Raw genomic sequence first — 52329 nt, forward strand, 5'->3', positions numbered from 1 at the left:
TTCAAAGTAGAGCCTATTCATAGTGTTAAACAACAAGATTGAAGTTACAATCCCAAGCACAGCTCCTGCTAGCATTACCCAACGTTCCCTCTGGATATTATCCAATAATGTGATGTAGTTGTGGTAACCTGTTTGCATTTCTGAGACCCAATTTTCAATGCCTTGTCTCTGGATAAGCTCCTGGGCATCAGACAATTGATTAAAGAGAACGTAGTTCTGTACTGCGTCTACCCAAAAGAAAATGGACTGTGGACCAGTTGATTGGGGTGTTATAACAATGATGATTGGATCTTTCAAAAACTGCTGGTAAGAAATAGGGGTCGTATTATACACAAAACGATCCTGACCTGATTCTAAATAACCTACCGTAGCAGTCATTTGTTGTCGTTCATCTTGACTAGACATGCGACTGGTTAAGTCGTCTTCAAAAACAGATTTATAATGTTCTTCCTCTGAACGGAGGTGTTCAGGCAGCAATAAGACAAACTCCCCTACATCAAGGTGATTCATCTTTTGCTCAATAGTTGTATCTACAGGAATGTTTTGACGCTCCAAGTATTGCGGTGTGACGATAAGGACATTGCCATTCGGGCTGTAATCGTGCCATTCTGTAGAGGTTGTCAAGTTTTTGGAGGAAGCCATGCCATTTTGCAAAGAACGGTCAATTAACTGGTGTCTAGATAAGAAAGCCTTTTTTTCTGAAACAGCCAGATCCATCAATTGATACCAAGTTCTGAGTTTCCTTTGAGCTTGTTCATCAAAACCAGGACTCGTTCCTTCACGGCTGAATGATAGGGTAATCAGTTGTCTTTCCTGGCTCCAAGCCTCTTGTCCAATCCGATGCTGTTGCCAGGCTTGGGTATACTTTAAGCTACTCCCTATTCCCAGCGTTACAATAATAATCGCTAATAGTTGACCGATTAAAATCAAACTAATGATTCCTCTGACAGGCACTTGCCCTTTTATAATCTGCATCAGGTGTATCTTTTTTATCCCAACTGCGAAGAGTTGAGCGAAAAACAGGGAGATCGACAACAAGATGAGATTATAACAGAGCAAGCCTTCTCCTATGGTCATTAGGGATTGCGTTGGAAGCGACAGAATTTTTTGCATAAGAATGGCGAGTACGCCAGCTAAACTGAAACCAACAGCTATCCCTTTCAAATCCTCACCAACTGGTCTAAGGAAAATGGACCACCGTTTCTCTCCTGAAATGAGGCGAATGCCCGACGACCGTAATTGGCTAATTTGACTAATTAAAGTCAGTGCTCCAAAGGTTAAGATGAAAATCAATAGACTGATTAACTGAAATCCGTTACTAAAGATAGCCATTAACGTAGATAGTTTGGATGGAATTATCAGGTGCATGTTAGTCAAGCCAAGTTGACTTAGCTCCTCCCTTAGCAAGTGAATATCTAGGTTTCCATCGAATACAAAATAGTTTGTTTCAACACTACTACTTTGAGCATCTTCTAGTTTTTTTTCCTGTAGCCCATCAGGCAACTTTCCGTTCCCAAAGGTCGTATAAGAAAACACTGGAGTACCTTCTGAGTTAGGATCTTGGTGTTGAATCGCAATAAAGCTATCTGTTTCTTCTGCTAGTTTTTCCAAGCGTGTAGCAACATGCTGAAAAGTTGTTTCAGGGGAAGAATCATGTACAACAACGTTGGGGTAATAATGGGAGACATATGTATCAGTCCAAATGGTAAATACCCAAACAAAGAACAAACTAGCAAGCAGGTTGGATATGAGTATAAATAATTTTTTCATAGTGCATTCCTTATTCTAAAACAGAGGGCAGAAATACCTCTGCCCTCTATAAACTAAACAAGCTTACTAAACTATTGATAAAAGAATCTTCTTCAATTATTCTTTACCATCCCGCATCAAATGTAACTTGCTCCCCAAAATTTGTATTAACAAACGCATAGGCCGCACTATGTGCTCCTGCATAAACTGTTTTTTGATTGTCACGTCCATTACTTCCAACATAGGCCCAGTGATACTGTGAACCATGATAATAATTCGAAAATGCTCCCCAATTATTTGGATCATGATGGCCTCCATAGGTCCACTCGCCACCACGGTGAGAAACTGCCAAAACAGGAAGAGCTAAACTAAATGCCAAAACGGCAAGGGATGATGCAACTACTTTTCTAAATTTTAACATATTATTACTCCTCTGAATGAAATATTATGAAAATGAGCGAAATGCAACTACATATTTTAATTAGAAATCTCAGTCTGAATTATAGTATCCTATTTTTTCCTCCTTTCTAACTGCACGTTCCTTTCTACAGACAGAGACCTAATTTTATAAACCAATCTTAAATACTTTAGATTTTGTAACTCATAATTTTCAACAGTTGGTTAGCTATGAAAGCATTTTATCAAACATCTCCATTCTTATATCTATCTGGTATTGTTACAAGCTCTCATCAGAATACCTTTCTCTAAATAGTTGAATTTTAAAGTAATACGAAATCAATCAGCCTTCCCAACATCAAGACCATTGGACTTCTTTTGTGATTGCACTCGAATCTCCAATTGTCTATTCTTCTGAATAAACTGTTGGTAAGGAATTGTGTTACTAAACATAAAAACACCTAGTAATACTAATATAGATAATTTTTGAATTCCACGATTTTTCTTCATTCGTGAAACCCTTTTCTTTTTCCTTGTTTTCATTTTAACATATATATATTATTCGGTCAAGCATTTTTATGTAATTTTTGACTTTTTTTAGTTTATTACCATAAAGAATTATTTATTCTTTTAACTTGCTATTTTGAACTAAAAATTTTATAACGAAATTAAGCAAATAGGAAGGTTTATTATCTTTAATGAATACACTCGCAGAGAAATTCAGATTGAAAAGAAAAGAGTTGAGACTCTCCCAACAAACTCTTGCAGAAGGAATTTGTGAACAAAGCCAGATTAGTAAAATTGAGAGAGGGCATTTCATTCCCTCCGCAGACCTTTTGTTCAAACTCTCACAACGACTCGAAGTGCCATTAGATTATTTTTTTAATGAACAAATTGAAATTAAATCTAACCTCTCTAATTTCAAGCGATTATCTGCTCGACTATTAGATGACAGAAATTATGACGATTTGGAATATATTTATAGAATAGAGATTGAACGAAGCACTTTTCTAACACTAGAAGACCGAACTTACCTTGAATGGATTAAAGCTATTATTGACTTCTATCAATATGACAGTAAGTATGAGGCTATTTCTTCATTGGAAAATATATTATTAAAAGTCTCTTCAAATACTCTGATTTATTTAAAGGCGTTGAATACTCTATCTAATTTCTATTCCTTAGTGGGTCGTGAACAAGAATATGAGGCAAACTACTCTCATTTGATGGAGTTATATCAGACAAAAAATTTTGAGCATCAAGAATTTTTATTTGGCTACATCAGAGTTCGTTACAACTACGCTCACTACCTATTGTCAAAGGAAAAATATAATGAAGCCATCCAAGAAGCTCTTGAGACGATTGAACTCTGTAAACAAAGACAGACAAGCTACCAACTGGCTCCTCTACTTATTCTTGTAGGAAATGCTGGAGCCAAATTTCTAGACAGAGAACAAGTCAAAAATTATTATATGGAAGCAAGAGAGCTATGCAAGATTTATAACAATCCTTTAATGCTGATGAAGATAGAAAATTATTTGAAGGAATTAGATACTGTTTAGTTAATCTTGACATTATAGTTTTTCTGAAACGTTAAATAACCTGTAAGGCTGATAGTGAAATGAATACTATCAGCCTTATTTCAATTTATATTCTTCCAAAATTTCTTCAAACCACGTCAGCTCTATCTGCAACCTCAAAACAGTGTTTTGAGCAACCTGCGGCTAGCTTCCTAGTTTGCTCTTTGATTTTCATTGAGTATTAGTCTCTCGTGTTTGTTTAGCGTCTTAAAGAGACATTTGAGAAGATTAGAAACAGTTCTCTCTTTTCTCCTAGTATAATGATTGGTAGGAAGGGAGAGAAAAGATGAAATCAATGAGAATCTTATTTTTGTTAGCTTTAATTCAAATCAGTTTGAGTAGCTGTTTCCTATGGAAAGAATGCATCTTGTCCTTTAAACAAAGTACAGCTTTTTTCATCGGAAGTATGGTCTTCGTTTCAGGAATCTGTGCTGGAGTAAATTATCTTTATACCCGTAAGCAAGAAGTCCATAGTGTCCTAGCCAGTAAGCAGTCAGTGAAGCTTTTTTACAGTATCTTGCTCTTAATTAACTTGTTAGGAGCTGTTCTTGTCCTGTCAGATAACTTGTTCATCAAAAATACGCTGCAGCAAGAATTAGTTGACTTTTTATTGCCATCCTTCTTTTTCCTATTTGGACTAGATTTGCTGATTTTTTTACCCTTGAAAAAATACATGCGCGATTTGCTTGCTATGCTAGATAGAAAAAAGACAGTGTTGGTGACTATTTTAGCAACACTTCTCTTCTTAAGAAATCCAATGACCATTGTCTCACTTCTGATTTATATTGGACTGGGTTTGTTTTTTGCAGCCTATCTTGTCCCAAATTCGGTTAAGAAGGAAGTTTCCTTTTATGGTCATATTTTCCGAGATCTTGTATTGGTCATTGCTACGCTCATTTTCTTTTAGAGAAAGCTTGTTTTTATGGATGTTATGATGGTAAGTTTAGTAGGAAAATAGACACAAAAGAAAAGTTTTTGGTATAATAAGAGTATGTACACAAAAAATGAAGAAGAGCTACAATCCTTAGGGGAGCGTTTGGGTCATCTATTAGCAAAGAATGATGTTTTAATCTTAACTGGAGAACTGGGCGCAGGTAAAACGACCTTTACTAAAGGACTTGCGAAAGGATTGCAGATTTCTCAAATGATTAAAAGTCCCACCTATACTATCGTAAGAGAGTATGAGGGGCGTCTTCCGCTTTACCATTTAGATGTTTATCGTATTGGAGGAGATGCGGATTCTATTGATTTGGATGAATTTCTCTTTGGTGGAGGCGTGACTGTTATTGAGTGGGGAAATCTCTTAGGAGATGCCTTGCCAGATACTTATTTAGAGTTGGAAATTCTAAAAGAAGAAGACGGTCGCCGTTTAAATTTTCAGGCAAAGGGTTTGCGTGCAGAAAAACTCTTGGAGGAGCTTCAACATGGAGTATGAATTGCTCATTAGAGAAGCAGAGCCTAAAGATGCAGCTGAATTAGTGGCCTTTTTAAATCGTGTAAGTTTGGAGACAGATTTTACCAGCTTAGACGGAGATGGTATTCTCTTGACCAGTGAGGAGATGGAAGTATTCCTCAACAAGCAAGCTAGTTCGGACAATCAGATAACCTTACTTGCATTCTTAAATGATAAAATTGCTGGTATTGTAAATATCACAGCTGACCAGCGTAAGAGAGTTCGTCATATTGGAGATCTCTTTATTGTGATTGGAAAAAGATATTGGAATAATGGATTGGGAAGTTTGTTGCTAGAAGAAGCGATAGAGTGGGCACAAGCAAGTGGCATTCTGCGTCGTCTCCAACTGACTGTCCAAACTCGTAATCAAGCTGCAGTTCATCTGTATCAAAAGCATGGCTTTGTAATTGAAGGTCGCCAAGAGCGTGGAGCATATATAGAAGAAGGGAAATTTATCGATGTTTACTTGATGGGTAAACTGATCGATTAGTAGAAATATGGTTAAAAAAATTATTGGAATGGTGCTAGCTTTACTTTCTGTAACTGTAGTAGGAGCAGGTATTTTTGCTTATACTATTTATCAACAAGGGACAGAAACCTTAGCTAAAACCTATAAAAAAATCGGCGAAGAAACCAAGGTTATTGAAGCGACTGAACCTCTAACCATTCTGTTAATGGGAGTGGACACTGGAAATGCTGAACGAACTGAAACTTGGGTCGGTAGAAGTGATAGCATGATCTTGATGACAGTGAATCCTAAAACGAAAAAAACAACGATGATGAGTTTAGAGCGGGATATTCTGACCCGCATTGAATCAGGGAATGGTCAGGCTCATGAAGCGAAACTGAATTCAGCATATGCAGATGGTGGAGCGGAGCTTGCTATCGAAACCATTCAAAAAATGATGAATATCCATATTGACCGCTATGTGATGGTCAATATGAAAGGGTTACAAAAACTAGTGGATGCAGTAGGTGGTATTACGGTCAATAATACCCTAGGTTTCCCAATCTCTATCAGTGACCAAGAAGAATTTAATACCATTTCTATCGGTGTTGGGGAGCAACACATTGGGGGAGAAGAAGCCCTAGTCTATGCACGCATGCGTTACCAAGATCCTGAGGGAGATTATGGTCGTCAAAAACGCCAACGTGAAGTTATTCAAAAAGTCATGGAAAAAGCCCTCAGTTTAAATAGCGTTGGTCATTATCAAGAGATTCTAAAAGCTTTGAGTGACAATATGCAGACCAATATTGATTTGTCTGCAAAAAGTATCCCTAACTTGCTAGGCTATAAAGATTCATTTAAAACCATTGAAACTCAGCAGTTGCAGGGTGAAGGAGAGATGCTTCAAGGTGTTTCTTACCAGATTGTTTCGAGAGCCCATATGTTGGAAATGCAAAATCTACTCCGACGTTCTTTGGGACAAGAAGAAGTCACTCAGCTTGAAACCAATGCGGTTTTATTTGAAGATTTATTTGGCAGAGCACCTGTTGGTGATGAAGAGAATTAACTTTTGATACAAATAAAAAATCAATCGTGGGAAATTTCCTGCGATTTTTTCAAAAAAATACGAATAGATAGGTAGGAGGTAGCATGAAAGCAGAAATCATTGCTGTTGGAACAGAGATTTTGACAGGACAGATTGTCAACACCAATGCTCAGTTTTTATCAGAAAAACTAGCAGAGATTGGGGTAGACGTATATTTTCAGACGGCTGTAGGAGACAATGAAGCTCGTCTCTTGGCTTTGCTTGAGATTGCCAGTCAACGTAGCAGTCTGGTGATTTTGACAGGCGGTTTGGGACCAACTGAGGACGATTTGACCAAACAAACTCTAGCTAAATTTTTAGGGAAAGAATTAGTCTTCGATCCTCAGGCTCAGGAGAAGTTAGATGTCTTTTTCGCCCAGCGACCAGACTATGCCCGAACACCGAATAACGAAAGACAAGCCCAAATTGTAGAAGGAGCGACTCCACTGTCAAACGAAACAGGGTTGGCTGTGGGAGGAATATTAGAAGTAGACGGAGTGACCTACGTCGTCCTTCCAGGTCCACCAAGTGAATTAAAACCCATGGTCTTAAACCAACTTCTACCTAAGTTAATGACAGGGAGCAAGCTGTATTCCCGAGTTCTTCGTTTCTTTGGAATTGGAGAAAGTCAGCTGGTCACGATTTTGGCTGATTTAATTGATAATCAGACCGATCCGACCTTGGCACCTTATGCAAAGACAGGAGAGGTAACCTTGCGCTTGTCAACAAAGGTTAGCAGTCAAGAAGAAGCGAATCAAGTGCTGGATATTTTGGAAAATCAAATCTTGGATCGCGAGACCTTTGAAGGTCTTTCTTTACGAGAACTTTGTTATGGTTATGGGGAAGAGTCTAGTTTAGCTAGCATTGTGGTAGAAGAACTGAAAAAGCAAGGGAAAACCATCACGGCTGCAGAGAGTTTGACGGCAGGTCTTTTCCAAGCTACCGTGGTGGATTTTTCAGGAGCTTCAAGTATATTTAAGGGTGGTTTTGTGACCTATAGCTTGGAGGAAAAATCAAAGATGTTGGCTATTCCTGCCAAGGATTTGGAAGAACATGGTGTAGTGTCTGAATTTACAGCCCAGAAGATGGCTGAGCAGTCACGAATCAAGACCCGGTCTGATTTTGGTCTTAGTTTGACTGGAGTGGCAGGTCCAGATAGCCTAGAAGGGCACCCGGCTGGGACAGTCTTCATAGGCTTGGCCCAAGAGCATGGAACTGAGGTCGTCAAGGTTAATATTGGAGGCAGAAGTCGAGCAGATGTACGTCACATTGCGGTTATGCATGCCTTTAACCTAGTTCGCAAGGCTTTATTAAGTGACTAACTTTTGATATAATAGTAGATAGGTCTAAGGACCATTAGAATGTAGGAGAATAGAATGGCGAAAAAACCAAAAAAATTAGATGAAATTTCAAAAAAATTCGGGGCTGAACGTGAGAAAGCCTTGAATGATGCTCTTAAATTGATTGAGAAAGATTTCGGTAAAGGCTCAATCATGCGTTTGGGTGAACGTGCAGAGCAAAAGGTGCAAGTGATGAGCTCAGGTTCCTTGGCTCTTGACATTGCCCTTGGTTCAGGTGGTTATCCTAAGGGACGTATCATTGAAATCTATGGGCCAGAGTCATCTGGTAAGACAACGGTTGCCCTTCATGCAGTTGCGCAAGCGCAAAAAGAAGGTGGTATTGCTGCCTTTATCGATGCGGAACATGCCCTCGATCCAGCTTATGCTGCGGCCCTTGGTGTCAATATTGACGAATTGCTCTTGTCACAACCAGACTCAGGAGAGCAAGGTCTTGAGATTGCAGGAAAATTGATTGACTCAGGTGCTGTAGATCTTGTCGTAGTCGACTCAGTTGCGGCCCTTGTCCCTCGTGCGGAAATTGATGGAGATATCGGTGATAGCCACGTTGGTTTGCAGGCTCGTATGATGAGCCAGGCTATGCGTAAACTTGGTGCTTCTATCAATAAAACCAAAACAATTGCCATCTTTATCAACCAATTGCGTGAAAAAGTTGGGGTCATGTTTGGAAATCCAGAAACAACTCCTGGTGGACGTGCTCTGAAATTCTATGCTTCAGTCCGCTTGGATGTTCGTGGTAATACACAAATTAAGGGAACTGGTGACCAAAAAGAAACCAATGTCGGTAAAGAAACTAAGATTAAAGTTGTAAAAAATAAGGTAGCTCCACCGTTTAAGGAAGCCGTAGTTGAAATTATGTACGGAGAAGGAATTTCTAAGACTGGTGAGCTTTTGAAGATTGCAAGCGATTTGGATATCATCAAAAAAGCAGGAGCTTGGTATTCTTACAAAGATGAAAAAATTGGGCAAGGTTCTGAGAATGCTAAGAAATACTTGGCAGATCACCCAGAAATCTTTGATGAAATTGATAAGCAAGTCCGTTCTAAATTTGGCTTGATTGATGGAGAAGAAACTTCAGAACAAGATACTGAAAACAAAAAAGATGAGCCAAAGAAAGAAGAAGCCGTGAATGAAGAAGTCACCCTTGATCTAGGCGATGAACTTGAAATCGAAATTGAAGAATAAGCTGTTAAAGTAGTGGAGGAATCCACTGCTTTTTCGATTCTTTGTTCAAGTTTTCAGATTGCCTATAGTTTGCTGTTTCTTGTCGCTCCTCTAGAAAGCTGATATAATAGCCTTATGAATAAAAAACGAACAGTGGACCTGATACATGGTCCGATTCTTCCCTCGCTTTTGAGTTTTGCCTTCCCAATCTTGCTATCAAATATTTTTCAACAGCTCTATAATACTGCTGATGTCTTGATTGTTGGACGTTTTCTTGGACAAGACTCCTTGGCTGCAGTAGGGGCGACGACAGCGATTTTTGACCTGATTGTAGGTTTTACTCTTGGTGTTGGCAATGGCATGGGAATTGTCATTGCCCGCTATTATGGGGCTCGGAATTTCACTAAAATCAAGGAAGCAGTAGCAGCTACCTGGATTTTAGGTGCTCTTTTGAGTGTTGTAGTGATGCTGCTGGGCTTTCTTGGTTTGTATCCTCTCTTGCAATACCTAGATACCCCTGCAGAAATTCTTCCCCAGTCCTATCAATATATTTCTATGATTGTGACCTGTGTTGGTGTCAGTTTTGCTTATAATCTCTTTGCAGGCTTGTTGCGGTCTATTGGTGACAGTCTAGCAGCGCTTGGTTTTCTGATTTTCTCTGCTCTGGTTAATGTGGTTTTGGATCTCTATTTTATTACGCAACTGCAACTGGGGGTTCAATCTGCGGGACTTGCTACCATCATTTCGCAAGGTTTATCAGCGGTTCTTTGCTTTTATTATATCCGTAAGAGTGTGCCAGAACTTTTGCCTCAGCGCAAGCATTTCAAATGGGATAAGGCCTTGTACGCAGATCTCTTGGAGCAAGGTTTGGCTATGGGCTTGATGAGTTCGATTGTGTCTATCGGTAGTGTGATTTTACAGTCTTCTGTCAATACCTTTGGCGCAGTGATTATTAGTGCTCAAACGGCGGCTCGCCGCATTATGGCCTTCGCCCTCCTTCCTATGACCGCTATTTCTGCCTCGATGACGACCTTTGCTTCTCAGAATCTAGGAGCTAAGCGACCTGACCGTATTGTTCAAGGCCTTCGAATCGGCAGTCGTTTGAGTATGTCCTGGGCAGTTTTTGTTTGTGTTTTCCTCTTTTTTGCCAGTCCAGCCTTGGTTTCCTTCTTGGCTAGTTCGACAGATGGTTACTTGATAGAAAATGGAAGTCTCTATCTGCAAATCAGCTCAGCTTTTTATCCCATTTTGAGCCTCTTGTTGATTTATCGCAATTGCTTGCAGGGCTTGGGGCAAAAGATCCTTCCTCTGGTTTCTAGCTTTATCGAACTAATCGGGAAAATTGCTTTTGTGATCTTGATTATCCCTTGGGCAGGCTATAAGGGAGTTATCCTTTGCGAACCCCTCATCTGGGTTGCCATGACCATTCAACTGTACTTCTCACTGTTTCGTCACCCCTTGATAAAAGAAGGCAAGACCATATTGGCAACAAAAGTGTCATCATAGCTCGATTTGCTGAATAAAATCTCTTTCCTCTAGTGAAAATCGAAAAAACTTGTGTTCTCCTCTTTAGTTTGGTCTTGAAAACAGTTTAACAGACTTTTGACTTCTTTTATATGATATAATAAAGTATAGTATTTATGAAAAGGACATATAGAGACTGTAAAAATATACTTTTGAAAATCTTTTTAGTCTGGGGTGTTATTGTAGATAGAATGCAGACCTTGTCAGTCCTATTTACAGTGTCAAAATAGTGCGTTTTGAAGTTCTATTTACAAGGCCAATCGTGACTAGGATTGTATTCTTTATGAGGTAGAAATAAAGGAGTTTCTGGTTCTGGATTGTAAAAAATGAGTTGTTTTAATTGATAAGGAGTAGAATATGGAAATTGATGTGAGTAAATTAAGAACAGATTTGCCTCAAGTCGGCGTGCAACCATATAGGCAAGTCCATGCCCATTCCACAGGCAACCGTAACTCAACGGTGCAAAATGAGGCTGACTACCATTACAGAAAAGATCCTGAATTGGGCTTCTTTTCTCACGTAGTCGGTAATGGTCGTGTTATGCAGGTAGGACCTGTTGATAATGGTGCCTGGGACGTTGGGGGCGGTTGGAATGCAGAAGGTTATGCACAAGTTGAACTGATTGAAAGTCATGAATCAAAAGAAGAGTTTCTGATTGACTATCGCCTCTATATCGAACTCTTGCGCAATCTAGCAGATGAGGCTGGGATACCTAAAACGCTTGATACTGCTGATTTAGCAGGTATCAAGACACACGAATATTGCACCAATAACCAACCCGATAATAACTCAGATCACATTGACCCCTATCCTTATCTTGCCAAATGGGGTATTAGCCGTGAGCAGTTTAAGCAGGATATTGAAAACGGCTTGACGATTGAAGCAGGATGGCAACAGAACGATACTGGCACCTGGTATGTACACTCAGATGGTTCTTATCCAAAAGATAAGTTTGAGAAAGTCAATGGTACCTGGTATTACTTTGACGGTTCAGGATATATGCTTGCAGACCGCTGGAAGAAGCACACAGACGGCAACTGGTACTGGTTTGATCAGTCAGGCGAAATGGCTACAGGATGGAAGAAGATTGCTGAGAAATGGTACTATTTCGATGGAGAAGGTGCTATGAAAACAGGCTGGATCAAATACAAGGAGACTTGGTACTATCTTGATAGTCAAAATGGGGACATGGTTTCCAATGCCTTTGTCAAATCAAATGATGGATGGTATTACCTTAAAGAAGATGGCACGATAGCAGACAGACCAGAATTTACAGTCGAGCCTGAAGGCTTGATAACAGTAAAATAATAATGGAGTGTCTTTCAAATCAGAACAGCGCATATTATTAGGTCTTGAAAAAGCTTAATAGTATGCGTTTTCTTGTGGAGATATTTCCTTCAATTTTTGCTACTATATTAAATAAAAATCAAAAAGCAAACTAGAAAGTTATGCTCAAATAAAATCTAAATTTGACAATGTAAACCGAGTCGGATAGCTTTAAGTACTGTTTTGAGGTTGAAGATACGATTTTTGATAGGAACTCATCAAATAGGTTTACTATCATCAATTTTGGATTTTTAAGCAGCACCAATAAATTGCTTTCTTGTTTTGTCATAATTTTTTTATTTTAAAAATTGACTTTATGACAAGGGTGTGCTATTCTTTTTATGAGAGGTGTATGAATATGATAAATGTATGTGATGTTGGAAAAAGAATAAAAGAACTTAGAATATCTTCAAATCTTACTCAAGATAAGATTGCTGAATATTTGTCTTTGAATCAAAGCATGATTGCCAAAATGGAAAAAGGTGAAAGGAATATCACGTCGGATGTTATTGAGAAACTATCTGCCCTGTTTTGCTGTACGGTTGAATATCTTTTGTTTGGCGAACAAGCTGAACAACAGTGTGTCATATCGTTTAGAAAAAATAAAATAGTAGACCAAGATCTTAAAGTTTTAGCGAAAATCAATAAAATTGTATTGAATCAATTTGAGATAGATCAGCTATTGGAGACAAAATAAATGATTGATAAAATGGATTTAAGTAATAAAGCTTCAAATCTTAGAAAAAAGTTGGGAGCTGATGGTGAAGCGCCGATAGATATTTTTAAATTGGTACAAAAGATAGAAAATTTGACGCTGGTATTTTATGGACTCGGAAAGAATATTAGCGGAGTCTGTTATAAAGGAACTCAGTCCAGTCTCATTGTAATCAATTCAGACATGTCATTAGGAAGGCAAAGATTTTCTTTAGCACATGAACTGTATCATCTTTATTATGATGAGGTGAAGAAGAGTTCAGTCAGTTTTATTTTGATTGGTGAAGGAGATGAAACTGAAAGAAAAGCGGATCAGTTTGCTTCTTATTTTTTAATTTCCCCATCTTCACTGTATAGGATGGTTGAGGAAATCAGAGAAAATGCTAATAGAACTCATCTTGAAGTAGAAGATATTATAAAATTGGGTCAGTTTTATGGTATCAGTCATAAAGCTATGTTATATAGATTGCGGAATGATGGATACCTTGATGCAGAAGAAATTAAAAATATGGATATTAGTGTTATAGAGACAGCTTCAAGATTAGGCTATGATACAAGTTTATATCGTCCTTTGTCAGAAAGTAAAAAGGAAATGGTATTAGGATACTATATTAAATCGACTGAACAACTTTTAGAAAATAACAGAATTTCTCAAGGGAAGTATGAGGAACTGCTACTAGATGCTTTCAGATATGATATTGTATATGGGCTAGATGAAGAGGGGGAGTTGCCGTTTGACTAGTCGTGTATTTATTGATACAGATTGTATTTCAGCATTTTTATGGGTTGGCACTGAACATCTTTTAGAAAAGCTCTATTCGGGTAAAATTGTTATTCCACAAGAGGTGTATGATGAAATCAATATACCTACAATCCCCCATTTAAAATCTAGGATAGACCAGTTGGTAGCTAAGGGTTCGGCTGAGATTGTGAGCATAGACATTGGAACTGAAGAATACGCATTATATAGAAATTTAACAAGAAATCATGATAGTAACAAGGTTATTGGTAAGGGAGAAGCAGCTTCTATTTCCTTAGCGAAAAAGCATAATGGGATATTAGGAAGTAATAATCTAAGAGATGTTGAACCATATGTAGAAGAATTTTCTTTAGAACATATGACAACAGGAGATATACTGGTTGAAGCGTTTAAAGCGCAATTTATTACTGAACAAGAGGGCAATCATATCTGGAATAATATGCTTAAAAAGAGAAGGAAAATTGGGGCGGATTCTTTTTCAGACTATCTTCGTGGAAGTGTTCATCAAAATAGACAAAAATAAATTTGGATAAATCGAACTCACTATTCAGTAGGCATATGAGCAATTCGAAGAAGAAAAGTGTCAAATTGAGCCTATAGGAGTAGAAATGAAATAGTAAGTCCTGCATAGGGGATGAGAGAAAAGTTGTCCTTGAAGTTTCCCTGAACTATCAGTCGCATATCAAACGATATGTAGGGTGATGTGAGAGGGGATAGCGAGTAGTTTTTGGTTATTTTGTCAAAAAACTTGTATTTTATCATACTGAATGATAAAATGTAATAAAAATGATAGAATAAAGGAAAGCTTTTCTAAAATGTGTATCTCCCCACAGGATTCGTTCTTGTGGGATTTTTTTCGTTAAAGAAAGCGATAAATATTGACTTTTTTAAAGAAAGATGTCATAATTAAGTTGGAAAAAACGTAAAAGTATCACTTTTCTCGTTATCCCGACTCCCAAAACGTCGTTAAACAGCTCGGCAATCCATGGAGACATGGACACATAGTAGTAAGCACGCTATGTGGCTTGGCAGAGCTAAAAACTGTTCCCTTGCGATAAGCCTAATAAGCACAACATAGGGAGTTAGAGAAGCCGACTCTAATCATCCACTTTGGGCAGTAGTGAGAACTGCCCCGTGCTTTTTTTATTTTGAGAAAATATGGAGTTTGTCGTTGAAATTACTTGATTGTATTTTAGATTATCAAGAGAAATTCGATGGAAAAACATGTCAAGTATCAACGAATTATAAGCATTTAGAGACTTTCGAAGTAGATTTTTGCTTGACTGATTTACATCACTTATTTGGCTTGCACAAAATCACACGAGATTATGCTAGTCAAACAATACCTGCTATTCAAGCTGGTGTTTTTATTTTGGAAGAATATAAAAATAATCCCATGTACAACGATGTTATAGAAAGGATATCTTTGTATAGTTTTATCGGTGATATCTTCTATTCTAGGATAACAAGTTGTTGTATCCTAGCCAAAGATTTATCTAAAAACACTATGAAGTTGGACGTCATATTTTTTGAAGATAGAAACAAAAGATCCGCAATTTTAGGTTTACGAAGAGATAAAAGTGGAATGTTTAAACCGGTTACTCTACATTTTACAAGCGCTAAGAAATATGCTAAAGTTCGTAAAACAGATGTGAAAGAAATTAAATGGTTATAAAAAAACTTTTCGCAGGCTTCGGCTTGCGTTTTTTTGTTTGATAAAATTAAAAAAATGTACAAAAATAAGTAGAATTGAAAACAGGAAAAAACACCTCCTTTCGATTCGCCAAGCCTCTTCGCAAGGCAATGAGGGGGCGGAGAGACGCGCTCGTCAACAGAAGTATCTCATTGGAAATGTTGCTCACTTTTTTAGTGAGCTTTTTATTTAAGGAATAGGAATGAAAAGTAAGAAGTTAAAATTATACTCAATGAAAATCTCTTCAAACCACGTCAGCGTCGCCTTAGCGTAGGTATCTTACTGACCAAGCTAGTGATGGACTTAGAATAGGTGGTTTGGAGCGTCCTAGCGGCTAGGCAATGCTGATCATAGTCCTTTGCTGAGGCTAGGGTGTTTCAACATTCAACACTCAACTGGTTGATCTAATTGATAGGAAGGAAATTACTATAAAATACTCAGACTTCTATCATATATTTTGAAATGTTTGTGTAATCAAAATGTAATAATATTGTAACATTGGCGCAGAGGATGTTTAGCATATATAAATGTAGTATAACTCTTGTATATTTGTTAAAAAATGGGTTGTATCAAAAGGCTTTACACATCTATGCATATATATATATATATATAATGTCGCTTTTTTCTTGCATTTCCTAACTCTATACTATCAGCGAGGGGGTTGATTTGTATGTCAGAAGTGTTAGTATAGAGTTGATATATTATCGTCTGTCGGCTTTTTGCGCGCTTTCTAAGCTTGGGGAAGCTCTCAGACGAGGAAAGGATTCACTTATGTTCAAGAAAAAGAATGATGGTAATGGAGAGAAAATTTTCCGTTATTCCATTCGTAAATACCATTTTGGGGCTGCTAGCGTTGCGGTTGCGGCTCTGATGTTCTTTGCAAATGGGGTGCAAGCGCAGGCACCTGCGGTATCTTCGGCAACAGCCAGTGATGTAGTTGCTGGATCTGCTGGAACACCAGATAAGGATAAGCAGGAGTCAGATGGGGAAGAGCCAGAGAAGGTCTCTCAGACTGAACCGTCGGCTGAGCTCCAGTCTACAGGGGAGTCAAACTCTCCAGAGACTAAAGCCGAGGACGCTAGTAAGGGGCAGGAAACAGCTAGCCTTGCTCCGACCAAACCAGAGACGAAACCAGCTGCTCAAGAAACTTCTCAAGGAGGAGCAGTAAAAGAGCAAGACCAGCCCACATCTGCCACTAAAACGACAGAAGCTAAATCACTCCAAGGCAATCTGCAAGCTTTGTTGGAAAAACTAACTCTTAGCTCCATGAAAGCGCTCCACGATGAAGTGGAAGCAGGTCTAGCAGCAGCTAAGGCAGTTTTGGAAGATCCAAAAGCGACGCAAGCGCAGGTTGATGAGCAAGTAAGACTGATGGAAGAACTGACGAGCCGTGTCAATCAAGCCTTGGAGCCATCGCTACCAAAATTGACAGACTTGGGTGAAGCAAGTCCGACAAATAATAAGCTTGTCGAACCAAACGGAACTGCAACTGAGCAAGCAACTGGTGGAAAGCGTCGTAAAAGAGGGGGAACAATCGAGCCTGGAGCAGTTGCAAACCAAGTTAGTTCAACTGATGGAAGAAAGGAAGCAGCTTCTGAAGCCAACTCTCAATCTACTCCACGAGAACTCCCAACCTACACTAATACGACAGACGGTGAAAACGGCGTCTATGGACTAAAAAAGGAATTGGAGGATATTACCAAGGAGCTTCGACGGTACGGAGCGTCGGAAGATAAAATCCAAGCAGCAAAAGCAGCAGCTGATAAGTTTAATGAAGCCTTTTCTAAAGGTGATACCATCAGCCAAGAAGATTTTGCCGCTGCCCTAGTCGACCTGAAAAAATCCCGAGACCTCATCGAAGGAGTGCTGGAAGAAAAATATGGAGAAGAGACTACAGCTGGAGGAGTAACTCCACAACCACGTGATGGTGGCTACTCTGATTTTCGTAGCGCTAACTATAGTGGAAGATCTGCAAGGGCGGCAAGAGCTGGCGAAAACTACTCTGAGGACTTTCTAACAGCTAGAGAAAGTTACTTTGAGAGGACGGGCGACAAAAATCATTCTCCTTACGATAAGTATACTTATGTATTCTTCTCAGATAGACGTCCGAGAAATGAAGCTACGGCATATATTAAAGACGGATATAAGTATCTAAACGTCACAGTAAAGCCTACTACTAAAGGTTTTTTATGGACAATTGAAATCAATAAAGATAATCACAGGACACTTCCAGGTCACACAGAAGTGTGGTTCACTGTCCCATCAGGGCAAACCGTTAAAACGAATACTATAGGAATCAGTTATCGTAACAATGGCGGGGGAACATATGCTCCGGCTCAAGATGGTCAAGATTTGGTAGAAAAATTAAAGAATGCAAATATAGGGTTAGGAGATGTAACGAAAGGAACTATTACAAATAGTCGTCTACCTAGGGAATTTGGACCTGCGACTTTTCCGCGTAACAATTTAGAAGAATTAGCCAGAGGGCGTCGCTATGATGCTAATCCTTATGAAAGACGATTTGAAAGTCAGGAAAATCAAGCTATATCCAATGAAAAGCTAGAAAATATTAAAAAAGATGCTAATGCAGCGTTGTATTACTTCCAACTTCCTAACTCAGATCGTTCCTATACGCTAACCTTTGAAACTGAGGGAAATACAGATCTTGGTAAACTAGATTATGCAGCTGGATTGCGTGGGCAATATGGACGAGAGGTATTCCTTTTAAACCAATGGCACTCTAGAACTACTTCGGAATTCAAAGATGATGCTCTTCAACAAATAGAGCAAGCAAAAAGAGATAAAAATAATAGTATTACTAGCAATGGAAATTTGTCCCAAGTGGAACAAAATGGCGAGACTGCAAAAGTAAACACATTTGCAAGACGAGCTACAGATGGAATCAATAAAGCTCAGAATATCGGTGAAGTCGAGAATTCCCTACAACAAGGCTTGAGTGATATTAGGGGTGTTAACCCAGTAGGGAGAGAATTGCCTAAGCAAGAAGTCACACGCAAAGCTTCTGAGAAGACGACTGCCATCGGCAACAATCCAGACTTAACGGAAGCAGAGAAGAAGACCGCCAAAGCGAAGGTTAATGAGGAAGCAGAAAAAGCTAAGACCGCCATTGACCGAGCAGGTGACCAAAGAGCGGTTAATCAGGCTAAGCAAAACGGCTTAAACACCCTTAATGGTCTGAACCCAATCGGACGCGAGGGTCAAAAACAAGCGATTGCCGACAAAGCTTCTGAGAAGACGACTGCCATCGGCAACAATCCAGACTTAACGGAAGCAGAGAAGAAGACCGCCAAAGCGAAGGTTAATGAGGAAGCAGAAAAAGCTAAGACCGCCATTGACCGAGCAGGTGACCAAAGAGCGGTTAATCAGGCTAAGCAAAACGGCTTAAACACCCTTAATGGTCTGAACCCAATCGGACGCGAGGGTCAAAAACAAGCGATTGCCGACAAAGCTTCTGAGAAGACGACTGCCATCGGCAACAATCCAGACTTAACGGAAGCAGAGAAGAAGACCGCCAAAGCGAAGGTTAATGAGGAAGCAGAAAAAGCTAAGACCGCCATTGACCGAGCAGGTGACCAAAGAGCGGTTAATCAGGCTAAGCAAAACGGCTTAAACACCCTTAATGGTCTGAACCCAATCGGACGCGAGGGTCAAAAACAAGCGATTGCCGACAAAGCTTCTGAGAAGACGACTGCCATCGGCAACAATCCAGACTTGACGGAAGCAGAGAAGAAGACCGCCAAAGCGAAGGTTAATGAGGAAGCAGAAAAAGCTAAGACCGCCATTGACCGAGCAGGTGACCAAAGAGCGGTTAATCAGGCTAAGCAAAACGGCTTAAACACCCTTAATGGTCTGAACCCAATCGGACGCGAGGGTCAAAAACAAGCGATTGCCGACAAAGCTTCTGAGAAGACGACTGCCATCGGCAACAATCCAGACTTAACGGAAGCAGAGAAGAAGACCGCCAAAGCGAAGGTTAATGAGGAAGCAGAAAAAGCTAAGACCGCCATTGACCGAGCAGGTGACCAAAGAGCGGTTAATCAGGCTAAGCAAAACGGCTTAAACACCCTTAATGGTCTGAACCCAATCGGACGCGAGGGTCAAAAACAAGCGATTGCCGACAAAGCTTCTGAGAAGACGACTGCCATCGGCAACAATCCAGACTTAACGGAAGCAGAGAAGAAGACCGCCAAAGCGAAGGTTAATGAGGAAGCAGAAAAAGCTAAGACCGCCATTGACCGAGCAGGTGACCAAAGAGCGGTTAATCAGGCTAAGCAAAACGGCTTAAACACCCTTAATGGTCTGAACCCAATCGGACGCGAGGGTCAAAAACAAGCGATTGCCGACAAAGCTTCTGAGAAGACGACTGCCATCGGCAACAATCCAGACTTAACGGAAGCAGAGAAGAAGACCGCCAAAGCGAAGGTTAATGAGGAAGCAGAAAAAGCTAAGACCGCCATTGACCGAGCAGGTGACCAAAGAGCGGTTAATCAGGCTAAGCAAAACGGCTTAAACACCCTTAATGGTCTGAACCCAATCGGACGCGAGGGTCAAAAACAAGCGATTGCCGACAAAGCTTCTGAGAAGACGACTGCCATCGGCAACAATCCAGACTTGACGGAAGCAGAGAAGAAGACCGCCAAAGCGAAGGTTAATGAGGAAGCAGAAAAAGCTAAGACCGCCATTGACCGAGCAGGTGACCAAAGAGCGGTTAATCAGGCTAAGCAAAACGGCTTAAACACCCTTAATGGTCTGAACCCAATCGGACGCGAGGGTCAAAAACAAGCGATTGCCGACAAAGCTTCTGAGAAGACGACTGCCATCGGCAACAATCCAGACTTAACGGAAGCAGAGAAGAAGACCGCCAAAGCGAAGGTTAATGAGGAAGCAGAAAAAGCTAAGACCGCCATTGACCGAGCAGGTGACCAAAGAGCGGTTAATCAGGCTAAGCAAAACGGCTTAAACACCCTTAATGGTCTGAACCCAATCGGACGCGAGGGTCAAAAACAAGCGATTGCCGACAAAGCTTCTGAGAAGACGACTGCCATCGGCAACAATCCAGACTTAACGGAAGCAGAGAAGAAGACCGCCAAAGCGAAGGTTAATGAGGAAGCAGAAAAAGCTAAGACCGCCATTGACCGAGCAGGTGACCAAAGAGCGGTTAATCAGGCTAAGCAAAACGGCTTAAACACCCTTAATGGTCTGAACCCAATCGGACGCGAGGGTCAAAAACAAGCGATTGCCGACAAAGCTTCTGAGAAGACGACTGCCATCGGCAACAATCCAGACTTAACGGAAGCAGAGAAGAAGACCGCCAAAGCGAAGGTTAATGAGGAAGCAGAAAAAGCTAAGACCGCCATTGACCGAGCAGGTGACCAAAGAGCGGTTAATCAGGCTAAGCAAAACGGCTTAAACACCCTTAATGGTCTGAACCCAATCGGACGCGAGGGTCAAAAACAAGCGATTGCCGACAAAGCTTCTGAGAAGACGACTGCCATCGGCAACAATCCAGACTTAACGGAAGCAGAGAAGAAGACCGCCAAAGCGAAGGTTAATGAGGAAGCAGAAAAAGCTAAGACCGCCATTGACCGAGCAGGTGACCAAAGAGCGGTTAATCAGGCTAAGCAAAACGGCTTAAACACCCTTAATGGTCTGAACCCAATCGGACGCGAGGGTCAAAAACAAGCGATTGCCGACAAAGCTTCTGAGAAGACGACTGCCATCGGCAACAATCCAGACTTAACGGAAGCAGAGAAGAAGACCGCCAAAGCGAAGGTTAATGAGGAAGCAGAAAAAGCTAAGACCGCCATTGACCGAGCAGGTGACCAAAGAGCGGTTAATCAGGCTAAGCAAGACGGCTTAAACGCCCTTAATGGTCTGAACCCAATCGGACGCGAGGGTCAAAAACAAGCGATTGCCGACAAAGCTTCTGAGAAGACGACTGCCATCGGCAACAATCCAGACTTAACGGAAGCAGAGAAGAAGACCGCCAAAGCGAAGGTTAATGAGGAAGCAGAAAAAGCTAAGACCGCCATTGACCGAGCAGGTGACCAAAGAGCGGTTAATCAGGCTAAGCAAAACGGCTTAAACACCCTTAATGGTCTGAACCCAATCGGACGCGAGGGTCAAAAACAAGCGATTGCCGACAAAGCTTCTGAGAAGACGACTGCCATCGGCAACAATCCAGACTTGACGGAAGCAGAGAAGAAGACCGCCAAAGCGAAGGTTAATGAGGAAGCAGAAAAAGCTAAGACCGCCATTGACCGAGCAGGTGACCAAAGAGCGGTTAATCAGGCTAAGCAAAACGGCTTAAACACCCTTAATGGTCTGAACCCAATCGGACGCGAGGGTCAAAAACAAGCGATTGCCGACAAAGCTTCTGAGAAGACGACTGCCATCGGCAACAATCCAGACTTGACGGAAGCAGAGAAGAAGACCGCCAAAGCGAAGGTTAATGAGGAAGCAGAAAAAGCTAAGACCGCCATTGACCAAGCAGGTGACCAAGAAGCGGTTAATCAGGCTAAGCAAAACGGCTTAAACACCCTTAATGGTCTGAACCCAATCGGACGCGAGGGTCAAAAACAAGCGATTGCCGACAAAGCTTCTGAGAAGACGACTGCCATCGGCAACAATCCAGACTTGACGGAAGCAGAGAAGAAGACCGCCAAAGCGAAGGTTAATGAGGAAGCAGAAAAAGCTAAGACCGCCATTGACCAAGCAGGTGACCAAGAAGCGGTTAATCAGGCTAAGCAAGACGGCTTAAACGCCCTTAATGGTCTGAACCCAATCGGACGCGAGGGTCAAAAACAAGCGATTGCCGACAAAGCTTCTGAGAAGACGACTGCCATCGGCAACAATCCAGACTTGACGGAAGCAGAGAAGAAGACCGCCAAAGCGAAGGTTAATGAGGAAGCAGAAAAAGCTAAGACCGCCATTGACCAAGCAGGTGACCAAGAAGCGGTTAATCAGGCTAAGCAAGACGGCTTAAACGCCCTTAATGGTCTGAACCCAATCGGACGCGAGGGTCAAAAACAAGCGATTGCCGACAAAGCTTCTGAGAAGACGACTGCCATCGGCAACAATCCAGACTTGACGGAAGCAGAGAAGAAGACCGCCAAAGCGAAGGTTAATGAGGAAGCAGAAAAAGCTAAGACCGCCATTGACCAAGCAGGTGACCAAGAAGCGGTTAATCAGGCTAAGCAAGACGGCTTAAACGCCCTTAATGGTCTGAACCCAATCGGACGCGAGGGTCAAAAACAAGCGATTGCCGACAAAGCTTCTGAGAAGACGACTGCCATCGGCAACAATCCAGACTTGACGGAAGCAGAGAAGAAGACCGCCAAAGCGAAGGTTAATGAGGAAGCAGAAAAAGCTAAGACCGCCATTGACCAAGCAGGTGACCAAGAAGCGGTTAATCAGGCTAAGCAAAACGGCTTAAACACCCTTAATGGTCTGAACCCAATCGGACGCGAGGGTCAAAAACAAGCGATTGCCGACAAAGCTTCTGAGAAGACGACTGCCATCGGCAACAATCCAGACTTGACGGAAGCAGAGAAGAAGACCGCCAAAGCGAAGGTTAATGAGGAAGCAGAAAAAGCTAAGACCGCCATTGACCGAGCAGGTGACCAAAGAGCGGTTAATCAGGCTAAGCAAAACGGCTTAAACACCCTTAATGGTCTGAACCCAATCGGACGCGAGGGTCAAAAACAAGCGATTGCCGACAAAGCTTCTGAGAAGACGACTGCCATCGGCAACAATCCAGACTTAACGGAAGCAGAGAAGAAGACCGCCAAAGCGAAGGTTAATGAGGAAGCAGAAAAAGCTAAGACCGCCATTGACCGAGCAGGTGACCAAAGAGCGGTTAATCAGGCTAAGCAAAACGGCTTAAACACCCTTAATGGTCTGAACCCAATCGGACGCGAGGGTCAAAAACAAGCGATTGCCGACAAAGCTTCTGAGAAGACGACTGCCATCGGCAACAATCCAGACTTAACGGAAGCAGAGAAGAAGACCGCCAAAGCGAAGGTTAATGAGGAAGCAGAAAAAGCTAAGACCGCCATTGACCGAGCAGGTGACCAAAGAGCGGTTAATCAGGCTAAGCAAAACGGCTTAAACACCCTTAATGGTCTGAACCCAATCGGACGCGAGGGTCAAAAACAAGCGATTGCCGACAAAGCTTCTGAGAAGACGACTGCCATCGGCAACAATCCAGACTTAACGGAAGCAGAGAAGAAGACCGCCAAAGCGAAGGTTAATGAGGAAGCAGAAAAAGCTAAGACCGCCATTGACCGAGCAGGTGACCAAAGAGCGGTTAATCAGGCTAAGCAAAACGGCTTAAACACCCTTAATGGTCTGAACCCAATCGGACGCGAGGGTCAAAAACAAGCGATTGCCGACAAAGCTTCTGAGAAGACGACTGCCATCGGCAACAATCCAGACTTAACGGAAGCAGAGAAGAAGACCGCCAAAGCGAAGGTTAATGAGGAAGCAGAAAAAGCTAAGACCGCCATTGACCGAGCAGGTGACCAAAGAGCGGTTAATCAGGCTAAGCAAAACGGCTTAAACACCCTTAATGGTCTGAACCCAATCGGACGCGAGGGTCAAAAACAAGCGATTGCCGACAAAGCTTCTGAGAAGACGACTGCCATCGGCAACAATCCAGACTTAACGGAAGCAGAGAAGAAGACCGCCAAAGCGAAGGTTAATGAGGAAGCAGAAAAAGCTAAGACCGCCATTGACCGAGCAGGTGACCAAAGAGCGGTTAATCAGGCTAAGCAAAACGGCTTAAACACCCTTAATGGTCTGAACCCAATCGGACGCGAGGGTCAAAAACAAGCGATTGCCGACAAAGCTTCTGAGAAGACGACTGCCATCGGCAACAATCCAGACTTAACGGAAGCAGAGAAGAAGACCGCCAAAGCGAAGGTTAATGAGGAAGCAGAAAAAGCTAAGACCGCCATTGACCGAGCAGGTGACCAAAGAGCGGTTAATCAGGCTAAGCAAAACGGCTTAAACACCCTTAATGGTCTGAACCCAATCGGACGCGAGGGTCAAAAACAAGCGATTGCCGACAAAGCTTCTGAGAAGACGACTGCCATCGGCAACAATCCAGACTTAACGGAAGCAGAGAAGAAGACCGCCAAAGCGAAGGTTAATGAGGAAGCAGAAAAAGCTAAGACCGCCATTGACCGAGCAGGTGACCAAAGAGCGGTTAATCAGGCTAAGCAAAACGGCTTAAACACCCTTAATGGTCTGAACCCAATCGGACGCGAGGGTCAAAAACAAGCGATTGCCGACAAAGCTTCTGAGAAGACGACTGCCATCGGCAACAATCCAGACTTAACGGAAGCAGAGAAGAAGACCGCCAAAGCGAAGGTTAATGAGGAAGCAGAAAAAGCTAAGACCGCCATTGACCGAGCAGGTGACCAAAGAGCGGTTAATCAGGCTAAGCAAGACGGCTTAAACGCCCTTAATGGTCTGAACCCAATCGGACGCGAGGGTCAAAAACAAGCGATTGCCGACAAAGCTTCTGAGAAGACGACTGCCATCGGCAACAATCCAGACTTAACGGAAGCAGAGAAGAAGACCGCCAAAGCGAAGGTTAATGAGGAAGCAGAAAAAGCTAAGACCGCCATTGACCGAGCAGGTGACCAAAGAGCGGTTAATCAGGCTAAGCAAAACGGCTTAAACACCCTTAATGGTCTGAACCCAATCGGACGCGAGGGTCAAAAACAAGCGATTGCCGACAAAGCTTCTGAGAAGACGACTGCCATCGGCAACAATCCAGACTTGACGGAAGCAGAGAAGAAGACCGCCAAAGCGAAGGTTAATGAGGAAGCAGAAAAAGCTAAGACCGCCATTGACCAAGCAGGTGACCAAGAAGCGGTTAATCAGGCTAAGCAAGACGGCTTAAACGCCCTTAATGGTCTGAACCCAATCGGACGCGAGGGTCAAAAACAAGCGATTGCCGACAAAGCTTCTGAGAAGACGACTGCCATCGGCAACAATCCAGACTTGACGGAAGCAGAGAAGAAGACCGCCAAAGCGAAGGTTAATGAGGAAGCAGAAAAAGCTAAGACCGCCATTGACCAAGCAGGTGACCAAGAAGCGGTTAATCAGGCTAAGCAAGACGGCTTAAACGCCCTTAATGGTCTGAACCCAATCGGACGCGAGGGTCAAAAACAAGCGATTGCCGACAAAGCTTCTGAGAAGACGACTGCCATCGGCAACAATCCAGACTTGACGGAAGCAGAGAAGAAGACCGCCAAAGCGAAGGTTAATGAGGAAGCAGAAAAAGCTAAGACCGCCATTGACCAAGCAGGTGACCAAGAAGCGGTTAATCAGGCTAAGCAAGACGGCTTAAACGCCCTTAATGGTCTGAACCCAATCGGACGCGAGGGTCAAAAACAAGCGATTGCCGACAAAGCTTCTGAGAAGACGACTGCCATCGGCAACAATCCAGACTTGACGGAAGCAGAGAAGAAGACCGCCAAAGCGAAGGTTAATGAGGAAGCAGAAAAAGCTAAGACCGCCATTGACCAAGCAGGTGACCAAGAAGCGGTTAATCAGGCTAAGCAAGACGGCTTAAACGCCCTTAATGGTCTGAACCCAATCGGACGCGAGGGTCAAAAACAAGCGATTGCCGACAAAGCTTCTGAGAAGACGACTGCCATCGGCAACAATCCAGACTTGACGGAAGCAGAGAAGAAGACCGCCAAAGCGAAGGTTAATGAGGAAGCAGAAAAAGCTAAGACCGCCATTGACCAAGCAGGTGACCAAGAAGCGGTTAATCAGGCTAAGCAAGACGGCTTAAACGCCCTTAATGGTCTGAACCCAATCGGACGCGAGGGTCAAAAACAAGCGATTGCCGACAAAGCTTCTGAGAAGACGACTGCCATCGGCAACAATCCAGACTTGACGGAAGCAGAGAAGAAGACCGCCAAAGCGAAGGTTAATGAGGAAGCAGAAAAAGCTAAGACCGCCATTGACCAAGCAGGTGACCAAGAAGCGGTTAATCAGGCTAAGCAAGACGGCTTAAACGCCCTTAATGGTCTGAACCCAATCGGACGCGAGGGTCAAAAACAAGCGATTGCCGACAAAGCTTCTGAGAAGACGACTGCCATCGGCAACAATCCAGACTTAACGGAAGCAGAGAAGAAGACCGCCAAAGCGAAGGTTAATGAGGAAGCAGAAAAAGCTAAGACCGCCATTGACCGAGCAGGTGACCAAAGAGCGGTTAATCAGGCTAAGCAAGACGGCTTAAACGCCCTTAATGGTCTGAACCCAATCGGACGCGAGGGTCAAAAACAAGCGATTGCCGACAAAGCTTCTGAGAAGACGACTGCCATCGGCAACAATCCAGACTTGACGGAAGCAGAGAAGAAGACCGCCAAAGCGAAGGTTAATGAGGAAGCAGAAAAAGCTAAGACCGCCATTGACCAAGCAGGTGACCAAGAAGCGGTTAATCAGGCTAAGCAAGACGGCTTAAACGCCCTTAATGGTCTGAACCCAATCGGACGCGAGGGTCAAAAACAAGCGATTGCCGACAAAGCTTCTGAGAAGACGACTGCCATCGGCAACAATCCAGACTTGACGGAAGCAGAGAAGAAGACCGCCAAAGCGAAGGTTAATGAGGAAGCAGAAAAAGCTAAGACCGCCATTGACCAAGCAGGTGACCAAGAAGCGGTTAATCAGGCTAAGCAAGACGGCTTAAACGCCCTTAATGGTCTGAACCCAATCGGACGCGAGGGTCAAAAACAAGCGATTGCCGACAAAGCTTCTGAGAAGACGACTGCCATCGGCAACAATCCAGACTTGACGGAAGCAGAGAAGAAGACCGCCAAAGCGAAGGTTAATGAGGAAGCAGAAAAAGCTAAGACCGCCATTGACCAAGCAGGTGACCAAGAAGCGGTTAATCAGGCTAAGCAAGACGGCTTAAACGCCCTTAATGGTCTGAACCCAATCGGACGCGAGGGTCAAAAACAAGCGATTGCCGACAAAGCTTCTGAGAAGACGACTGCCATCGGCAACAATCCAGACTTGACGGAAGCAGAGAAGAAGACCGCCAAAGCGAAGGTTAATGAGGAAGCAGAAAAAGCTAAGACCGCCATTGACCAAGCAGGTGACCAAGAAGCGGTTAATCAGGCTAAGCAAGACGGCTTAAACGCCCTTAATGGTCTGAACCCAATCGGACGCGAGGGTCAAAAACAAGCGATTGCCGACAAAGCTTCTGAGAAGACGACTGCCATCGGCAACAATCCAGACTTGACGGAAGCAGAGAAGAAGACCGCCAAAGCGAAGGTTAATGAGGAAGCAGAAAAAGCTAAGACCGCCATTGACCAAGCAGGTGACCAAGAAGCGGTTAATCAGGCTAAGCAAGACGGCTTAAACGCCCTTAATGGTCTGAACCCAATCGGACGCGAGGGTCAAAAACAAGCGATTGCCGACAAAGCTTCTGAGAAGACGACTGCCATCGGCAACAATCCAGACTTGACGGAAGCAGAGAAGAAGACCGCCAAAGCGAAGGTTAATGAGGAAGCAGAAAAAGCTAAGACCGCCATTGACCGAGCAGGTGACCAAAGAGCGGTTAATCAGGCTAAGCAAAACGGCTTAAACACCCTTAATGGTCTGAACCCAATCGGACGCGAGGGTCAAAAACAAGCGATTGCCGACAAAGCTTCTGAGAAGACGACTGCCATCGGCAACAATCCAGACTTGACGGAAGCAGAGAAGAAGACCGCCAAAGCGAAGGTTAATGAGGAAGCAGAAAAAGCTAAGACCGCCATTGACCAAGCAGGTGACCAAGAAGCGGTTAATCAGGCTAAGCAAGACGGCTTAAACGCCCTCGATAAAATTCTTGAAGATCTTTCTACTCGTATTAACCAAGGAAACTCATCCACACCAGGTAATGGTGGCAACACTAACAATGGTGGTAACACCAACACCGGTGGTAACACCAACACGGATGGCAACACTAACACCGGTGGTAACACCAACAATGGTGGCAACACTAACACCGGTGGCAACACTAACAATGGTGGCAACACTAACGCTGGTGGCAACACCAACAATGGTGGCAACACTAACGCTGGTGGCAACACCAACAATGGTGGTAACACTAATAACGGTGGCAACACCAACACCGGTGGTAACACTAACAATGGTGGCAACACTAGCATCAGTGTGACACCACCAACCCGTAGCCGTAGAAGTGTAGCTTTTGCTGGAGGCGCTCAATCGAGTCAAGAGAAACAGGTTGATAAATCCGTCTTAAGTGATTTGATTCAAGACTTGGAAACTCGTTTGAAAGACTTGGATGGTATTGATCAATCTGTTATCGACGCTGCGAAGGTCATTCTCGGAGAGGGTCAAGCAGCCCTTAGAAATGCTGACTTGACAGAGGTAGGCTTGAAAGAGATGACTGCCAAGATCAAAGAAGCCCTCGAATCCTTGAAAGGCAAGCAAGCGACTAAGGATGAAGAAGAAACGAAAGAACCAAGCAAAGAGCAAGGTCATCTTCCATACGGTACCATGATTGGCAGCCTACTTGCCCTTCTTGGTCTCCTTCTCTTCCTCATCGCGCGTCGTAAGAAAGAGTCAGAGCTTAAGAAATTGACCAAGGAATTGACTAAGGTTCTGCAAGAAAGCGACCTTACAAGTGTAGATGCCAAAGTTCTCGACCAAGCACGAGAAGCTCTCGCTCAAGCAGTTGCCTTCCTAGCCAATGAGAAAGAGTCTGACCACACAGAAGATGAGTTGATTGAGAAACTCAAAGCTATTCTTGCTCAGTTAAGATAAGCAAAGTTTAGACGAGTCGGAAACTAGCTGGAATAGTGATTGAAAGAATGTTGGAAAAACTCAATTTGAGGTGAACATTCAGAAAGTCTTTCTCTGATAAAACGCATAATATCAAGCTTTTTAGGCTCTTTGTCAACTGTAGTGGGTTGAAGAAAAGCTAAGATCTAGAAAGGACGAAATTCGTCCTTTCTTTTTTGATGTTGAGAGCGATAAAAATCCTTTTTTTGAAGTTTTCAAAGTTCCGAAATCCAAAGGCATTTCGTTTGATAAGTTTGATGAGATTATTAGTTGCTTCTAATTTGGCATTAGAATAAGGTAGTTGAAGGGCATTGACAATCTTTTCTTTATCCTTGAGGAAGGTTTTAAAGACAGTCTGAAAAAGAGGATGAATCTGTTTAAGATTGTCCTCAATGAGTCCGAAAAATTTGTCTGGCTCCTTGTTCTGAAAGTGAAAGAGTAAGAGTTGATAGACATTGTAGTGGTGTTTCAAGTCTTCTGAATAGCTCAAAAGCTTATCTAGAATTTCTTTATTCGTCAAGTGCATACGAAAAGTAGGGCGATAAAATCGTTTATCACTCAATTTACGACTATCCTGTTGAATGAGTTTCCAGTAGCGTTTAATAGCCTTATATTCATGGGATTTTCGCTCAAATTGATTCATGATTTGAACACGGACACGACTTATAGCACGGCTTAAGTGTTGCACAATATGAAAACGATCTAGAACAATTTTAGCACATGGAAAAAGCTGTTTAGCCAAGTCATAATAAGGACTAAACATATCCATCGTAATGATTTTCACCTGACAACGAACGACTCTATCGTAGCGCAGAAAGTGATTTCGTATGATAGCCTGTGTTCTGCCTTCAAGAACAGTGATGATGTTGAGATTATCAAAATCTTGTGCAATGAAACTCATCTTTCCCTTAGTGAAGGCATACTCGTCCCAGGACATAATCTTAGGAAGACTAGAAAAATCAGGCTTAAAACGGAAGTCATTAAGCTTGCGAATGACAGTTGAAGTTGAAATAGCCAGTTGATGAGCGATATCGGTCATAGAAGTCTTTTCAATCAACTTTTGCGCAATTTTTTGGTTGATAATACGAGGGATTTGGTGATTCTTCTTGACGAGAGGGGTCTCTGAGACCATTATTTTAGAGCAATGATAGCACTTAAATCGACGCTTTTTAAGAAGTATTCTAGTAGGCATACCAGTCGTTTCGAGGTAAGGAATTTTAGACGGTTTTTGAAAGTCATATTTCTTCATTTGACTTTCGCAATCAGGACAAGAGGGGGCCTCATAATCCAGTTTAGCGATAATTTCCTTGTGTGTATCCCTATTGATGATATCCATAAATTGGATATTAGGGTCTTTGATATCGAGCAGTTTTGTGATAAAATGTAATTGTTCCATATGAATCTTTCTAATGAGTTGTTTGGTCGCTTTTCATTATAGATCTTATGGGACTTTTTTTCTATACAAAAATAGGCTCCATAATATCTATAGAGGATTTACCCACTACAAATATTATAGAGCCGCTTTTTAAGGCAAGGTATTATGCGTTTTTATCATTTTGAAATTTTTTGTTCCATCCTTTTTGTGATATTTTTCCCTTATTTCACAAATATTTCATATTTAGATTTTATAATAAGATATAGCTTTCCAGTTTTTACTATACTTTGATATTCAAATATGTTATACTATGATTATCAAAGTAAATGAAAGGGGTTACGAACATGACGCCAGAAGAAATGTACTTGACAGAGCGATTAGACGTACAGATAGCTCATTTTTTAAAGAAAAGCGTTCAACATCGTAGACGCTATAAGGTATTAAAAATAACAGAAATCGTGGCAGGTTTCCTCATAGCTGTCTTTTGTGCTATTCCTATGCCAGGTGATCGCTACCGTTTGATTTCGGTTGCCTTATCCAGTCTCGGTTTACTGTGTGAGGGGATTCTCAATTTGTATAATGCCAAGGAACACTGGATTTCTTACCAAAAGACTGCGCAACTCCTGGAGAGAGAAAAATTCCTCTATCAATGCCAAACGGAGAAATATGCAGGAAAAACCAAGGCTTTTGCTCTATTTGTCAAGACATGCGAAGGTCTTATCTCAGAGGAAATCAACCAGTGGGAAAGTATCCAGTCAAAAGAAGTGGCAGCTAGTGCAGATGCTCCAGAGAAAAAAGAGTAGGAGGTGGAGGAAATGTACCAATCCAGCTACCTATTGCCCTTGCTCTGGTTAAAAAAAGAAGCCGATAAGGAAAAGATGAGCGCGACTCAGTGCCAGATATTTTTCTTTTACTATCAAATGTTTGAACTCTTATTTGCTAGAGAAAGCGACTTGAGAGACTTATGTCTGGGAAGGCAAGGTTTTTATTTCTCGCAGTTAGAGAAAGATTTGCTTTCTGGAGTTTCCCACTTTCTAAAAAACTTGGAGGGAAAAGGGACTCTCAAGGCTAATCAAGAAGTATCAGCTCGTAAAGCCCTTTTTCTAGCCTTGACAACTAGCCAGTCAGATTGGCAAGAGTTAGCTCCTGTTTTTGATTTTTATCAGGCTGTAGGGAGACTTGAACATCCTTCTCTCTTGAGTTCTCAGGACAGACAAGATCTGATGTGGATTTACCAGTCAGCTTTGGAGAAGGATTATAGTGTCAAGGTAATTGGCGACAAGCATTTTGTATTGAAGAGACAAGATGCTACTAAATTGACAGGGCGCCAAACTCAAACTTTGGAAGCACTGAGTCAATCAGAAGACTTGGTCAATCCTGTCTATGTTACATTAGGAGAAAAGGGGGTACTCTTGCTTGATTAAGAGAGGAGATGTTGTGGCTCTTTATTTGCCTTTTCCGACTATTAGTAGCGATTTGGCTGTGAAGAATCATATGTATATTTGTATTGACAACAGTATGACTAAAAACAAAGAGTTAGTTAAAAATCAGACCTTCAAACCAGCCCTCTTGACCAGACGTTTGGTCAAGAACTTTATGATAGAAGAGCCGGATCTAGCTCGTAATCCTTTTACAAGACCAACCTTGATTGACTTAGATAAGGTATTTATGTTAGATAATACGGTCATTCCGACTTCTTATCTAGCCAGACGGCGACGCAATGTCTCAGAAGAATTATACGAGGAAGTTTTGGATCACTTAGTCCAACCACGGCTGATTTCATTGAACAAGTCTGAGTTTATGCAACTCAATCCAGGAACTTATTAGGAGGTAGAAGATGACAAATAAAGCAGTAAACGACTTTATACTAGCTATGGATTACGATAAAAAGAAACTCTTGACCCATCAGGGAGAGAGTATTGAAAATCGTTTCATCAAAGAGGGGAATCAGCTGCCCGATGAGTTTGTTGTTATCGAAAGAAAGAAGCGGAGCCTGTCGACAAATACAAGTGATATTTCTGTGACAGCTACCAACGACAGTCGTCTCTATCCTGGAGCACTTCTCGTAGTGGATGAGACCTTGTTGGAGAATAATCCCACTCTTCTTGCGGTTGATCGTGCTCCGATGACTTATAGTATTGATTTGCCTGGTTTGGCAAGTAGTGATAGCTTTCTCCAAGTAGAAGACCCCAGCAATTCAAGTGTTCGCGGAGCAGTAAACGATTTGTTGGCCAAGTGGCATCAAGACTATGGTCAGGTTAATAATGTCCCAGCTAGAATGCAGTATGAAAAAATCACGGCTCACAGCATGGAACAACTCAAGGTCAAGTTTGGTTCTGACTTTGAAAAGACAGGGAATTCTCTTGATATTGATTTTAACTCTGTTCATTCGGGCGAAAAGCAGATTCAGATTGTTAATTTTAAGCAGATTTATTATACAGTCAGCGTAGATGCTGTTAAAAATCCAGGAGATGTGTTTCAAGATACTGTAACGGTAGAGGATTTGAGGCAGAGAGGAATTTCTGCAGAGCGTCCTTTGGTCTATATTTCGAGTGTTGCTTATGGGCGCCAAGTCTATCTCAAGTTGGAGACCACGAGTAAGAGTGATGAAGTCGAGGCTGCTTTTGAAGCTTTGATAAAAGGAGTCAAGGTAGCTCCTCAGACAGAGTGGAAGCAGATTTTGGACAATACAGAAGTGAAGGCGGTTATTTTAGGGGGCGACCCGAGTTCGGGTGCCCGAGTTGTAACAGGCAAGGTGGATATGGTAGAGGACTTGATTCAAGAAGGCAGTCGCTTTACAGCCGATCACCCAGGCTTGCCGATTTCTTATACAACTTCTTTTTTACGGGACAATGTAGTTGCGACCTTTCAAAACAGTACAGACTATGTTGAGACTAAGGTGACAGCCTACAGAAACGGAGATTTACTGCTGGATCATAGTGGTGCCTATGTTGCTCAATATTACATTACTTGGGATGAATTATCCTATGATTATCAAGGTAAGGAAGTTTTGACTCCTAAGGCTTGGAACAGAAATGGGCAGGATTTGACGGCTCATTTTACCACTAGTATTCCTTTAAAAGGGAATGTTCGCAATCTCTCTGTCAAAATTAGAGAGTGTACCGGACTTGCCTGGGAATGGTGGCGTACGGTTTATGAAAAAACTGATTTGCCCCTAGTGCGTAAGCGGACGATTTCTATTTGGGGAACAACTCTTTATCCTCAGGTAGAAGATAAGGTAGAAAATGACTAGGAGAGAAGAATGCTTGCGACAAAAAGAGGCGATGATCTCTCTGCGAATATCTGAAAGTTTATCTCTTGCCTAGCGATTTCCATTGGACTAGGCTCGTGATGTTAAAATGAGTCTATCAAACAGAACCTGTAAAAAAAGTAAAAAGGGTAGTGAAACTCCTTGCTATACAAGGAATTAGCTACCTTTTGCTTGTTTTAGAAGTGCCGTTGTACTAGTCTAACTTCAGTATCATGTGAAATCAAAAAGAGTATAAATTTCTGTTTCAGGAACACATAAATTACACTCTTCGAAAATCTCTTCAAACCACGTCAGCTCTATCTGCAACCTCAAAACAGTGTTTTGAGTAACCTGTGGCTAGCTTCCTAGTTTGCTCTTTGATTTTCATTGAGTAATAGATGTTTGGTTAGAAACACTTCTATTGATTTCTTAGAATACAATAATGCCCGTAAGAACTGTTGAATTTCAAAGTATTTACTTGAACTATGATACGTCTGGAGTAGACTGTCAACAAAAGGTGCAGTATAATGGTTTTTATCGCTTATGTCTACAAACTCTAAACAGTAGTTTGAGCGGACTTTGTCAAACTTGGTAGAAACTTTCTATTTTCAGATAATGGTCTAGTTTGTTTTTTGAATGTTGATAAGGATGGAAAGGCAAGGAAATCTTGGTAACCAAAGTGCAATCCTAGCTGTATTTGCTAAATAAAATCCATTTCCTCTAGTGAAAATCGAAAAAACTTGTGTTATAATAAGAAAGATTAAAATGTGAAAAAAGGAGATTCCTAATGGGACGTAAATGGGCCAATATCGTAGCCAAGAAAACGGCTAAAGATGGAGCTAACTCTAAAGTATATGCAAAATTTGGTGTAGAAATCTATGTAGCAGCTAAAAAAGGTGATCCAGATCCAGAATCAAACTCAGCTTTGAAATTCGTTATCGACCGTGCCAAACAAGCCCAAGTGCCAAAACACGTTATCGATAAAGCTTTGGACAAGGCTAAAGGAAACACAGACGAAACCTTTACAGAAGGACGTTACGAAGGTTTTGGACCAAATGGTTCTATGTTGATCGTGGATACTTTGACTTCAAACGTTAACCGTACAGCGGCCAATGTCCGTGCAGCCTTTGGTAAAAACGGAGGAAACATGGGCGCTTCAGGTTCGGTTTCTTACCTCTTTGACAACAAGGGAGTTATCGTATTTGCAGGTGAAGATGCGGACGCAGTCTTTGAGCAGTTGCTCGAAGCGGATGTTGATGTGGACGACGTAGAAGCAGAAGAAGGTACAATCACAGTTTACACAGCTCCAACTGATCTTCATAAGGCTATCGTTGCCCTTCGTGAGTCAGGTATTGAAGAATTCCAAGTGACAGAATTGGAAATGATTCCTCAGTCAGAAGTGGAATTGTCAGGTGATGACCTTGAAACTTTTGAAAAACTTTACAGCGTTCTTGAAGACGACGAAGATGTACAAAAGATTTATACGAACGTAGACGGGTTCTAATTTAACCTAGAGAATATGATCCTAAGTGATAAGCTCACTTGGGATTTTTTAAATCAAGAAAATAGTTCTCTAGGAAACTTTTTCTTGACATCTCTTTTCAAAGTGGTAAAATAGTTCTCACGGAAACTTATTTAGTTCCTAGGAGAACTAAATGTGATAGTTAGAAAGGAGTTAGTATGGATAAACCGATGTTATCCTTTAAGCGTTTTGGTCATCAGATTCACCTGATGGTGCAAAAGGAAGCCAAACGTTGTGGTATTGAATTTATGGGTGGGCCTCAAGGTCAGGTTGTGCGTTTTTTGGATAATCGTGAGAAAAACCAAGACTTGGTCTTGATTAAAGATATCGAGCAGGAACTCAATATTACCAAGTCTGTTGCTAGTAGTTTGGTCAAGCGTATGGTGCAAAATGGTTTGGTGGAATTGGAGGCGAATCCTAGCGATAAGCGGGCAAAATTTGTTCGTTTGACAGACAAATCGCGTTCTCAAATGCAAGAGATCAAATCTTTTTTTAAACGCATAGACAAGCAGTTGATGGAAGACATTGATGAAGATGAATTACTGATTTTTGAGAAAGTTCTCAGTCAACTACAGGAAAATATCAAAAGAATAGGAGGAGATAATGAAGAAATTAGCCAAACGAATTAGTAGAAAAGAATGGGGGATGATTTTACTAGCCATTCTCTTTACTTGTTTTTCGGTCTATCTGGAGTTGGAAGTGCCGACCTATATCTCGAAAATTACGGATTTGCTAGGTAGTCAAGGAACTAATTTAGATGAGTTGTGGCAGCCAGCAAGCATGATGGTGGGAATGTCCTTTCTTGCCTTCTTGTCCGTAGTTGCAGTTGGATTTTTTGCATCCCGAGTGGCGGCTTCTTATACTAGTAGGCTGAGAAGTGATATTTTTAACCGAGTTTTGGATTACTCGCAGACAGAGATTAAGAAATTCTCTATTCCCAGTCTTTTAACTCGTACCACCAATGATATTACTCAAGTTCAAATGTTGATTACCATGGGCTTGCAAGTAGTTACGCGTGGTCCAATTATGGCTATCTGGGCTATTGGGAAGATTTTAGGCCATTCAGAATACTGGCTCTGGGCCGTACTTGTGGCAGTGATTGTCAACGTTTTGATGACGACCGTTTTGATGACGCTGGCCTTTCCAAAACAGTCCTTGATTCAGGGACTGACTGATAAACTGAACAGTATCACTCGTGAGAGTTTAACAGGTATTCGTGTCGTTCGTGCCTACAATGCAGAGGATTACCAAAATGAAAAATTTGCAGCAGCAAATGATGAATTGACACGCTTGAATTTGTTTGTCAACCGTCTTATGGCTATTTTGAACCCTATCATGATGGGGATTTCAAGTGGTTTGAGTGTGGCGATTTACTGGATTGGGGCATATGTGATTAACGACGCTGCTCCGATAGCGCGTCTGCCTCTCTTTAGTGACATGATTGTTTTCATGTCTTATGCCATGCAGGTTGTCATGGGCTTCCTTCTCATGGGAGCACTTTTCATCGTTCTTCCCCGAACTATGGTCTCTGCTAAGCGGATCAATCAAGTTTTAGATTTGCATTCTTCTATCCAAAATCCTGCTCAAGTGCGAATGGCTGATGAAAACCTCAAAGGTCAGGTCGAGTTTAAGGATGTGACCTTCCGCTATGCGGCAAATTCGGAGGCGGTTATTGAACATGTTAGCTTTAAAGCAGAAACTGGTCAAACAGTGGCCTTTATTGGGTCAACAGGTTCTGGTAAATCAACTCTGGTCAATCTTATTCCACGATTCTACGATGTGTCAGCAGGAGAGATTCTTGTAGACGGTGTCAATGTTCAAGGCTATGACTTGAATGATTTGCGCAACAAGGTTGGTTATATTCCTCAGAAAGCAGTTCTCTTTTCAGGTGATGTTAAGGGCAATTTGGACTTTGGACAGAGTCAAGAAACACCACTTAGTGAGCAAGCTATGTGGCAAGCCTTGGAATTGGCCCAGTCTAAGAACTTTATCGAAGACAAGGAAGCGGGCTTAGCATCAGAAGTGGCCCAAGGAGGAACCAACTTCTCAGGTGGTCAAAGACAGCGTCTGGCAATTGCGCGTGCCTTGGCTCGGAAACCAGAAATCCTCATCTTTGATGACTCCTTCTCAGCCTTGGACTACAAGACAGACCGTGTCCTACGCCAAGAGCTAGTAGAGAAAACAAAATCTATGACCAAGCTTATCGTCGCTCAGCGAATTTCTACAATTATGGATGCTGATTTGATTTTGGTCTTGGATCAAGGAAAAGTCGTGGGACAAGGCACCCACAAGGAACTTCTAGCAAACAACGAAGTTTACCAAGAAATTGCCTATTCACAACTATCGAAGGAGGAATTGGAACATGGAAAATAAGAAAATATCTCTTTGGAAACAGAGTAAACCCTATCTTGCAGGTCTCCAGTTTGCCCTTCTAATAGCCTTTCTAGCAACAATCCTATCCAATATCATTACTGTTTATGGCCCAACCCGCATCAAGGAAATGACCAATATCATTGCCAGTGGTCTGGAAACAAGTGTGGATGTCGCGGCGGTTGCAGCTATTGGTGGTTTTTTGGCCGTGATTTATGTGATCGGACTTTTATCAAATTATTTACAGGCCTTTCTGTTTACAACAGCTATTCAACGTTTTTCAGAGCGTTTGAGAAGAGCTATTTCAGAGAAAATCAATAGCCTACCATTGGGATATTTTGATGGACATTCTCAAGGAGATACCTTGTCTCGTGTAACCAATGACGTTGACACTGCAGCCCAGTCCCTCAATCAAAGTCTGGGAACAGTTCTTTCATCTAGTTTATTGGTCTTAGCAGTCTTGGTAACCATGTTTGGGATGAACTGGATTTTGGCCTTGGTGACGGTTGTTTCAACTCTTGTTGGCTTTGCTTTCGTGTCTGTCTTTATGGGCAAATCACAGGGCTTCTTTAAGAGTCAGCAACAGGATTTGGCGGCTGTAAATGGTTATGTGGAGGAAATGTACTCTGGCCATAATGTGGTGACCAGTTACAATGCTATCGAGAGCACGAAAGAAGAGTTTGCGAAATTAAACCACCGTCTGTATAACAGTATCTGGAAATCTCAGTTTATTTCAGGGATTATGATGCCGATTATGATGTTTATTGGGAACTTTAGCTATGCCTTGGTGATTATTGTTGGTGCAGCCTTGGCTTTAAATGGACACATCAGTATCGGGATTATCGTTGCCTTTATGGCCTACGTTCGTATCTTTTCTCAGCCTCTTTCACAAATTGCCCAAGGAATTACTAGTTTGCAGCAGGCTAGTGCAGCCATGGGACGTGTCTTCGAATTCCTAGCTGAAGAGGAGATGGAAGATGAATCCCATAAAGCAAGACAATTGAGCGATATGAAAGGTCAAGTAGTCTTTGATCGAGTTTCCTTTGGTTACACACCAGAGCGAACTATCATCCATGACTTTTCTGCGACAGCTCATGCAGGTCAAAAAGTTGCCATTGTCGGACCGACTGGGGCTGGTAAGACAACTATTGTCAATCTTTTGATGAAGTTCTATGAGATTGATAAGGGAAGTATCCGTATCGATGGTGTGGATACCAAAGAGATGAAGCGTTCGGAAGTACACGATGCCTTTTCAATGGTCTTGCAGGATACCTGGCTCTTTGAAGGAACCATTCGCGACAATCTTATCTATAACCAAACAGGTATTAGTGATGAGCGCGTGATCGAAGCCAGCAAGGCTGTAGGGATTCACCACTTTATTATGACCCTACCAGATGGTTATGATACCATCTTGGACGATACAGTGACCTTGTCTGTCGGACAAAAACAACTCTTGACTATCGCTCGTGCTTTGCTGAAAAATGCGCCACTCCTAATCCTGGATGAGGCGACTTCTTCTGTTGATACCCGTACAGAGGAATTGATTCAGAAAGCCATGGACCGTTTGATGGAGGGCAGAACTTCCTTTGTCATCGCCCACCGCTTGTCAACTATTCGTAATGCTGACCTGATTCTCGTCATGAAAGATGGAAATATCATCGAGCAAGGCAATCATGATGAGCTAATGTCGCAAGCTGGTTTCTACGCTGACCTCTACAACAGTCAATTTACAGAAGACGAGGCAGAAGAATAAATCTAAGAAGGCTTGACGGTCTTCTTTTTCTGCACTATACTAGAAGACAAGTGCTACCCTATAAGCAAAATTTGAGTAAGTGGTGAGAAAATATATGAAAAATTATCAAGAATGGTATGACCATATTGTTGGTAACATTGAAAATAAGCCTATCTTTCTGAGACGGTTAAGAACTTTCAATCGGTTCATGACGGTAGTTATGCCTATAGTTTATCTAACCTTATTAGCCACTACCTATCTCCAAGAAGGACTTGGGAAACAGGTCGGAATCTATTTGTTTATTCCAGCGTCAGGTTTTGTGATTTTGTCCTTTCTTCGCAAGAAAATCAATGCCCCTAGGCCTTATGAAGTTTGGGAAATTGTACCGCTACTAGACAGAGATAGTCCTGGTCAGTCAATGCCCAGTCGTCATGTCTTTTCAGCAACCATTATCTCCATGGCTTGCTTACATGCTAGTTTATCTGTAGGGGTTATCTTGTTGGTCTTGTCAGCCCTCCTCGGTCTAGTAAGAGTACTAGGTGGCGTCCATTATCCCAAGGATGTAGTAGTTGGTTATATTTGTGGTCTTGTGTGGGGTGTGCTTTTCTTTCTATGTTGACCTGCAAGTTAAGGTAACCTTACAACCACTTACGGGTCTAAAGTAACCACTTGCTTTTTTGCTCTTGTTTTCTTATTTTGGCTTTGATATAGTAGAGTCAGAAAGGAGATGGAATGAAGTTACGAATCGAGATTGACAGCAATTTAGAGGAAACTGAAATTGTCATCAAGGCAGCGGCTTTGACAGATGAGATTGCGGATTTACAGCGGCTCTTGCAAGAGTCCAAGTCTCCTCGGTTGATTTTTTACAAGGGGACGGGCGAATATTATCTGGACTTATCGGAAATTCTCTTCTTTGAGACGGAAGGTAGCAAGATTTATGCCCATACCCAGAAAGATGCCTACGAGGTTCGGCTTAAACTCTATGAGTTAGAGGCTATCCTTCCTCGTTATTTTAGTCGGGTATCCAAGTCAACTATCGCTAATATCCGTCAGATTTACTCGGTGGACAAGTCCTTTTCAGGAACGGGCACCATTTCCTTCTATCAGACCCATAAGGAGGTTCATGTCTCACGACATTACCAATCCCTCCTAAAAGAAAATCTAAGAAACATGAGGTAAGAACATGAAAAAGAAAGCATTTGGTATTGTGTTGCTAGTATTGGCAGCATGGATTTTATTACAGGGACATTATGGTGTTCCATCTTTGGAGACTAAGTATTCTCCTTTTATCTTTATCGCTTTTCTATTGTATAAGGCAATAGAATCTTCCCTTAGGCATCATTGGACAAGTGCCACTTTTTTAGCATTAACAGCATTAAATATAGTGAATCTTTTTTATGATTGGATTCAGCTATCTCCTATTTCGCTTATTTTAGCTAGTATTTTAATCGTAATGGGTGTCAGCGCACTCACTCATTCTAACAGAACTTGGAATGGAAAAAAATGGTGGTATGATGGTGAAAAAAACATTCTTACAGATAAGGAAGTTGCTTTTGGGACTGGGACTTTCTACAAGCAAAATCAAGAATTGGTAGAGGATCAAGTAGAAGTTGGTTTTGGCAATGCCAAGATATATTACGACAATGCAGAGATTTTAGGAGATACTGCAACCCTGAAAGTAGAAGTTGGTTTTGGAAAGGCAGTTATCTATGTTCCCCAACATTGGAGAGTTGATTTGAAGGTGGAAACTTTCTGTGGTGTAGCCAAGGCAGATACTTCTCTAGCCCCAACAAGTAAAACCTTGATTATCCGTGGAGATGTGGCTTTTGGGAAATTGGGGATTGTCTACGTTAAATAAAAAAATCTTCACTTCAATCATCAAAATAGGCGTACTAAGAGTAGGAAATTGATGCCTTGCTCTGATTTCAGTTCTATGGTTGTTAGACTTTAAAAAATGAAATGTTGCCTTTAAAAGTTGTATATTTTTCGATATTTTGGCTCTTACGTTTGATGTATCTATGTCCTACAGCGTGGATGATGTAGTGTCAAATGTTTTTAAAAAAATGAATGATATTGGACAGCTTTTTGAACCTTTAATTGCTCAGGAGCCATGAAAGCAAGCACTTGGGTTTATGACAAGGGAGAATGGTATTATGCAAGTTCTTCTGGTGCCATGATTGCGAATGATTGGGTCAAAGACAATGGTAAGTGGTATTATCTGGCTTCATCAGGTAAGATGCTTCGCAATACCTACACACCTGATGGTTACTACGTTGGCAACTCAGGTGCCTGGCAATAAGAATAATACTCTTAGAAAATTTCTTCAAACCACGTCAGATTCATCCACAACCTCAAAACAGTGCTTTGAGCTGACTTCGTCAGTTCTATCTACAACCTCAAAGTAGTGCTTTGAGCAGCCTGCGGCTAGCTTCCTAGTTTGCTCTTTGATTTTCATTGAGTATAAGAAGTCCTTTTCCTTAAAGGAAGAGGCTTTTTACTTGCTTTTCTGCTGCTTCCTCATTTGTCCTAAAGCCTTTTTTGTGTTAAAATGAATGGTATGAAAGCTAAAAAAATGTGGATGGCAGGTCTGGCTCTGCTTGGTATTGGGAGCCTTGCCCTTGCTACGAAAAAAGTTGCAGATGACCGTAAGCTCATGAAGACTCAGGAAGAGTTGACAGCGATTGTGCGAGACCATTTTTCAGACATGGGGGAAATTGCGACCCTCTATGTTCAAGTCTATGAAAGCAGTCTAGAGAGCTTGGTTGGTGGCGTCATTTTTGAAGATGGCCGTCACTATACCTTTGTCTATGAAAATGAAGACCTAGTCTATGAGGAGGAAGTCTTATGATACAGCCAGAAAGTTTAGAAGAATTGGCATCTTTAGTAGAAAAAGATGGCAAGAAGGTTTTCCTTTTTGTGGCGGACTGGTGTGGCGATTGCCGTTATATCTATCCTGCCTTACCAGAAATTGAGGAGACCAATCCAGAGTTCACCTTTATTCGAGTGGACCGAGACCAGTATATGGATTTGGCTAAACTCTGGGATGTTTACGGAATTCCTAGCCTTGTTGTTCTAGAAAAGGACAAGGAAATCGGCCGTTTTGTCAATCGCGACCGTAAAAGCAAGCAACAAATTAATGACTTTTTAGCAGGACTGAAATAGGAGAAAATATAAACAATGATTTTTACATATAACAAAGAACATGTCGGTGATGTCCTTATGGTCATCGTGAAAAATAGCGGAGATGCCAAACTGGATGTGGAGCGCAAAGGCAAGGTGGCTCGTGTTTTCCTCAAAGATAATGGGGAAACAGTGGCTTGGAATATTTTTGAAGTTTCAAGTTTCTTTGAAATTGCAGAGCGCGGTCAAGTCTTTTTATCAGATGAGCAAGTCGCTCGTTTGAATCAAGAATTGCAGACGGAAGGATTTACAGAAGAAATTGTCAATGACAAGGAACCTAAGTTTGTTGTTGGTGAGATTGTCGAGATGGTAGCCCATCCAGATAGTGACCACCTCAACATCTGCCAAGTTGCAGTATCAAGTGACAAGACTGTACAAATCGTTGCAGGGGCTCCTAATGCGCGTCTTGGGTTGAAAACCATTGTGGCTCTTCCTGGAGCTATGATGCCCAAAGGCAACCTCATTTTCCCAGGCGAACTTCGTGGTGAAAAGAGTTTTGGCATGATGTGCAGTCCTCGTGAATTGTATCTGCCAAATGCTCCGCAAAAACGTGGTATTATTGAATTATCAGAAGACCAAGTTGTCGGAACACCATTCGACCCAGCTAAACACTGGACTGCCTAGGAAGTTGTCAGTATCTGATAGAGCAGATAGAAGGAAATAAGATGGCAAAAAATGTAGTGATTACAGGAGCGACATCAGGAATCGGTGAAGCAATTGCGCGTGCTTATCTGGAGCAGGGTGAGAATGTCGTTCTAACAGGACGACGGACAGATAGACTAGAAGCTCTTAAGTCGGAGTTTGCAGAAGTCTTTCCAAATCAAACCGTCTGGACCTTTCCACTAGATGTCACGGATATGACTATGGTGAAGACTGTTTGCTCCAGTATTCTAGAAACGATAGGGAAGATTGATATTCTGGTCAACAATGCCGGTCTGGCTCTTGGCTTGGCTCCCTATCAGGACTATGAAGAGCTGGATATGTTGACCATGCTGGATACCAATGTCAAAGGTTTGATGGCAGTCACTCGCTCTTTCTTGCCAGCAATGGTAAAAGCCAATCAAGGACATATCATCAACATGGGGTCAACCGCAGGAATCTACGCCTATGCAGGTGCAGCAGTTTATTCAGCTACCAAGGCAGCAGTTAAGACCTTTTCAGATGGTCTGCGAATTGATACCATCGCAACGGATATCAAGGTGACGACCATTCAGCCTGGAATTGTCGAAACAGATTTTTCAACGGTACGTTTTCATGGTGACAAAGAGCGGGCTGCGACGGTTTATCAGGGAATCGAAGCCTTGCAAGCTCAGGATATTGCAGACACAGTAGTCTATGTGACCAGTCAACCTCGTCGTGTGCAGATTACAGATATGACCATTATGGCCAATCAACAGGCGACAGGTTTCATGGTTCATAAAAACTAAAAAATTTTCTCGAAAAGTTACAAGTTTCTGTAACTTTTTTTGATTTCCTACGAATAGATAAGTAGGAGGAAGAAAATATGTATAATAAAGTTATTTTAATTGGACGCTTGACGTCTACACCAGAATTGCACAAAACCAGCAATGACAAGTCAGTAGCGCGAGCAACTATCGCTGTAAATCGTCGTTACAAAGACCAAAATGGTGAACGTGAAGCTGATTTTGTCAATATGGTCCTATGGGGCAGACTAGCAGAAACTTTGGCAAGCTACGCAACCAAAGGTAGTCTCATTTCCGTTGATGGGGAATTGCGTACCCGTCGTTTTGAGAAAAATGGTCAAATGAATTATGTGACCGAAGTACTTGTTACTGGATTCCAACTCTTGGAAAGTCGTGCCCAACGTGCCATGCGAGAAAATAACGCAGGGCAGGATTTGGCAGATTTGGTTTTGGAAGAGGAAGAATTGCCATTTTAAACATTGAAAAGTCTGAGTTGCTCTCAGGCTTTTTATCTTGAGAAAGTCAGACTTTTTTCTTGACTATTTCTGACCAAGTGATACAATAGAACTATAAATTAGCACTCAGATATAAAGAGTGCTAATAATATGTAGTTCATCATGGAGGAAATCAGATGTTGAAACCATTAGGAGACCGTGTTGTCTTAAAAGTAGAAGAAAAAGAACAAACTGTTGGAGGCTTTGTCCTTGCAGGCTCAGCCCAAGAAAAAACAAAAACAGCCAAAGTTGTAGCTGCTGGACAAGGTGTTCGTACCTTGAACGGTGACTTGGTTGCTCCAAGTGTTAAAGCTGGAGACCGTGTCTTGGTTGAAGCTCACGCAGGTCTTGATGTCAAAGATGGCGATGAAAAGTACATCATCGTAGGCGAAGCTAATATCTTGGCTATCATTGAAGAATAGAAGGAGAAAGTAAGTATGTCAAAAGAAATTAAATTTTCATCAGATGCCCGTTCAGCTATGGTTCGTGGTGTCGATATCCTTGCAGACACTGTTAAAGTAACCTTGGGACCAAAAGGTCGAAACGTTGTGTTGGAAAAATCATTTGGCTCACCCTTGATTACCAATGATGGTGTGACCATTGCCAAAGAAATCGAATTGGAAGACCATTTTGAAAATATGGGTGCCAAATTGGTATCAGAAGTAGCTTCTAAAACCAATGATATCGCAGGTGACGGGACTACGACTGCAACAGTCTTGACTCAAGCAATCGTCCGTGAAGGAATCAAAAACGTCACAGCAGGTGCAAATCCAATCGGCATTCGTCGTGGGATTGAAACAGCAGTTGCTGCAGCAGTTGAAGCCTTGAAAAACAACGCCATCCCTGTTGCCAACAAAGAAGCCATCGCTCAGGTTGCCGCCGTCTCTTCTCGTTCCGAAAAAGTAGGCGAATACATCTCTGAAGCCATGGAAAAAGTTGGCAAAGACGGAGTCATTACCATCGAAGAGTCACGTGGTATGGAAACAGAGCTTGAAGTTGTAGAAGGTATGCAGTTTGACCGTGGTTATCTTTCACAGTACATGGTGACAGATAGCGAGAAAATGGTGGCTGACCTTGAAAATCCATATATTTTGATTACTGATAAGAAGATTTCCAATATCCAAGAAATCTTGCCACTCCTAGAAAGTATTCTCCAAAGCAATCGTCCGCTCTTGATTATTGCAGATGATGTGGACGGCGAAGCTCTTCCAACTCTTGTCTTGAACAAGATTCGTGGAACCTTCAACGTAGTAGCAGTTAAGGCACCTGGATTTGGCGACCGTCGCAAAGCTATGCTAGAAGACATTGCTATCTTGACAGGCGGAACAGTTATCACAGAAGACCTTGGTCTTGAGTTGAAAGATGCGACAATTGAAGCTCTTGGTCAAGCAGCGAGAGTAACTGTGGACAAAGATAGCACTGTTATCGTAGAAGGTGCTGGAAATCCTGAAGCGATTTCTCACCGTGTTGCAGTTATCAAGTCTCAAATTGAAACCACAACTTCTGAATTTGACCGTGAAAAATTGCAAGAACGCTTGGCAAAATTGTCAGGTGGTGTAGCAGTCATCAAGGTCGGTGCTGCAACTGAAACTGAGTTGAAAGAAATGAAACTCCGCATCGAAGATGCTCTCAATGCTACTCGTGCAGCTGTTGAAGAAGGTATCGTTGCAGGTGGTGGAACAGCCCTTGTAAATGTTATCCCAGCCGTGATGAATTTGGAATTGACAGGAGATGAAGCAACAGGACGCAATATTGTTCTCCGTGCATTGGAAGAACCAGTCCGTCAAATTGCCCACAATGCAGGATTCGAAGGTTCTATTGTTATCGATCGTTTAAAAAATGCTGAGCTTGGTACAGGTTTCAACGCAGCAACTGGCGAGTGGGTCAACATGATTGAAGAGGGAATCATCGACCCAGTTAAAGTGAGCCGTTCAGCCCTACAAAATGCAGCATCTGTAGCCAGCTTGATTTTGACTACGGAAGCAGTTGTAGCCAATAAACCAGAACCAGTAGCCCCAGTTCCAGCAATGGATCCAAGTATGATGGGCGGCATGATGTAAGCTTTCTATAGAAAACAACTTATAAAAAACACAAAAGGAGGGAATGCCTACCTCTCCTTTTTATGCTATTCACTTCTAAATAGATTTGAGCTCTCCTAACTTATATGATAAAATAAGACTAGAAAAAGGAGAAAAACATGATCGATGTAGAAGAAATTCTGAGCAAGATGAACCCTAATCAGAAAATTAATTATGACCGTGTCATGCAGAAGATGGTACAAGTATGGGAGAAAAATGAGCAACGGCCAAGTATTCTCATGCATGTTTGCTGTGCCCCTTGTAGTACCTATACCCTCGAATATTTGACCAAGTATGCAGATGTGAGCATTTATTTTGCAAATTCTAATATCCATCCCAAGGCAGAATACCATAAGCGTGCCTATGTTACCAAGAAATTTGTCAGTGATTTCAATGAGCGGACAGGGAATACGGTTCAGTATCTAGAAGCTCCCTATGAACCCAATGAATACCGAAAATTAGTTAGAGGACTAGAGGAAGAGCCAGAAGGTGGCGACCGTTGCAAGGTTTGCTTTGACTACCGACTGGATAAGACAGCGCAAGTGGCTATGGACTTGGGTTTTGACTACTTTGGCTCAGCCTTGACTATCAGTCCTCATAAAAATTCTCAAACCATCAACAGCATCGGAATTGATGTGCAAAAGATTTATACCACCCACTATCTTCCAAGTGATTTCAAGAAAAATCAAGGCTACAAACGTTCAGTGGAGATGTGTGAAGAGTATGATATCTATCGTCAATGTTATTGTGGATGTGTCTATGCGGCTCAAGCTCAGAATATTGACTTGGTTCAGGTTAAGAAGGACGCTACAGCTTTCTTGCTGGATAAGGATGTTGAAAAAGATTATTCCCATATCAAATTTACAGTTACTAAATTAGATATATAGAGACCAACCCAGTTGAAAAGCTGGGTTTTTCAAATAAAAAAACCAGGGCTTTCACCCTAGTTTGACAACTTTACCGATTCTTTAGTTCTACATAGCGCTTGTACCAAATGTTTACATAGGCTTCTAAGAAAGGACCACGTCCATTGTTAATCCAATCAACAAGAATTTTGACATGTTCTTTTAAAATATAGTCCAAATCATCAGAATAATTCATTTTGCGTTTGTGACGCTCGTACTCTTCAACGTCCAAGAGACGTTTTTCCCCATCTGTAAAAATTTTAACATCCAAATCGTAATCAATATACTTCAGTGCTTCTTCATCCAGATAGTAGGGGCTAGCCATATTGCAATAGTAGGAAATTCCATTATCACGAATCATGGCAATGATATTAAACCAATATTTCTTGTGAAAGTAAACAATAGCCGGTTCTCGAGTGACCCAACGACGACCATCACTTTCGGTAACCAGTGTATGATCGTTGACACCAATAATGGCGTTTTCTGTTGTTTTTAGTACCATGGTGTCCCGCCAAGTTCGGTGGAGACTCCCATCATGCTTATAACTTTGAATTGTAATAAAGTCGCCTTCTTTTGGAAGTTTCATAACTAACCAACTTTCTACAATTTATAAGTTTATCGTTTACTATTGTACCATAAAAATGCCTAAAATCTGTGAATTTTACACGAAAATATTAAAGATATTCTCTAAGAGCGCTTGCTATATCCGAAAAATCGTAGCCCTTTCGTGCTAAAACTTGAGTTAAACGCTGCTTCAGTTCGTATCCTTCATACTTTCGGGCATACTTGGCATATTGCTTATCAAGTTCCTTGAAGATGAGTTCCTGAGTCGTTTCTTGGTCAACTTGACTATCCAATTCGTCAAAGGCACTTTTAGCTTCAGAGTATGAGAAGCCCTTTTTGGTCAAGTTCTGGATAATCTTATCTTGCAAGGCGCGAGTTGGAAGTTTTCCTTCATATTTTTTCAATAGTTTATTAGCTACACGTTGAGCAACTTCCGAAAAATCAAATTCTTTCAATATCTCTTCTATAGTGGATTTTGAAATTCCTTTTTGTGTTAGTTTCTGAGTCAGTACATAAGGCCCCTTGTCTCCTGAAAGTTGATTGGCATTGATGATAGCATAAGCGTATTGGCTATCATTGATCCACTTATCTTCTTTAAGATTAGCAATGACTTGAGAAACGATGTTTTCATCAATATCATATTTTTTTAGATATTCTCTGACCTCTTTTTCAGTACGTGCTTTAAAGGATAAGTGATATAGAGCCAGATTCTTACCATAAGAAAATTGAGCAAAGTCCTGAATCTCTTTCAATTCCTCTTCGCTTATCACCTTATCTCTCGATAACATAAAACGAACAATTGTGTCTTCGGTGATATAGCATTTGTTTCCATTATCAAGCTCCATCAGATAGAGTCTTTTTTTCTTTTCAAGTTTTGTGATTTTCATAGTTCTATTATAACTCAAAATGTGATAAGATAGGGGTATGAATCTGAAAGTGAAACAAAAAATACCATTAAAAATCAAGCGCATGGGAATTAATGGTGAGGGAATCGGCTTTTATCAAAAAACATTAGTCTTTGTACCTGGAGCTCTCAAAGGTGAAGATATCTATTGTCAGATTACTTCTATTAAACGCAACTTTGTTGAAGCAAAATTACTAAAGGTTAACAAGAAGTCTAAATTTCGAGTTGTGCCAGCATGTACTATTTACAATGAGTGCGGAGGCTGCCAAATCATGCACCTGCATTATGATAAGCAACTAGAGTTCAAGACGGACTTGCTTCATCAAGCGCTGAAAAAATTTGCCCCTGCAGGATATGAAAACTATGAAATCCGTCCAACTATTGGAATGCAGGAACCAAAATATTATCGTGCTAAGTTACAATTTCAGACTCGAAAATTTAAGAATCAGGTCAAGGCGGGCTTATATGCACAAAACTCTCACTATTTAGTAGAGTTGAAAGATTGCCTGGTACAAGACAAGGAAACCCAAGTGATTGCTAATCGTCTAGCAGAATTGCTTACTTATCACCAGATTCCAATCACGGATGAGAGAAAAGTTCTAGGTGTTAGAACTATAATGGTTCGACGAGCAAGAAAGACTGGACAGGTTCAGATTATTATTGTTACAAATCGTCAGCTTAATTTAACCCAACTAGTAAAAGATTTAGTTAAAGATTTCCCAGAAGTTGTGACAGTAGCTGTGAATACAAATACAGCTAAAACCAGTGAGATTTATGGTGAAAAGACAGAGATTATCTGGGGACAAGAGAGTATTCAAGAAGGTGTACTCGATTATGAATTTTCACTATCTCCTCGAGCTTTCTATCAACTAAATCCTGAACAAACAGAAGTTCTTTATAACGAGGCGGTAAAAGCCTTGGATGTTAATAAAGAAGACCATTTGATTGACGCTTATTGTGGAGTTGGAACAATTGGATTTGCCTTCGCAAAGAAAGTTAAAACACTCAGAGGTATGGATATTATTCCAGAAGCTATTGAAGATGCCAAGCGAAATGCTAAAATAATGGGATTTGACAATACTCATTATGAAGCTGGAACAGCAGAAGAGATTATTCCTCGTTGGTACAAGGAAGGATACCGAGCAGATGCTTTGATTGTGGATCCACCACGTACAGGTCTGGACGATAAGTTATTAGATACTATTCTTACTTATGTACCAGAAAAAATGGTTTATATTTCTTGTAATGTTTCGACCTTGGCTCGTGATCTAGTGCGCTTAGTAAAAGTATATGATCTACATTATATCCAGTCGGTCGATATGTTCCCACACACCGCTCGAACTGAAGCAGTTGTAAAATTAATTAAAAAAATTAAAAAAAGGTGTTGACAAAGTTTAAAAAGTCGGTATAATAGTAAGAGTTGAAAATAACAACTCTGGTCCGTTGGTCAAGGGGTTAAGACACCGCCTTTTCACGGCGGTAACACGGGTTCGAATCCCGTACGGACTATGGTATGTTGCGGTAGGAAACACTTGATGAAAAAAGTTTTAAAAAAACTTAAAAAAGTTTCAAAAAAGTGTTGACAAGCGAAAGCGGCTGTGATATACTAATATAGTTGTCGTTTGAGAGAAGCGAGTGACAAAGACCTTTGAAAACTGAACAAGACGAACCAATGTGCAGGGCACTACAACCAAGGTTGTAGTACTGAACAATGAAAAAACAATAAATCTGTCAGTGACAGAAATGAGTGAGAACTCAAACTTTTAATGAGAGTTTGATCCTGGCTCAGGACGAACGCTGGCGGCGTGCCTAATACATGCAAGTAGAACGCTGAAGGAGGAGCTTGCTTCTCTGGATGAGTTGCGAACGGGTGAGTAACGCGTAGGTAACCTGCCTGGTAGCGGGGGATAACTATTGGAAACGATAGCTAATACCGCATAAGAGTAGATGTTGCATGACATTTGCTTAAAAGGTGCAATTGCATCACTACCAGATGGACCTGCGTTGTATTAGCTAGTTGGTGAGGTAACGGCTCACCAAGGCGACGATACATAGCCGACCTGAGAGGGTGATCGGCCACACTGGGACTGAGACACGGCCCAGACTCCTACGGGAGGCAGCAGTAGGGAATCTTCGGCAATGGACGGAAGTCTGACCGAGCAACGCCGCGTGAGTGAAGAAGGTTTTCGGATCGTAAAGCTCTGTTGTAAGAGAAGAACGAGTGTGAGAGTGGAAAGTTCACACTGTGACGGTATCTTACCAGAAAGGGACGGCTAACTACGTGCCAGCAGCCGCGGTAATACGTAGGTCCCGAGCGTTGTCCGGATTTATTGGGCGTAAAGCGAGCGCAGGCGGTTAGATAAGTCTGAAGTTAAAGGCTGTGGCTTAACCATAGTACGCTTTGGAAACTGTTTAACTTGAGTGCAAGAGGGGAGAGTGGAATTCCATGTGTAGCGGTGAAATGCGTAGATATATGGAGGAACACCGGTGGCGAAAGCGGCTCTCTGGCTTGTAACTGACGCTGAGGCTCGAAAGCGTGGGGAGCAAACAGGATTAGATACCCTGGTAGTCCACGCCGTAAACGATGAGTGCTAGGTGTTAGACCCTTTCCGGGGTTTAGTGCCGTAGCTAACGCATTAAGCACTCCGCCTGGGGAGTACGACCGCAAGGTTGAAACTCAAAGGAATTGACGGGGGCCCGCACAAGCGGTGGAGCATGTGGTTTAATTCGAAGCAACGCGAAGAACCTTACCAGGTCTTGACATCCCTCTGACCGCTCTAGAGATAGAGTTTTCCTTCGGGACAGAGGTGACAGGTGGTGCATGGTTGTCGTCAGCTCGTGTCGTGAGATGTTGGGTTAAGTCCCGCAACGAGCGCAACCCCTATTGTTAGTTGCCATCATTCAGTTGGGCACTCTAGCGAGACTGCCGGTAATAAACCGGAGGAAGGTGGGGATGACGTCAAATCATCATGCCCCTTATGACCTGGGCTACACACGTGCTACAATGGCTGGTACAACGAGTCGCAAGCCGGTGACGGCAAGCTAATCTCTTAAAGCCAGTCTCAGTTCGGATTGTAGGCTGCAACTCGCCTACATGAAGTCGGAATCGCTAGTAATCGCGGATCAGCACGCCGCGGTGAATACGTTCCCGGGCCTTGTACACACCGCCCGTCACACCACGAGAGTTTGTAACACCCGAAGTCGGTGAGGTAACCGTAAGGAGCCAGCCGCCTAAGGTGGGATAGATGATTGGGGTGAAGTCGTAACAAGGTAGCCGTATCGGAAGGTGCGGCTGGATCACCTCCTTTCTAAGGATAAGGAACTGCGCATTGGTCTTGTTTAGTCTTGAGAGGTCTTGTGGGGCCTTAGCTCAGCTGGGAGAGCGCCTGCTTTGCACGCAGGAGGTCAGCGGTTCGATCCCGCTAGGCTCCATTGGTGAGAGATCACCA

At 42.0% G+C, this 52329-nt stretch carries 41 protein-coding genes, 2 tRNA genes, 1 rRNA gene and 1 pseudogene (1 of these 45 cut by a window edge); 38 read left to right on the forward strand and 7 right to left on the reverse strand.

What is annotated here, in order from left to right; all coding sequences use genetic code 11:
* The 3 genes from AC6I9F_RS01635 to AC6I9F_RS01645 form a co-directional block, all read right to left on the reverse strand.
* Positions 1-1770: the 5' portion of a bacteriocin-associated integral membrane family protein gene (locus AC6I9F_RS01635; RefSeq protein WP_050243140.1), read on the reverse strand. It extends 246 nt beyond the left edge of the window; only the first 1770 of its 2016 coding nucleotides appear in the window; the start codon lies at positions 1768-1770; the stop codon falls past the left edge of the window.
* A gap of 103 nt (positions 1771-1873) precedes the next feature.
* The gene (locus tag AC6I9F_RS01640) at positions 1874-2170 is read right to left on the reverse strand and encodes a lactococcin 972 family bacteriocin (protein WP_050243139.1); all 297 of its coding nucleotides are present in this window, start codon (positions 2168-2170) and stop codon (positions 1874-1876) included.
* 314 nt (positions 2171-2484) lie between these two features.
* Positions 2485-2655: a PhrA family quorum-sensing system peptide gene (locus AC6I9F_RS01645; RefSeq protein ID WP_050243138.1), complete on the reverse strand. Its 171-nt coding sequence runs from the start codon at positions 2653-2655 to the stop codon at positions 2485-2487.
* Between the two features lie 188 nt (positions 2656-2843).
* Between AC6I9F_RS01645 and AC6I9F_RS01650 the strand changes: the two genes are divergently transcribed.
* The 14 genes from AC6I9F_RS01650 to AC6I9F_RS01715 all read left to right on the forward strand — a co-directional run bounded on the left by AC6I9F_RS01650 (position 2844) and on the right by AC6I9F_RS01715 (position 29064).
* The gene (locus AC6I9F_RS01650) at positions 2844-3707 is read left to right on the forward strand and encodes a helix-turn-helix domain-containing protein (RefSeq protein ID WP_498022348.1); all 864 of its coding nucleotides are present in this window, start codon (positions 2844-2846) and stop codon (positions 3705-3707) included.
* A gap of 304 nt (positions 3708-4011) precedes the next feature.
* Positions 4012-4632 carry a hypothetical protein gene (locus AC6I9F_RS01655; protein WP_049532500.1) on the forward strand — a complete coding sequence of 207 codons (621 nt, stop codon included), beginning with the start codon at positions 4012-4014 and terminating at the stop codon, positions 4630-4632.
* Positions 4633-4716: 84 nt separating this feature from the next.
* Entirely contained in the window at positions 4717-5160 is a 444-nt protein-coding gene (gene tsaE, locus AC6I9F_RS01660) for a tRNA (adenosine(37)-N6)-threonylcarbamoyltransferase complex ATPase subunit type 1 TsaE (protein ID WP_000288247.1), read from the forward strand.
* On the forward strand, positions 5150-5668 hold the full coding sequence (locus AC6I9F_RS01665) for a GNAT family N-acetyltransferase (protein ID WP_061425432.1): 519 nt from the start codon (positions 5150-5152) through the stop codon (positions 5666-5668). Before tsaE ends, AC6I9F_RS01665 begins: the two co-directional genes overlap by 11 nt.
* Before the next feature lie 7 nt (positions 5669-5675).
* Complete coding sequence (gene lytR, locus AC6I9F_RS01670) at positions 5676-6692, forward strand: glycopolymer--peptidoglycan transferase LytR (protein ID WP_173225226.1); 1017 nt, start codon at positions 5676-5678, stop codon at positions 6690-6692.
* Between the two features lie 83 nt (positions 6693-6775).
* Complete coding sequence (locus tag AC6I9F_RS01675; protein ID WP_262081031.1) at positions 6776-8032, forward strand: competence/damage-inducible protein A; 1257 nt, start codon at positions 6776-6778, stop codon at positions 8030-8032.
* A gap of 54 nt (positions 8033-8086) precedes the next feature.
* On the forward strand, positions 8087-9253 hold the full coding sequence (recA, locus tag AC6I9F_RS01680; protein WP_498022352.1) for a recombinase RecA: 1167 nt from the start codon (positions 8087-8089) through the stop codon (positions 9251-9253).
* 114 nt (positions 9254-9367) lie between these two features.
* Complete coding sequence (locus AC6I9F_RS01685) at positions 9368-10738, forward strand: MATE family efflux transporter (RefSeq protein WP_498022354.1); 1371 nt, start codon at positions 9368-9370, stop codon at positions 10736-10738.
* A gap of 375 nt (positions 10739-11113) precedes the next feature.
* On the forward strand, positions 11114-12064 hold the full coding sequence (locus AC6I9F_RS01690) for an N-acetylmuramoyl-L-alanine amidase (protein WP_498022355.1): 951 nt from the start codon (positions 11114-11116) through the stop codon (positions 12062-12064).
* Between the two features lie 370 nt (positions 12065-12434).
* Entirely contained in the window at positions 12435-12779 is a 345-nt protein-coding gene (locus AC6I9F_RS01695) for a helix-turn-helix domain-containing protein (RefSeq protein WP_001056000.1), read from the forward strand.
* Between the two features lie 12 nt (positions 12780-12791).
* Positions 12792-13538 (forward strand): ImmA/IrrE family metallo-endopeptidase, encoded by a 747-nt coding sequence (locus tag AC6I9F_RS01700; protein WP_498023158.1) that lies wholly within the window; start codon positions 12792-12794, stop codon positions 13536-13538.
* Positions 13531-14079 carry a PIN domain-containing protein gene (locus AC6I9F_RS01705; protein ID WP_173274581.1) on the forward strand — a complete coding sequence of 183 codons (549 nt, stop codon included), beginning with the start codon at positions 13531-13533 and terminating at the stop codon, positions 14077-14079. The genes AC6I9F_RS01700 and AC6I9F_RS01705 overlap by 8 nt, the downstream gene beginning before the upstream one ends.
* Before the next feature lie 648 nt (positions 14080-14727).
* Positions 14728-15231 (forward strand): PBECR4 domain-containing protein, encoded by a 504-nt coding sequence (locus tag AC6I9F_RS01710; protein ID WP_173233561.1) that lies wholly within the window; start codon positions 14728-14730, stop codon positions 15229-15231.
* Positions 15232-16020: 789 nt separating this feature from the next.
* On the forward strand, positions 16021-29064 hold the full coding sequence (locus tag AC6I9F_RS01715; protein WP_498022358.1) for a DUF1542 domain-containing protein: 13044 nt from the start codon (positions 16021-16023) through the stop codon (positions 29062-29064).
* 157 nt (positions 29065-29221) lie between these two features.
* Here the strand turns inward: AC6I9F_RS01715 and AC6I9F_RS01720 are convergent, their stop codons facing one another.
* The gene (locus AC6I9F_RS01720) at positions 29222-30478 is read right to left on the reverse strand and encodes an ISL3 family transposase (RefSeq protein ID WP_050213065.1); all 1257 of its coding nucleotides are present in this window, start codon (positions 30476-30478) and stop codon (positions 29222-29224) included.
* A 323-nt stretch (positions 30479-30801) separates the two neighbouring features.
* Between AC6I9F_RS01720 and AC6I9F_RS01725 the strand changes: the two genes are divergently transcribed.
* The 12 genes and pseudogenes from AC6I9F_RS01725 to AC6I9F_RS01780 all read left to right on the forward strand — a co-directional run.
* Entirely contained in the window at positions 30802-31260 is a 459-nt protein-coding gene (locus AC6I9F_RS01725; RefSeq protein ID WP_031233612.1) for a DUF4231 domain-containing protein, read from the forward strand.
* 12 nt (positions 31261-31272) lie between these two features.
* A complete protein-coding gene (locus AC6I9F_RS01730; RefSeq protein WP_173220132.1) occupies positions 31273-31881 on the forward strand; it encodes a hypothetical protein in 609 nt (202 codons plus the stop codon).
* A gap of 70 nt (positions 31882-31951) precedes the next feature.
* Positions 31952-32284: a hypothetical protein gene (locus AC6I9F_RS01735; protein ID WP_031233610.1), complete on the forward strand. Its 333-nt coding sequence runs from the start codon at positions 31952-31954 to the stop codon at positions 32282-32284.
* Positions 32285-32294: 10 nt separating this feature from the next.
* Positions 32295-33710, forward strand: coding sequence for a cholesterol-dependent cytolysin pneumolysin (gene ply / locus AC6I9F_RS01740; protein ID WP_061438673.1), 1416 nt, complete (start codon positions 32295-32297; stop codon positions 33708-33710).
* A 784-nt stretch (positions 33711-34494) separates the two neighbouring features.
* Positions 34495-35211 (forward strand): YebC/PmpR family DNA-binding transcriptional regulator, encoded by a 717-nt coding sequence (locus tag AC6I9F_RS01745; protein ID WP_000532882.1) that lies wholly within the window; start codon positions 34495-34497, stop codon positions 35209-35211.
* 176 nt (positions 35212-35387) lie between these two features.
* The gene (locus AC6I9F_RS01750; protein WP_498022362.1) at positions 35388-35858 is read left to right on the forward strand and encodes a MarR family winged helix-turn-helix transcriptional regulator; all 471 of its coding nucleotides are present in this window, start codon (positions 35388-35390) and stop codon (positions 35856-35858) included.
* Positions 35833-37602 (forward strand): ABC transporter ATP-binding protein, encoded by a 1770-nt coding sequence (locus AC6I9F_RS01755; RefSeq protein WP_498022364.1) that lies wholly within the window; start codon positions 35833-35835, stop codon positions 37600-37602. Before AC6I9F_RS01750 ends, AC6I9F_RS01755 begins: the two co-directional genes overlap by 26 nt.
* Complete coding sequence (locus AC6I9F_RS01760) at positions 37592-39352, forward strand: ABC transporter ATP-binding protein (protein ID WP_498022366.1); 1761 nt, start codon at positions 37592-37594, stop codon at positions 39350-39352. The genes AC6I9F_RS01755 and AC6I9F_RS01760 overlap by 11 nt, the downstream gene beginning before the upstream one ends.
* Before the next feature lie 94 nt (positions 39353-39446).
* On the forward strand, positions 39447-39950 hold the full coding sequence (locus tag AC6I9F_RS01765; RefSeq protein ID WP_498022368.1) for a phosphatase PAP2 family protein: 504 nt from the start codon (positions 39447-39449) through the stop codon (positions 39948-39950).
* A gap of 113 nt (positions 39951-40063) precedes the next feature.
* Positions 40064-40510: a LytTR family DNA-binding domain-containing protein gene (locus AC6I9F_RS01770; protein WP_000776605.1), complete on the forward strand. Its 447-nt coding sequence runs from the start codon at positions 40064-40066 to the stop codon at positions 40508-40510.
* Between the two features lie 4 nt (positions 40511-40514).
* Complete coding sequence (locus AC6I9F_RS01775; protein WP_498022370.1) at positions 40515-41189, forward strand: LiaF transmembrane domain-containing protein; 675 nt, start codon at positions 40515-40517, stop codon at positions 41187-41189.
* Positions 41190-41432: 243 nt separating this feature from the next.
* Positions 41433-41630 (forward strand): annotated as a pseudogene (locus tag AC6I9F_RS01780) (N-acetylmuramoyl-L-alanine amidase family protein); the annotation flags it as partial.
* 24 nt (positions 41631-41654) lie between these two features.
* Here the strand turns inward: AC6I9F_RS01780 and AC6I9F_RS01785 are convergent.
* Positions 41655-41786: a hypothetical protein gene (locus tag AC6I9F_RS01785; protein WP_268810481.1), complete on the reverse strand. Its 132-nt coding sequence runs from the start codon at positions 41784-41786 to the stop codon at positions 41655-41657.
* Between the two features lie 93 nt (positions 41787-41879).
* Here AC6I9F_RS01785 and AC6I9F_RS01790 point away from each other — a divergent pair, with 93 nt between their 5' ends.
* The 8 genes from AC6I9F_RS01790 (at position 41880) to AC6I9F_RS01825 (ending at position 47394) form a co-directional block, all read left to right on the forward strand.
* Positions 41880-42179, forward strand: coding sequence for a DUF4651 domain-containing protein (locus AC6I9F_RS01790; protein WP_001013971.1), 300 nt, complete (start codon positions 41880-41882; stop codon positions 42177-42179).
* The gene (locus tag AC6I9F_RS01795; RefSeq protein WP_060806141.1) at positions 42176-42493 is read left to right on the forward strand and encodes a thioredoxin family protein; all 318 of its coding nucleotides are present in this window, start codon (positions 42176-42178) and stop codon (positions 42491-42493) included. The genes AC6I9F_RS01790 and AC6I9F_RS01795 overlap by 4 nt, the downstream gene beginning before the upstream one ends.
* 15 nt (positions 42494-42508) lie before the next feature.
* A complete protein-coding gene (gene ytpR / locus AC6I9F_RS01800) occupies positions 42509-43135 on the forward strand; it encodes a YtpR family tRNA-binding protein (protein WP_023943328.1) in 627 nt (208 codons plus the stop codon).
* Between the two features lie 41 nt (positions 43136-43176).
* Positions 43177-43938, forward strand: a complete 762-nt coding sequence (locus tag AC6I9F_RS01805; protein WP_498022373.1) for an SDR family NAD(P)-dependent oxidoreductase — start codon at positions 43177-43179, stop codon at positions 43936-43938.
* A 77-nt stretch (positions 43939-44015) separates the two neighbouring features.
* Complete coding sequence (locus AC6I9F_RS01810; protein ID WP_166731206.1) at positions 44016-44411, forward strand: single-stranded DNA-binding protein; 396 nt, start codon at positions 44016-44018, stop codon at positions 44409-44411.
* Positions 44412-44566: 155 nt separating this feature from the next.
* Complete coding sequence (gene groES, locus AC6I9F_RS01815; protein ID WP_498022375.1) at positions 44567-44851, forward strand: co-chaperone GroES; 285 nt, start codon at positions 44567-44569, stop codon at positions 44849-44851.
* A 15-nt stretch (positions 44852-44866) separates the two neighbouring features.
* Positions 44867-46489, forward strand: coding sequence for a chaperonin GroEL (groL, locus tag AC6I9F_RS01820; RefSeq protein ID WP_498022377.1), 1623 nt, complete (start codon positions 44867-44869; stop codon positions 46487-46489).
* Between the two features lie 137 nt (positions 46490-46626).
* A complete protein-coding gene (locus AC6I9F_RS01825; protein WP_498022378.1) occupies positions 46627-47394 on the forward strand; it encodes an epoxyqueuosine reductase QueH in 768 nt (255 codons plus the stop codon).
* 70 nt (positions 47395-47464) lie between these two features.
* Here AC6I9F_RS01825 and ntdP read toward each other — a convergent pair whose 3' ends face one another.
* Together ntdP and recX are read right to left on the reverse strand one after the other, a co-directional pair.
* On the reverse strand, positions 47465-47998 hold the full coding sequence (ntdP, locus tag AC6I9F_RS01830) for a nucleoside tri-diphosphate phosphatase (RefSeq protein WP_498022380.1): 534 nt from the start codon (positions 47996-47998) through the stop codon (positions 47465-47467).
* A gap of 88 nt (positions 47999-48086) precedes the next feature.
* Positions 48087-48863: a recombination regulator RecX gene (gene recX, locus AC6I9F_RS01835; protein ID WP_498022382.1), complete on the reverse strand. Its 777-nt coding sequence runs from the start codon at positions 48861-48863 to the stop codon at positions 48087-48089.
* Positions 48864-48900: 37 nt separating this feature from the next.
* Between recX and rlmD the strand changes: the two genes are divergently transcribed.
* The 4 genes from rlmD (at position 48901) to AC6I9F_RS01855 (ending at position 52312) form a co-directional block, all read left to right on the forward strand.
* Positions 48901-50268, forward strand: coding sequence for a 23S rRNA (uracil(1939)-C(5))-methyltransferase RlmD (gene rlmD / locus AC6I9F_RS01840; RefSeq protein ID WP_498022384.1), 1368 nt, complete (start codon positions 48901-48903; stop codon positions 50266-50268).
* Positions 50269-50317: 49 nt separating this feature from the next.
* Positions 50318-50389, forward strand: a tRNA-Glu gene (locus AC6I9F_RS01845).
* Between the two features lie 253 nt (positions 50390-50642).
* Positions 50643-52188 (forward strand): 16S ribosomal RNA (locus tag AC6I9F_RS01850).
* A 51-nt stretch (positions 52189-52239) separates the two neighbouring features.
* Positions 52240-52312 (forward strand) — tRNA-Ala (locus AC6I9F_RS01855).
* Positions 52313-52329: the final 17 nt, after the last annotated feature.

The organism is Streptococcus nakanonensis, assembly GCF_059738785.1.

Coding starts and splice junctions, on each gene's coding strand:
- AC6I9F_RS01790 (WP_001013971.1), top strand. CDS start 41,880: ATGAATGGTATGAAAGCTAAAAAAATGTGGATGGCAGGTCTGGCTCTG.
- groL (WP_498022377.1), top strand. CDS start 44,867: ATGTCAAAAGAAATTAAATTTTCATCAGATGCCCGTTCAGCTATGGTT.
- AC6I9F_RS01805 (WP_498022373.1), top strand. CDS start 43,177: ATGGCAAAAAATGTAGTGATTACAGGAGCGACATCAGGAATCGGTGAA.
- AC6I9F_RS01795 (WP_060806141.1), top strand. CDS start 42,176: ATGATACAGCCAGAAAGTTTAGAAGAATTGGCATCTTTAGTAGAAAAA.
- AC6I9F_RS01765 (WP_498022368.1), top strand. CDS start 39,447: ATGAAAAATTATCAAGAATGGTATGACCATATTGTTGGTAACATTGAA.
- AC6I9F_RS01655 (WP_049532500.1), top strand. CDS start 4,012: ATGAAATCAATGAGAATCTTATTTTTGTTAGCTTTAATTCAAATCAGT.
- AC6I9F_RS01700 (WP_498023158.1), top strand. CDS start 12,792: ATGGATTTAAGTAATAAAGCTTCAAATCTTAGAAAAAAGTTGGGAGCT.
- AC6I9F_RS01715 (WP_498022358.1), top strand. CDS start 16,021: ATGTTCAAGAAAAAGAATGATGGTAATGGAGAGAAAATTTTCCGTTAT.
- AC6I9F_RS01730 (WP_173220132.1), top strand. CDS start 31,273: ATGTACCAATCCAGCTACCTATTGCCCTTGCTCTGGTTAAAAAAAGAA.
- AC6I9F_RS01685 (WP_498022354.1), top strand. CDS start 9,368: ATGAATAAAAAACGAACAGTGGACCTGATACATGGTCCGATTCTTCCC.
- AC6I9F_RS01825 (WP_498022378.1), top strand. CDS start 46,627: ATGATCGATGTAGAAGAAATTCTGAGCAAGATGAACCCTAATCAGAAA.
- groES (WP_498022375.1), top strand. CDS start 44,567: ATGTTGAAACCATTAGGAGACCGTGTTGTCTTAAAAGTAGAAGAAAAA.
- rlmD (WP_498022384.1), top strand. CDS start 48,901: ATGAATCTGAAAGTGAAACAAAAAATACCATTAAAAATCAAGCGCATG.
- AC6I9F_RS01645 (WP_050243138.1), bottom strand. CDS start 2,655: ATGAAGAAAAATCGTGGAATTCAAAAATTATCTATATTAGTATTACTA.
- AC6I9F_RS01695 (WP_001056000.1), top strand. CDS start 12,435: ATGAATATGATAAATGTATGTGATGTTGGAAAAAGAATAAAAGAACTT.
- AC6I9F_RS01720 (WP_050213065.1), bottom strand. CDS start 30,478: ATGGAACAATTACATTTTATCACAAAACTGCTCGATATCAAAGACCCT.
- ytpR (WP_023943328.1), top strand. CDS start 42,509: ATGATTTTTACATATAACAAAGAACATGTCGGTGATGTCCTTATGGTC.
- AC6I9F_RS01745 (WP_000532882.1), top strand. CDS start 34,495: ATGGGACGTAAATGGGCCAATATCGTAGCCAAGAAAACGGCTAAAGAT.
- AC6I9F_RS01810 (WP_166731206.1), top strand. CDS start 44,016: ATGTATAATAAAGTTATTTTAATTGGACGCTTGACGTCTACACCAGAA.
- AC6I9F_RS01735 (WP_031233610.1), top strand. CDS start 31,952: ATGTATATTTGTATTGACAACAGTATGACTAAAAACAAAGAGTTAGTT.
- AC6I9F_RS01760 (WP_498022366.1), top strand. CDS start 37,592: ATGGAAAATAAGAAAATATCTCTTTGGAAACAGAGTAAACCCTATCTT.
- recA (WP_498022352.1), top strand. CDS start 8,087: ATGGCGAAAAAACCAAAAAAATTAGATGAAATTTCAAAAAAATTCGGG.
- recX (WP_498022382.1), bottom strand. CDS start 48,863: ATGAAAATCACAAAACTTGAAAAGAAAAAAAGACTCTATCTGATGGAG.
- ply (WP_061438673.1), top strand. CDS start 32,295: ATGACAAATAAAGCAGTAAACGACTTTATACTAGCTATGGATTACGAT.
- AC6I9F_RS01785 (WP_268810481.1), bottom strand. CDS start 41,786: ATGAAAATCAAAGAGCAAACTAGGAAGCTAGCCGCAGGCTGCTCAAAG.
- AC6I9F_RS01665 (WP_061425432.1), top strand. CDS start 5,150: ATGGAGTATGAATTGCTCATTAGAGAAGCAGAGCCTAAAGATGCAGCT.
- AC6I9F_RS01770 (WP_000776605.1), top strand. CDS start 40,064: ATGAAGTTACGAATCGAGATTGACAGCAATTTAGAGGAAACTGAAATT.
- ntdP (WP_498022380.1), bottom strand. CDS start 47,998: ATGAAACTTCCAAAAGAAGGCGACTTTATTACAATTCAAAGTTATAAG.
- AC6I9F_RS01640 (WP_050243139.1), bottom strand. CDS start 2,170: ATGTTAAAATTTAGAAAAGTAGTTGCATCATCCCTTGCCGTTTTGGCA.
- AC6I9F_RS01725 (WP_031233612.1), top strand. CDS start 30,802: ATGACGCCAGAAGAAATGTACTTGACAGAGCGATTAGACGTACAGATA.
- AC6I9F_RS01650 (WP_498022348.1), top strand. CDS start 2,844: ATGAATACACTCGCAGAGAAATTCAGATTGAAAAGAAAAGAGTTGAGA.
- AC6I9F_RS01775 (WP_498022370.1), top strand. CDS start 40,515: ATGAAAAAGAAAGCATTTGGTATTGTGTTGCTAGTATTGGCAGCATGG.
- AC6I9F_RS01750 (WP_498022362.1), top strand. CDS start 35,388: ATGGATAAACCGATGTTATCCTTTAAGCGTTTTGGTCATCAGATTCAC.
- tsaE (WP_000288247.1), top strand. CDS start 4,717: ATGTACACAAAAAATGAAGAAGAGCTACAATCCTTAGGGGAGCGTTTG.
- AC6I9F_RS01755 (WP_498022364.1), top strand. CDS start 35,833: ATGAAGAAATTAGCCAAACGAATTAGTAGAAAAGAATGGGGGATGATT.
- lytR (WP_173225226.1), top strand. CDS start 5,676: ATGGTTAAAAAAATTATTGGAATGGTGCTAGCTTTACTTTCTGTAACT.
- AC6I9F_RS01690 (WP_498022355.1), top strand. CDS start 11,114: ATGGAAATTGATGTGAGTAAATTAAGAACAGATTTGCCTCAAGTCGGC.
- AC6I9F_RS01675 (WP_262081031.1), top strand. CDS start 6,776: ATGAAAGCAGAAATCATTGCTGTTGGAACAGAGATTTTGACAGGACAG.